General features: G+C 71.8%; 48 protein-coding genes, 3 tRNA genes and 1 pseudogene (2 of these 52 running past the window's edge). 29 read left to right on the top strand and 23 right to left on the bottom strand.

Going from position 1 to position 57,539, the window contains the following annotated elements:
- The 3 genes from L3078_RS17295 to L3078_RS17285 form a co-directional block, all read left to right on the top strand.
- Window positions 1–279 carry the 3' portion of a winged helix-turn-helix transcriptional regulator gene (locus L3078_RS17295; RefSeq protein ID WP_239754688.1) on the top strand. The gene continues 90 nt to the left of window position 1, outside the view, so the window shows 279 of its 369 coding nt (coding positions 91–369); its start codon lies off the left edge, out of view; its stop codon occupies window positions 277–279.
- A 169-nt stretch (window positions 280–448) separates the two neighbouring features.
- Window positions 449–1,249 (top strand): cell wall protein, encoded by an 801-nt coding sequence (locus L3078_RS17290; RefSeq protein ID WP_239754687.1) that lies wholly within the window; start codon window positions 449–451, stop codon window positions 1,247–1,249.
- A 548-nt stretch (window positions 1,250–1,797) separates the two neighbouring features.
- Window positions 1,798–2,577 (top strand): HAD-IIA family hydrolase, encoded by a 780-nt coding sequence (locus L3078_RS17285; RefSeq protein ID WP_239754686.1) that lies wholly within the window; start codon window positions 1,798–1,800, stop codon window positions 2,575–2,577.
- Window positions 2,578–2,639: 62 nt separating this feature from the next.
- Here the strand turns inward: L3078_RS17285 and L3078_RS17280 are convergent, their stop codons facing one another.
- Window positions 2,640–4,295 carry an IS200/IS605 family accessory protein TnpB-related protein gene (locus L3078_RS17280; RefSeq protein WP_239754684.1) on the bottom strand — a complete coding sequence of 552 codons (1,656 nt, stop codon included), beginning with the start codon at window positions 4,293–4,295 and terminating at the stop codon, window positions 2,640–2,642.
- A 267-nt stretch (window positions 4,296–4,562) separates the two neighbouring features.
- Here L3078_RS17280 and L3078_RS17275 point away from each other — a divergent pair, with 267 nt between their 5' ends.
- The 9 genes from L3078_RS17275 to L3078_RS17235 all read left to right on the top strand — a co-directional run bounded on the left by L3078_RS17275 (window position 4,563) and on the right by L3078_RS17235 (window position 15,242).
- Complete coding sequence (locus L3078_RS17275) at window positions 4,563–5,495, top strand: hypothetical protein (protein WP_420864071.1); 933 nt, start codon at window positions 4,563–4,565, stop codon at window positions 5,493–5,495.
- Between the two features lie 8 nt (window positions 5,496–5,503).
- Window positions 5,504–6,214, top strand: coding sequence for a class F sortase (locus L3078_RS17270; RefSeq protein ID WP_239754682.1), 711 nt, complete (start codon window positions 5,504–5,506; stop codon window positions 6,212–6,214).
- A gap of 563 nt (window positions 6,215–6,777) precedes the next feature.
- Window positions 6,778–7,800 (top strand): glycoside hydrolase family 6 protein, encoded by a 1,023-nt coding sequence (locus L3078_RS17265; protein ID WP_239754680.1) that lies wholly within the window; start codon window positions 6,778–6,780, stop codon window positions 7,798–7,800.
- A 731-nt stretch (window positions 7,801–8,531) separates the two neighbouring features.
- Window positions 8,532–9,479 carry a 2,3-diaminopropionate biosynthesis protein SbnA gene (gene sbnA / locus L3078_RS17260; RefSeq protein WP_239754677.1) on the top strand — a complete coding sequence of 316 codons (948 nt, stop codon included), beginning with the start codon at window positions 8,532–8,534 and terminating at the stop codon, window positions 9,477–9,479.
- Window positions 9,480–9,628: 149 nt separating this feature from the next.
- Window positions 9,629–10,636, top strand: a complete 1,008-nt coding sequence (sbnB, locus tag L3078_RS17255; protein WP_239754676.1) for a 2,3-diaminopropionate biosynthesis protein SbnB — start codon at window positions 9,629–9,631, stop codon at window positions 10,634–10,636.
- Window positions 10,637–10,659: 23 nt separating this feature from the next.
- A complete protein-coding gene (locus L3078_RS17250) occupies window positions 10,660–12,657 on the top strand; it encodes an FAD/NAD(P)-binding protein (RefSeq protein WP_239754675.1) in 1,998 nt (665 codons plus the stop codon).
- Window positions 12,654–13,592: a homoserine O-succinyltransferase gene (locus L3078_RS17245; protein ID WP_239754674.1), complete on the top strand. Its 939-nt coding sequence runs from the start codon at window positions 12,654–12,656 to the stop codon at window positions 13,590–13,592. The genes L3078_RS17250 and L3078_RS17245 overlap by 4 nt, the downstream gene beginning before the upstream one ends.
- A gap of 2 nt (window positions 13,593–13,594) precedes the next feature.
- On the top strand, window positions 13,595–14,230 hold the full coding sequence (locus L3078_RS17240) for a LysE family translocator (protein WP_239754673.1): 636 nt from the start codon (window positions 13,595–13,597) through the stop codon (window positions 14,228–14,230).
- A 61-nt stretch (window positions 14,231–14,291) separates the two neighbouring features.
- Entirely contained in the window at window positions 14,292–15,242 is a 951-nt protein-coding gene (locus L3078_RS17235; RefSeq protein ID WP_239754672.1) for a hydroxyacid dehydrogenase, read from the top strand.
- Between the two features lie 86 nt (window positions 15,243–15,328).
- On the opposite strand, the gene glxA is transcribed toward L3078_RS17235, so the two are convergent.
- The 4 genes from glxA to L3078_RS17215 form a co-directional block, all read right to left on the bottom strand.
- Window positions 15,329–17,266, bottom strand: coding sequence for a radical copper oxidase GlxA (gene glxA, locus L3078_RS17230; RefSeq protein ID WP_239754671.1), 1,938 nt, complete (start codon window positions 17,264–17,266; stop codon window positions 15,329–15,331).
- Complete coding sequence (locus L3078_RS17225) at window positions 17,263–19,260, bottom strand: glycosyltransferase family 2 protein (protein WP_239754670.1); 1,998 nt, start codon at window positions 19,258–19,260, stop codon at window positions 17,263–17,265. The genes glxA and L3078_RS17225 overlap by 4 nt, the downstream gene beginning before the upstream one ends.
- Window positions 19,261–19,757: 497 nt before the next feature.
- Window positions 19,758–19,834 (bottom strand) — tRNA-Lys (locus tag L3078_RS17220).
- A gap of 67 nt (window positions 19,835–19,901) precedes the next feature.
- Window positions 19,902–20,558, bottom strand: a complete 657-nt coding sequence (locus L3078_RS17215; protein WP_239754669.1) for a hypothetical protein — start codon at window positions 20,556–20,558, stop codon at window positions 19,902–19,904.
- A gap of 839 nt (window positions 20,559–21,397) precedes the next feature.
- Between L3078_RS17215 and L3078_RS17210 the strand changes: the two genes are divergently transcribed.
- The 7 genes and pseudogenes from L3078_RS17210 to L3078_RS17180 all read left to right on the top strand — a co-directional run bounded on the left by L3078_RS17210 (window position 21,398) and on the right by L3078_RS17180 (window position 29,267).
- Window positions 21,398–23,062 carry a peptidoglycan-binding protein gene (locus L3078_RS17210; RefSeq protein ID WP_239754668.1) on the top strand — a complete coding sequence of 555 codons (1,665 nt, stop codon included), beginning with the start codon at window positions 21,398–21,400 and terminating at the stop codon, window positions 23,060–23,062.
- A gap of 110 nt (window positions 23,063–23,172) precedes the next feature.
- Entirely contained in the window at window positions 23,173–24,318 is a 1,146-nt protein-coding gene (locus L3078_RS17205) for an SPFH domain-containing protein (protein WP_239754667.1), read from the top strand.
- Window positions 24,319–24,414: 96 nt separating this feature from the next.
- Window positions 24,415–25,032, top strand: a complete 618-nt coding sequence (locus L3078_RS17200; protein WP_239754666.1) for a lytic polysaccharide monooxygenase auxiliary activity family 9 protein — start codon at window positions 24,415–24,417, stop codon at window positions 25,030–25,032.
- A gap of 119 nt (window positions 25,033–25,151) precedes the next feature.
- Entirely contained in the window at window positions 25,152–25,622 is a 471-nt protein-coding gene (locus tag L3078_RS17195; RefSeq protein WP_239754665.1) for a DUF3592 domain-containing protein, read from the top strand.
- 40 nt (window positions 25,623–25,662) lie between these two features.
- Window positions 25,663–27,310 (top strand): annotated as a pseudogene (locus tag L3078_RS17190) (long-chain-fatty-acid--CoA ligase).
- Between the two features lie 80 nt (window positions 27,311–27,390).
- A complete protein-coding gene (locus L3078_RS17185; RefSeq protein ID WP_239754664.1) occupies window positions 27,391–28,629 on the top strand; it encodes a sensor histidine kinase in 1,239 nt (412 codons plus the stop codon).
- On the top strand, window positions 28,614–29,267 hold the full coding sequence (locus L3078_RS17180) for a response regulator (protein ID WP_239754663.1): 654 nt from the start codon (window positions 28,614–28,616) through the stop codon (window positions 29,265–29,267). The genes L3078_RS17185 and L3078_RS17180 overlap by 16 nt, the downstream gene beginning before the upstream one ends.
- A 39-nt stretch (window positions 29,268–29,306) precedes the next feature.
- On the opposite strand, the gene L3078_RS17175 is transcribed toward L3078_RS17180, so the two are convergent.
- The 6 genes from L3078_RS17175 to ehuB all read right to left on the bottom strand — a co-directional run bounded on the left by L3078_RS17175 (window position 29,307) and on the right by ehuB (window position 33,541).
- A tRNA-Lys gene (locus L3078_RS17175) sits at window positions 29,307–29,380 on the bottom strand.
- 114 nt (window positions 29,381–29,494) lie between these two features.
- Window positions 29,495–30,253 carry an IclR family transcriptional regulator gene (locus L3078_RS17170; protein ID WP_239754661.1) on the bottom strand — a complete coding sequence of 253 codons (759 nt, stop codon included), beginning with the start codon at window positions 30,251–30,253 and terminating at the stop codon, window positions 29,495–29,497.
- Between the two features lie 214 nt (window positions 30,254–30,467).
- Window positions 30,468–31,244 (bottom strand): ectoine/hydroxyectoine ABC transporter ATP-binding protein EhuA, encoded by a 777-nt coding sequence (gene ehuA / locus L3078_RS17165; RefSeq protein ID WP_239760352.1) that lies wholly within the window; start codon window positions 31,242–31,244, stop codon window positions 30,468–30,470.
- Between the two features lie 10 nt (window positions 31,245–31,254).
- Window positions 31,255–31,905, bottom strand: coding sequence for an ectoine/hydroxyectoine ABC transporter permease subunit EhuD (gene ehuD, locus L3078_RS17160; RefSeq protein WP_239754659.1), 651 nt, complete (start codon window positions 31,903–31,905; stop codon window positions 31,255–31,257).
- A complete protein-coding gene (gene ehuC / locus L3078_RS17155; RefSeq protein WP_239754658.1) occupies window positions 31,905–32,621 on the bottom strand; it encodes an ectoine/hydroxyectoine ABC transporter permease subunit EhuC in 717 nt (238 codons plus the stop codon). The genes ehuD and ehuC overlap by 1 nt, the downstream gene beginning before the upstream one ends.
- Window positions 32,618–33,541, bottom strand: a complete 924-nt coding sequence (gene ehuB, locus L3078_RS17150) for an ectoine/hydroxyectoine ABC transporter substrate-binding protein EhuB (protein WP_239754657.1) — start codon at window positions 33,539–33,541, stop codon at window positions 32,618–32,620. Before ehuB ends, ehuC begins: the two co-directional genes overlap by 4 nt.
- 111 nt (window positions 33,542–33,652) lie before the next feature.
- On the opposite strand from ehuB, the gene L3078_RS17145 reads away from it, so the two are divergent.
- The gene (locus tag L3078_RS17145) at window positions 33,653–34,156 is read left to right on the top strand and encodes a DUF3830 family protein (RefSeq protein ID WP_239754656.1); all 504 of its coding nucleotides are present in this window, start codon (window positions 33,653–33,655) and stop codon (window positions 34,154–34,156) included.
- A 270-nt stretch (window positions 34,157–34,426) separates the two neighbouring features.
- On the opposite strand, the gene L3078_RS17140 is transcribed toward L3078_RS17145, so the two are convergent.
- Window positions 34,427–35,845, bottom strand: a complete 1,419-nt coding sequence (locus L3078_RS17140) for an amidase (protein WP_239754655.1) — start codon at window positions 35,843–35,845, stop codon at window positions 34,427–34,429.
- Window positions 35,846–35,865: 20 nt separating this feature from the next.
- The gene (locus tag L3078_RS17135; protein WP_239754654.1) at window positions 35,866–36,831 is read right to left on the bottom strand and encodes a D-2-hydroxyacid dehydrogenase; all 966 of its coding nucleotides are present in this window, start codon (window positions 36,829–36,831) and stop codon (window positions 35,866–35,868) included.
- A 183-nt stretch (window positions 36,832–37,014) separates the two neighbouring features.
- Between L3078_RS17135 and L3078_RS17130 the strand changes: the two genes are divergently transcribed.
- From L3078_RS17130 to L3078_RS17120, 3 genes are all read left to right on the top strand, one after another.
- Entirely contained in the window at window positions 37,015–37,824 is an 810-nt protein-coding gene (locus L3078_RS17130) for a maleate cis-trans isomerase family protein (protein ID WP_239754653.1), read from the top strand.
- A complete protein-coding gene (locus tag L3078_RS17125; RefSeq protein WP_239754652.1) occupies window positions 37,821–38,552 on the top strand; it encodes a maleate cis-trans isomerase family protein in 732 nt (243 codons plus the stop codon). Before L3078_RS17130 ends, L3078_RS17125 begins: the two co-directional genes overlap by 4 nt.
- 221 nt (window positions 38,553–38,773) lie before the next feature.
- Entirely contained in the window at window positions 38,774–39,889 is a 1,116-nt protein-coding gene (locus tag L3078_RS17120; protein WP_239754651.1) for an LLM class flavin-dependent oxidoreductase, read from the top strand.
- Here L3078_RS17120 and L3078_RS17115 read toward each other — a convergent pair.
- Entirely contained in the window at window positions 39,880–41,841 is a 1,962-nt protein-coding gene (locus L3078_RS17115) for a putative bifunctional diguanylate cyclase/phosphodiesterase (protein WP_239754650.1), read from the bottom strand. The genes L3078_RS17120 and L3078_RS17115 overlap by 10 nt on opposite strands.
- A gap of 397 nt (window positions 41,842–42,238) precedes the next feature.
- On the opposite strand from L3078_RS17115, the gene L3078_RS17110 reads away from it, so the two are divergent.
- Entirely contained in the window at window positions 42,239–43,711 is a 1,473-nt protein-coding gene (locus L3078_RS17110) for a M6 family metalloprotease domain-containing protein (RefSeq protein ID WP_239754649.1), read from the top strand.
- A gap of 56 nt (window positions 43,712–43,767) precedes the next feature.
- Here L3078_RS17110 and L3078_RS17105 read toward each other — a convergent pair.
- The 4 genes from L3078_RS17105 to L3078_RS17090 all read right to left on the bottom strand — a co-directional run bounded on the left by L3078_RS17105 (window position 43,768) and on the right by L3078_RS17090 (window position 46,298).
- Window positions 43,768–43,841, bottom strand: a tRNA-Lys gene (locus L3078_RS17105).
- The gene (locus L3078_RS17100; RefSeq protein WP_239754648.1) at window positions 43,832–44,524 is read right to left on the bottom strand and encodes a bifunctional DNA primase/polymerase; all 693 of its coding nucleotides are present in this window, start codon (window positions 44,522–44,524) and stop codon (window positions 43,832–43,834) included. Before L3078_RS17100 ends, L3078_RS17105 begins: the two co-directional genes overlap by 10 nt.
- Before the next feature lie 282 nt (window positions 44,525–44,806).
- Window positions 44,807–45,169, bottom strand: a complete 363-nt coding sequence (locus tag L3078_RS17095; RefSeq protein ID WP_239754647.1) for a hypothetical protein — start codon at window positions 45,167–45,169, stop codon at window positions 44,807–44,809.
- 214 nt (window positions 45,170–45,383) lie between these two features.
- A complete protein-coding gene (locus L3078_RS17090; RefSeq protein ID WP_239754646.1) occupies window positions 45,384–46,298 on the bottom strand; it encodes a helix-turn-helix transcriptional regulator in 915 nt (304 codons plus the stop codon).
- A gap of 135 nt (window positions 46,299–46,433) precedes the next feature.
- On the opposite strand from L3078_RS17090, the gene L3078_RS17085 reads away from it, so the two are divergent.
- Window positions 46,434–47,660 carry an MFS transporter gene (locus L3078_RS17085; RefSeq protein WP_239754645.1) on the top strand — a complete coding sequence of 409 codons (1,227 nt, stop codon included), beginning with the start codon at window positions 46,434–46,436 and terminating at the stop codon, window positions 47,658–47,660.
- Between the two features lie 44 nt (window positions 47,661–47,704).
- On the top strand, window positions 47,705–48,748 hold the full coding sequence (locus L3078_RS17080) for a zinc-dependent alcohol dehydrogenase family protein (protein ID WP_239754644.1): 1,044 nt from the start codon (window positions 47,705–47,707) through the stop codon (window positions 48,746–48,748).
- 84 nt (window positions 48,749–48,832) lie between these two features.
- On the opposite strand, the gene L3078_RS17075 is transcribed toward L3078_RS17080, so the two are convergent.
- From L3078_RS17075 to L3078_RS17060, 4 genes are read right to left on the bottom strand one after another with little or no spacing between them, the layout of a single operon-like run.
- Window positions 48,833–50,176, bottom strand: a complete 1,344-nt coding sequence (locus tag L3078_RS17075) for an AAA domain-containing protein (protein WP_239754643.1) — start codon at window positions 50,174–50,176, stop codon at window positions 48,833–48,835.
- A complete protein-coding gene (locus L3078_RS17070; RefSeq protein WP_239754642.1) occupies window positions 50,173–51,786 on the bottom strand; it encodes a hypothetical protein in 1,614 nt (537 codons plus the stop codon). The genes L3078_RS17075 and L3078_RS17070 overlap by 4 nt, the downstream gene beginning before the upstream one ends.
- Window positions 51,777–52,985 carry a hypothetical protein gene (locus L3078_RS17065; protein ID WP_239760351.1) on the bottom strand — a complete coding sequence of 403 codons (1,209 nt, stop codon included), beginning with the start codon at window positions 52,983–52,985 and terminating at the stop codon, window positions 51,777–51,779. Before L3078_RS17065 ends, L3078_RS17070 begins: the two co-directional genes overlap by 10 nt.
- On the bottom strand, window positions 52,936–53,994 hold the full coding sequence (locus L3078_RS17060; protein WP_239754641.1) for a phosphatase PAP2 family protein: 1,059 nt from the start codon (window positions 53,992–53,994) through the stop codon (window positions 52,936–52,938). The genes L3078_RS17065 and L3078_RS17060 overlap by 50 nt, the downstream gene beginning before the upstream one ends.
- A gap of 195 nt (window positions 53,995–54,189) precedes the next feature.
- Between L3078_RS17060 and L3078_RS17055 the strand changes: the two genes are divergently transcribed.
- Window positions 54,190–54,786, top strand: a complete 597-nt coding sequence (locus L3078_RS17055) for a histidine phosphatase family protein (protein ID WP_239754640.1) — start codon at window positions 54,190–54,192, stop codon at window positions 54,784–54,786.
- Between the two features lie 31 nt (window positions 54,787–54,817).
- On the opposite strand, the gene L3078_RS17050 is transcribed toward L3078_RS17055, so the two are convergent.
- Window positions 54,818–56,329 (bottom strand): NsdA family TPR-like regulatory protein, encoded by a 1,512-nt coding sequence (locus tag L3078_RS17050; protein ID WP_239754639.1) that lies wholly within the window; start codon window positions 56,327–56,329, stop codon window positions 54,818–54,820.
- A gap of 258 nt (window positions 56,330–56,587) precedes the next feature.
- On the opposite strand from L3078_RS17050, the gene L3078_RS17045 reads away from it, so the two are divergent.
- Window positions 56,588–56,962, top strand: coding sequence for a hypothetical protein (locus L3078_RS17045; protein ID WP_239754637.1), 375 nt, complete (start codon window positions 56,588–56,590; stop codon window positions 56,960–56,962).
- A 158-nt stretch (window positions 56,963–57,120) separates the two neighbouring features.
- Window positions 57,121–57,539, top strand: the 5' end (the start) of a protein-coding gene (locus L3078_RS17040; RefSeq protein ID WP_239754635.1) for a spermidine synthase. 454 nt of this gene lie beyond the right edge of the window; the window shows 419 of its 873 coding nt (coding positions 1–419); it begins with the start codon at window positions 57,121–57,123; the stop codon falls past the right edge of the window.

Raw genomic sequence — 57,539 nt, 5'->3', positions numbered from 1 at the left:
GTCCTGGTCGATCTCGTCGACGGGCCACAGCGCTGGTCCGAGCTGCGGCGGCGCGCCGGGGGCGTCAGCGACAAGATGCTCGCGCAGACGCTGCGCGAGCTCGAAGCCGGCGGACTGATCACCCGCACCGTGCACGCCAGCCGTCCACCGACGGTGGAGTACGCCCTGACCGACCTCGCCCGCGGCGCCACCACCGCACTGCGCCACCTGCAGGACTGGGCCGAGCAACACACAGGCGACTACGCCCACCACCGGCACACGCACACACCCCACCCGTAGGTGGGCAGTCCACGGTCCCCAGCCCTCAGCTCCCGGTCCCCAGCCCTGGGGTCCCCTTTCTAGGAGAGGGGCGGCGGCTCCGCTGATCGAGCGGAGATTCGGGCTGATCCCGTGGGGCCGGGGCGTGGCGGGGCGTTCCCGCGCGGGTCGGTGGCATGGTCATGTGTTCATGCGACTGTGTACGTGCCTGACCCTTGCCCTCGCCGCCGCAGCCGCGCCCGTCAGTGGTCCTGCGGCGGCGGCGCCCGCGTCCGTGCCCGTGTCGGACGCGCGGCGGCCCGGTTGCGTCGGTGACGACAGCGGCGCCTTCCCCATCCGGACGCGTATCCGCGGCGGCCCCGCCACGTACGTCGCCGGCGGAGGCTTCCACACCTGGGCCGTCGAGCTCACCAACACCACCTCGCGGACCTGCGCGAACATCCACCCCGTGGTCGTCCTGGTCGACGACGCGCGCACGCTGAAGCGGACACAGCCGCAGCTGGAGTTCTACGACGACGCCGAGGACACCACATCCCGGGCGGTGACCTTCGAGCGGACCGACGCGGACGAACTGGTCGGGGTCCTCGGCGGGGACGGGGACGGCGGCGGAACCGGATTCACCGTGCCGCCCGGCCGTACCGTCGCCGTCAGGGTCCGCCTCTCCCTCACCTCCGACGCGGCCGTGCCGAACGAGGTCGTGGCGAACGCGGCCGTGGTCGAGCGACGCGGTGACGACGGCGCGTGGGTGGGGGAGTCGAACGACTACCGCTTCCGGATCACCGACGGGGAGGAGGAGGGGGTGGAGGCCGACCAGGACGGTGGGGGCGCGGCGAAGGAGGGCGGCGGCGCGGCCGTACCGGACGAGCGACGGCCGTACCCCGAGGAACTGGCCGCGTCGGGCATGCGCGAGGCCCTCCCCTACGTGACCGGCCTCCTGCTCCTGGCCGCCGGCGGCCTCCTGACAGCAACGGTCCGCAGACGAGCCCGCTGACCACGCTGCCGCTGCCGACGCGCGCCGATGTCGCTGCTCGGCGGACACCCTCGCTCGCGTCGCTGCCCGCGCCGACGTCGATGGTCGCCGCGCCGCTGCTGCCGCTGACGCGCACGCCGACGTCGATGCTCGGCGGACGCCCTCGCCCGCGTCGCTGCCCGCGCCGACGTCTATGGCCGCGCGCCGCTGCTGCCGCTGACGTCGATGCTCGGCGGACGCCCACGAATCCCGTCGCTGCCCGCGCCGTCATCGATGGTCGCCGCGCCGCTGCCGCCGCCGACCCCGGCGCTCCGCGCTACCCCCGACGCCCACACCGACCTCGCCGACTTTTGACCCTCGTCGCCCGCGCCGCCCCGTCGCCCCCGCCGATGATGACGTCACCGGCCCCGCCCCGCCCCACACCCCCGCTGACCTGAAGCGACCCCGGTCTCAGCGGCCAAGATCGGCCTCCTCTTTTCGGCCAGGGCTCACTAGGGTTGGGGCGGACCCGGCCGTACGGATGTACGGACGTACGGCAGGTATCGACAGACGCCGGCAGGAGATCGCACATGGCAGAGCGCAAGCCCATCGAGTCGTGGCTCACCGACATGGACGGGGTGCTCATCCACGAGGGCGTGCCCATCCCCGGCGCCGACGCCTTCATCAAGAAGCTCCGCGAGTCCGGACGTCCCTTCCTCGTGCTCACCAACAACTCCATCTACACGGCCCGTGACCTGCACGCCCGCCTCTCCCGCATGGGCCTCGACGTGCCCGTGGAGAACATCTGGACCTCCGCCCTCGCGACCGCCCAGTTCCTGGACGACCAGCGGCCCGGCGGCACGGCGTACGTCATCGGAGAGGCCGGTCTGACGACGGCGCTGCACGACATCGGGTACGTCCTCACCGACCACCAGCCCGACTACGTCGTCCTCGGTGAGACCCGCACCTACTCCTTCGAGGCCATGACGAAGGCGGTCCGGCTCATCAACGGCGGCGCCCGCTTCATCGCCACCAACCCCGACGAGACCGGCCCCTCCACCGAGGGCCCGCTGCCCGCGACCGGCGCCGTGGCCGCGCTGATCACCCAGGCGACCGGGCAGAAGCCGTACTTCGCCGGCAAGCCGAACCCGCTCATGATGCGCACCGGCCTGAACGCGATCGGCGCGCACTCCGAGACCAGCGCGATGATCGGCGACCGCATGGACACCGACGTCCTCGCGGGCATCGAGGCCGGGATGGAGACCTTCCTCGTCCTCACCGGTCTGACCACCCCCGAGCAGATCGAGAAGTTCCCCTACCGCCCCTCCACGGTCGTGAACTCGATCGCGGACCTCGTGGACCGTCTTTGACACTCGGGCTCCGACACTCGGGCGAGGTCGCTGAGTCGCGCCCGGCCCCGGATAAACCGTTCCTAAAGGCTGAGCGGGAGTGAGTCCTGTTGCCAGGTCTCGTGCTCGGCCGAACGCCCCGGACGGTGTTGGGCGTTCTGGTTGCCCGCGTTCGCTCCGCACCCGGGCAGCACGGATCGTGTCCGTGGTCCGGGAATGCGGGGGCGGGGTCCCTCACGCCCAGCAACACCTGATCCGGCCTGGACGGTCCGATGCCCCGCACGATCACTCCGGTCGTGTGGGGGCGGTGCCGTCCGTCGCCGGACCGGGTGTTGCTGGGCGCGCCTTCCGATCGCCACGGCGGCAGCCTCATGGCGAGTGGTCTTACGGGTGGTGCTGGTGAGGGGCTTTTGCCAGTGCTGGGCACCCCATCGGCTGGTGTAGGCCGGGTCGACGGCGATGACGGCGATCCCCGTGGCGTCGCACATCGAGGCCAGCCGTGCGCGGAGTTTCCCGGTGGGCATGCCGGAGATCAGCTGGCGGAAGCGTTTACGGCGGCCGTGCTTCTCCCGGGTCTTCTCGGTGGCGAAGTCCAGGTCCTCGACCGCGATCGCCTTCACCCCGCAGGTCTTCGCCCAGTGCAGGAGGCGGGTCAGGGCGTGGCGGACCTGCGCGTCACGATGTTCGGCGGTGCCGGTCAGGTCGTAGAAGAAGCGGCGCGGGCTGCCGGCCGGGTTGCCGTGGATGTCCAGGCGCCAGGCGGCGAGGTGGTCGGCGTTCATGTCGACGCCGATCACGCCGTGCGCGAGCGCCGCCTCGATCGGGACGGTCGGAGTGGGCGGGATCTGCCAGGACGCGGTCACATACCAGCGGCCCGGGCCCGTATCGAGGTGGATGCGGTAGGCGATCGCCCGGTTCGCCGCGACGCGGTCCGCCCAGTCACCGCCCCGGTGCGCGAAGGCGACCCGGCCGGTGAGGACGTACCGTCCGTGCGGGGCGTTCGCCAGATGCGCGAGCGGCGCGGGCAGTTTGATGCTCACCTCGCCGTCGGGGCTGATACGGATGGTCTCGTTGCCGTAGCGCTTGCCGGACTCCCCGTCCGCCTGGAAGAACCAGCGCTGCGCCTCCCACCGCCCACGCCACGCGGGCTCCGTCAGCCCGGCCGCCTCCAGGTGGTGCCGGGCGCGGACCAGGTGTTTGCCGCCGCGTACGACGTGCACGATCCCGGTCTCCCAGTCGGCCCGCACGGCGGCCAGCCGGTCCTGAAGCACCCGCAGCCGCCGCGCCTTCGCGTGCCACTCCCGCCGCGACCGGTAACCTCCCGGCGCCTTATTCGCCCCCTTCTGTCCGACCGGCAGCGCCAGCCGAGCCTCGATCGTGCGGATGCCGGCTTCCAGGTTCTGGATGTGCGCCGACTGACAGCGGCGGGCCAGCGCCCACTGGTCATGCGTGGCCTTGGTGACACTGCCCGCCCACCGCGACGACGACAGCGGCGTCAGCTCCCGCTTACGGACCGCCCACGCCTTAGCGGAGTGCTCCAGAGCGTCCCGGCAGCGCGTTTTGAGATCCCGCGAAGCCAACGACCCCAGATGCCCGCCCACCAACCGCAGCACCTTCTCATCGCCCGGCGTCAGCTGCTTGAGCCGGGTCCGGACAGCCGCGCCGGACGGCCCGGACGCGACGAACGGCGCCGCGATGCTCCGCAGCTCACCCACCCCGCCACCCCCGTCCAGGCTCACTCGAATGCCCCGTCGCCATGAGAAACGAGCACTATCCGTGAAGGTCACATAATCGATGCACGTACATCAGTTCGGACATGCAGGCTGCCCAACACAACACCGCCCTCCACCCTCACTCCCGCTCACCCGAATGCTCTGAACGCACTCCAACGGCAGCAGCTCCAAACCCCCTGGCACCCGTACGGAGCAGCCGGGACGCCTCCCCGGATGCGTCCCGGCGTACGGCGGGGGAGTCTCGGGGGTGTCTGGAGGTTCACCATGGGCTCAGTGCGAGTCACTCTCTGTGCCGGGGCGGTGATCGCGACGGCGCTCGCCGCGTCGGCGCCCCCGGCCCACGCGGCCGACTCGGGGAACGTCTCGGTGGTGCCGGCCTCACCGGCCCCCGGCACCGACATCCAGGTGCGGGCCGGCGGCTGCGGCGGGAAGACGGGGGCGGCCACCTCGACCGCGTTCGTCGCGGACGCTCAGCTCACCCAGCTCACGGGCAAAACCCTCGGCACGCTCGCCGGGGAGACCCGCGTCCGCTCCTCGCTCGCTCCCGGCACCTACGAGGTACGCGTCACCTGCGCCGGCAGGCCGGGCAAGCTCACGGCGACGATCAGGATCGGCGACGGGAAGCCCACGACCACGACCGGCGCCGGGAGGCCCACGACCACGACCGGCGCCGGGAGGCCCACGACAGGCCCCGGATCCTCGACGACCCTCGGGTCCCTGGCGGATACCGACCCTCTGGCGGAGAAGGGCCCCCTGGGGGACACAGGATCCCTGGCGGACACCGGGTCCTTGGCGGACACCGGGTCCTTGACGGGCGTTGGGTCCCTGGCAGACATCAGCTCCCCGAACGGCAGCAGCCCTCCCGCTGGCACCAGCCCCCCGCCAACCAACCCGCCCCGGCCCGAACCACCCCCGGCAGCCGAGCCCCCCGCCGGCGGGCGGTCCTCCGACCCGCGGCCCTCCGCGCCCTCCTCGCCGGTCGCGCCCGTCCGTGCGGGCGGCGGTGGAGCGGCGGACCAGCTCGCGGCGGCGGCCGACCCCGTCGGCGCGCGGGCCTCCGCCGATCCGGCCAACTCCATGGACGATGCCCGGCACACCGGTCCCGGCGCCCGCCACGCGGTGGTCGGACTGGTCCTCGCCGGCGTCGCGGCGGTGGCGGTCGTGGCGCGTGGCGCGCGCCGGGGCCGCGGTCGCCGCACGGAGTAGGGGGCGCCATGTCCGGACGGGACTACTCGGACAACGGCAGTGGTGGCGAAGGCGGGTTCGGGGGAGGGTCCGGCGGCGGGACCGGCCGGTTCATCGCCGGTGTCGCGTGGGCCGTACTGCTGCTCGCGCTGTGGCTGTGGGGCCGCGAGGTCACCGACGTACGGCAGGGCAGTTCCGCGCCGACCACCGGCGACGTGGCGGCCGTCGGACGGCCCGCCCAGGCCGAACTGCCGCCCGCCGCCGAGCCGTTGAAGGGTGCGAAGCCGCAGCGGCTGGACATTCCCTCGATGGGCGTGCAGGCACCGGTCGTGGCGCGCGGCCTCGACCGGGACGGGGCGGTCGAACCGCCGTCCTACGGTCAGCCGGGCGTCGTCGGCTGGTACGCGGGCGGTGCGCGGCCCGGGGCGACGGGCGCCGCGCTGTTCGTCGGGCACGTCGACACCGAGACCCGGCCGGCCGTCTTCTACAAGCTGAGCGCGATGCGCGTCGGCGACAAGATCCGGGTGGCCCGCAGCGACGGCCGGATGGCCGAGTTCACCGTGGACGACGTCCAGGTCATCGGCCGCGACGATTTCGACGCCCGACAGGCCTACGGCGTACGGCAGTCGGGGCGCGCCGAACTCCGACTCGTCACCTGCGGCGGCACGTTCGAAAAGGCGACCCGCACATACTCGGCGAACGTCGTCGTCAACGCCTACCTGAGCGGCACCGGACCGTGACCCGGCACAGGACCGTGGCAGGCACAGCGGATGGCAGACGGCAGACGGCAGACGGCAGACAGCAGACAGCAGACAGCGGGACTCTCACCGTCACAGCGGACAGCGGGACTTTGACCGGAAAGAGACCAGCATCAAGGGGCCCCTGATACGTGACCCCCGCACCTGCGAAGTCCGCGTGCTCCCGGCCCGGTCGGCGACCCGCTCCCCCCGGGGCCGCCGGCCGGGCCGGTCCTCGACCGCGGGTGCTCGGGTCGCGCGAGTGACCCGGCGCCGACGCGGGAGGTCTGGGTGTGCGGTGCCCACAGAGGGGTGTGACGGGCCGATGGCGGGGGCCGTTCGACTGCGAGCCTAGAGCGTGGGGGCGTCACCGGCTAGGGGCTGTTTGACGCCAAGTCGACGGCCCGTGACGCTCTGTCAGGGGATCAGGTGGCGGCGGTGCGGGGCGGTTTCGCGTCACGCCTCCCGTGCCGGGGGCGCCCGGTGGGTGGCGACGACCTCGTTGGCGAGGCGGGATTTATGCCAGGATTGGGGCTTACGACACGGTGCACCCAAGGGGGAGTTGGATGTACGGCAGTAGGGGGGCCGGGGTTCGGGCGTCCGTGGCGGTGGTGGGGGTCGCGTTACTGCTCGCCGGCTGTTCCGGGGGGGACGACGGTGACGGGGACAAGGGCCGGGACTCCGGCGCCGGCATCACCCAACAGCCGAACGGCACGGACCCGTTCTGGGTCAATCCGAAGGGGAACGCGGCGGCGCAGGTGGCCGCCTACGAGAAGGCCGGCAAGGACGAGGACGCCAAGCTGATCCGCAGGATCGCCGAGCAGCCGACCGGTGAGTGGATCGGCCCGGAGAACCCGGAGCGGGAGGCCGAGGGCTTCACCGAGGCCGCGGAGAAGGCCGACCGGGACGCCGTCCTCGTCCTCTACAACATCCCGCACCGCGACTGCGGCCAGTACTCCGGCGGCGGCGCGGCCGACGGCGACGCGTACCGGGCGTGGATCGACGGCGTGGCCCGGGGCATCGGGGACCGTCCGGCCACCATCGTCCTGGAGCCCGACGCGGTGCTCCACGTGGTGGACGGCTGTACGCCGGAGGAGTTCCACGCGGAGCGGTACGACCTGCTGAAGGGCGCGATCGAGACGCTGGGCGCGCTGAAGAACACGAAGGTGTACCTCGACGCGGGCAACGCGGGCTGGGGCGACCCCGAGGAGATCTACGACCCCCTCAAGTGGGCGGGCGTCGAACAGGCCGACGGCTTCGCCGTCAACGTCTCGAACTTCTACACCACCGAGGACTCCATCGAGTACGGCAAGCAGCTCTCCTCGAAGATCGGGGACAAGCCCTTCGTCATCGACACCAGCCGCAACGGCAACGGCCCCTGGGACGAGGGCGACGAGGACGAGCGCTGGTGCAATCCGCCGGGGCGGGCCCTCGGGGAGTCCCCGACGACGAAGACGGCGGATCCGCTCGTGGACGCGTATCTCTGGGTCAAGCGCCCGGGGGAGTCCGACGGGGAGTGCAAAGGCGGGCCGAAGGCGGGGGAGTGGTGGCCGGAATACGCCCTTGATCTGGCCAAAGCGTCCGGATGACGATGGCCGTCCACGAACTTAGGGTTACCTACGTCAGCCCTTAACGCTGCTGTCATAGACCCGTCACAGATCGTGGGCTAAAGTTTCTTCAAGATCACGGATGGGCGTCGAAGCGCCGGTCCGTGACGCAAGGGCAACACGGTTGCCGCCAACGGGGGAAGGGGAAAGGCGTGCATGTCACGCGTGCGGTCGCCGCGCCGAGGGAATGCCGTTCCGGGCCGTCGGGGGCCTCGGTCCGCGAGCAGACGGACGATCACTTAACACGTGCCGTCGCCCTGCCGACAGGGTGGGCGGAGCTCCGTCTCCGTCGCGGTGACGTCCCTCTGACGCACCGCTCGATGTCGGCGACTCATCTCGTCCGGGAAGGCCCTCGCGTCGCCGCCCGGACCGGTTCCTGTCCGTCCGGGCGATGTCCGGCGCACCTCCGGCCCTGTCGCACCGGGCCGCCCTCCGGTTCGCCGGGCGCCTTCGACGGCTGAGGCCGCGCCCTTCTGACCTCCGGTCCGGTGGCGCGGGCGGCACCGTCCTCCGCCGGCGAACCCCGGATCACCTCCGCGTCACGTCCTCCGACGGCCATGCGCGCAGTTTTGGCATGCCCATGTCCAAAAATGGTTCATGGGCACACCCGCGCCGACACTGCGTCCAGGGTGTCGTGGTCGTGCCGCCGGAGGCCGCCGTCGCACGCACTCGTACCACCTCCGTCACGTTCGACCCGTTACCGAAGGTGCTCGATGATCTTTCGTCATGCGTATGACCTGGTACTCGACGATCTCTTTCTCGACCTGAGCGGTTTCATCGGCGACGTCGATCTCACGCTCAAGATCGAAGGACTCAACCCCGCGGGATCCATCAAACTGAAGGCGGCCGTGGGCCTGCTGGAGGACCTGGAGAGCCGTGGCGTGCTCAAGCCCGGCGGCCGGGTCATCGAGTCGTCCTCCGGCAACCTCGGTATCGCGCTGAGCTCCGTCTGCGCGGCCCGCGGCTACCGGTTCACCTGTGTCGCTGACCCCAACACCGCGTCCATGAGCCTCCGTCTGATGCGGGCGTACGGCGCCGAGGTCGTCGTCGTCGACCGCAGGGACGCCAACGGCGGCTTCCTGCAGTCCCGTATCGACCACATCCACGCCCGGCTGCGCGAGGACCCCGAGCTGGTGTGGCCCAACCAGTACGCCAACGAGGCCAACCCGCGGGCCCATTACCGGCGCACCGCCCCGGCCCTGCTCAAGGAGCGCGGGGTCGACCTGCTCTTCGTGGGCGCCGGCACCACCGGCACGCTCATGGGCTGCGCCGAGTACTTCCGCGAGTACTCGCCCGGGACCCGGATCGTCGCCGTCGACTCGGTCGGCTCGGTCACCTTCGACTCGCCGCCCGCCCGCCGGCACATCCCCGGTCTGGGCACGAGCCGGCGTCCGGAGATCTTCCGTGACGGGCTCGTCGACGAGGTCGTCATGGTGCCGGAGGTCGAGGCGGTACGCATGTGCCGGCGGCTGGCGACCCGGCGGGGCGTCCTCGCCGGCGGCTCCACCGGTTCGGTGCTCGCCGCCGTCGCGGCCCGGCGCCACGCGATCCCCCGGGGCGCGTCGGTGGTCGCCATCAGCCCGGACCTCGGCGAGCGCTACCTCGACACGATCTACGACGACGCCTGGGTCGACGAGCGCTTCGGCACCGCCGACGACTGACAGCTCCCTCACCGAACGACCCCTCCGGCGCCTCACCGTCTCGCCTCTCACCTCTCATCGCGCCGGGCCCCATCACGACATCGCGTCAGCGTGCCATCGCCCCATCGCCCCATCGCGCGACCAGTCCAGCAGCAGTTGAAGGAGTCACCATGTTCGAATTTGATGTCGTCGGCGGCCGTACGGTCCAGGACATCGTCCGGGACAGCCGTCAGGACATCGTCCGGGTCGTGCGCGACACCTATCTCGCCCACCACGCCGGGCGTTCCGTGAACCCGGACAGCTACTTCCTCCGCTTCCCCGAGAAGCCGGGGGACCGGATCATCGCCCTGCCCGCCTACCTCGACGGTGAGCGCGAGGTCGCCGGCATCAAGTGGATCGCGAGCTTCCCGGCCAACATCCAGCGCGGCATACCCCGGGCCTCGGCCACGCTCGTCCTGAACGACGCCGAGACCGGCTACCCCTTCGCGCTCCTGGAGGCCTCGCAGATCAGCGCCGCCCGCACGGCCGCGTCGGCCGTCCTCGCGGCGAACGTCCTCGCGGGGGAGCGCAGAGACGGCCGGCTGGCGGTCGTGGGCGCGGGCATCATCGCCCGCAACATCCTGGAGTTCTTCCACGCCGAGCAGTGGTCGTTCGAACAGGTCGCGGTGCACGACCTGAGCCAGGAGTACGGCAGCGCGCTGGCGACCCACGCCACCGAGCGCCTGGGATACCCGGCGTCCTATGCCGGCACCCTCCAGGAGGCCGTGTCCGGCGCCGACCTGGTCGTCTTCGCCACCACGGCCGGGGAGCCGTACGTCCTGGACACCGACGCGTTCGCCCCGGGGCAGATCGTCCTCAACATCTCCCTGCGGGACATCGGCCCCGAGATCATCGCCGACTCCTACAACGTGCTGGACGACGTCGACCACTGCCTGAAGGCCGACACCTCGCCGCATCTGGCCGAACAGAAGTACGGCAACCGGGACTTCATCACCGGCACCCTCGCCGAGGTGATCAACGGGGAGGCCGCGGTCGGCGCGGACAAGCCGGTCATCTTCTCCCCGTTCGGCCTGGGCGTCCTGGACCTCGCCGTGGGTCTCGAAGTGCACCGCGTGGCCGCCGGGTCCGGCCGTGTCACCTCCATCGCCGACTTCTTCGGGGAGACGGAGCGGTGGTGACGACTTCTCCCCGGACAACTGCCTTGCAAGCAGCAGCAGTTCAGCCCGACTCCTCCGTCCAGGAGAGTCCCGACTCCTCCGTCCAGGGGACTCCCGTCGCCGGCACCGTGGGCATCGTCGGGCTCGGCTCGCGTGGCATCGGCGTGCTCGAACGTCTCGTCACCCACGCCGCGTCGCCGGAGCGGGCGGGGCGGCGGCTCGTGGTCGAGGTGGTCGACCCCGACGGCTCCGGCGTCGGCATCCACGCCGTGGACCAGCCCGACCACCTGCTGCTCAACACCGTCTGCGCGCAGGTGAGCCTCTTCCCCGAGGAGGCGACGGTGGGCGCGGCCGTCGGTGACCGCGGCCCCAACCTCTACGAGTGGGTGACAGCCCGTGGCCTGAAGGTGGCCGACGACGGTCACACCCTCGGCGCCGAGGGCCGTCCCGTGCGCCCGGACGACTTCCTGCCCCGGCGGGTGCTCGGCGAGTACCTCCGCTGGTTCCTGCGGCGCCTCCTCGACCGGGTCCCCGGCAACGTCGAGATACGGTTCCACCGCGCCACGGCGACCAGCCTGTCCACCGGCCCGGACGACTCGCGGCTGATCACCCTGGACACCGGCGAGACCCTGCGGGTGGACACGGTCTTCCTCACCACCGGTCACACCCCACCGGCCGCCCCCGACCCGCAGGCGCCGGGAGCGTCCCGGCGGATCCACGAGATCTACCCGCCCGCCGACGCCTTCGCGGACGTCACCGCCGGCCAGACCCTGGCCCTCGGCGGCACCGGCCTGTCGGCGATGGACGTCCTCGCCTCGCTCACCGTCGGCCGGGGCGGCCGCTACGAGGCCGTCGACGGCGGCCTGCGCTATCTGCCCAGCGGACGGGAACCGAGCATCCTGCTGTTCTCCCGCACCGGCATCCCCTTCCGGGCCCGGCCCGCCGACAACCGCACCGGCGGACCGTACCGGCCGGTGGTGTTCTCGCCGCAGACCCTGGACCGCCTCCGGGCCGCCGGGGGAGACCGCCCCCTGGACCTGCACGGCGACCTGCTCCCCCTGATCCGCGCCGAGATGCGCAGCGCCTTCCACCGTCTCGGCGCCGCCCTCGCCGGGGGAGCCGACGCCGAGCGGACCCTGACGGAGCGGCTGCGCGCGGCGGCGGACGCGGGCACTCTGGACGACGAGCTGACCGCCCTGGACGTCGAACACGCCGAGCGGTTCGGGCACTTCGACCCGCAGGAGCTGCTCTTCCCCGACAGCGCCGCGTTCGACTCCGCCGACGCCTACCGCAAGTGGTACGAGGAGCGGCTGCGGTCGGACCTGGTCGAGGCGCGGCTGGGCCTCGGCGGCAGCCCCACCAAGGCGGGCCTCGAAGTCCTGCGCGACCTGCGCGACGTCGTCCGCCACGCCGTCGACTTCGGCGGCCTGGACGAGAACTCCCACGACGAGTTCTACGGCTCCTTCACCGCCACGCTCAACCGGTCGGTGACCGGCCCGCAGCTCGACCGGCACGAGGAACTCTTCGCCCTGCTGGAGGCCGGCATCGTCAGCGTGCCCTTCGGTCCCGCGCCGCGCGTCGAGTGGGACGGGACGGTGTGGCGGATCTCCTCCACCCGCCTCGGCACCGGCTACGAGGCCCCGGCGGACTGGCTTGCGTACGCCACCTCGGGCCAGCCCGACGTCGAGGCGACCGGCAGCCCGCTGCTGGCCGACCTCCTGGCGAGCGGACGTATCCGCAGGCACCGTCCGGGAGCCCTCAGCAGCCGGGGCGTCGACATCACGGCGGACCAGCATCCCGTCGCCGCCGACGGGCGGCCCGACCGGAAGGTCCGCGTCCTCGGCCCGCTCTGCGAGGGCGCCACCTTCTACAACCACTACGTCCCGTCGCCCGGCGGCCGCAACCGCGCGCTGGCGGACGCCGACCGGTGTGTCACCGCCGTACTCGCCGAACTCGACGCCACCACCGCGGCGAAGACAGCGACCGGGACCGCGACCGACACCGCCACCGAGACCGCGATCACCAGGAGCCCCGCACAGTGACCCTCATCGTCCCCACCCCGATCGACGCCGTCGACCGGCTCGCCGCCGAAGGCATCACCGTCACCGTCGAGCCACGCGACGCCGTGCCCGCGACGCCGGCAGTCGAACTGGCGCTCCTCAACCTGATGCCGGACAAGCCGGTCACCGAGACCCAGGTGCTGCGGCTGCTGTCCGGTGCCGGCCTCCCCGTACGCGTCACCCTGCTGCGCCCCCGGGACCACGTCTCCAGGAGCACGCCCGAGGCGTACCTCAAGGAGCACTACCTGACGCACGAGGACGTCGCCGACCGTCGGTTCGACGCCCTGATCGTGACCGGCGCCGCCGTCGAACTCCTCCCCTTCGAGGAGGTCACGTACTGGGACGAGCTGCGCGGCATCATGGACTGGGCGCGGGAGAACGTCACCTCCGCCCAGTACGTCTGCTGGGGCGCGCAGGCCGCGCTGTACCACCGGTACGGCATCCCCAAGCACGAGCTGCCCGCCAAGCTGTTCGGGAACTTCCCCAACCGGCTCACCGACCCCTCGTCCCCGCTGCTGGCGGACATCGAGTCGGTGATCGCGGTCCCGCAGTCGCGCCACACCGAAAACCTCCGCGCCGACTTCGAGAAGACCGAGGACCTGCGGATCCTGGTGGAGTCGCCGGAGGCCGGGGTGCACATCGCGGCAAGCCGGGACGGCCGGGAGCTGTACGTCTCCGGGCACCCGGAGTACGACCCCGACACCCTGCTGCGGCAGTACCGGCGCGACGCGGCCAAGGGCGCGGACATCGCCCTCCCCGCCCACTACTTCCCAGGTGACGACCCGTCCGCCGCGCCCGTTGAGAACTGGCAGGCCCCCGGACGGATCTTCTACCGCAACTGGCTGCGCGGCCTCACGCGCGACGGAATCCCCCTGGCCGAGATCATCGGGGTCACGGCCGAGAAGACAGGAGTGTAGACGTGTCGGTCCTCCAGGCACTGGTCTCGTTCGCCCTGGTGTCAGCCCTGCTGGTGATCATGCCGGGCGTGGACACCGCGCTGGTCATCCGCAACACCGTCGCGCGCGGCCGGCTCCACGGGTTCATCACCGGCGTCGGTGTCGGCGTCGGCGCCGTCCTGTGGGGCGCGGCCATCGCGGTCGGCGTCGGCGCGCTGCTCGCCGCCTCCGAGACCGCGTACACCGTGTTCCGGATCGTCGGCGCCGCCTACATGGTCTGGCTGGGCATCGGGCTGTGGCGCTCGGCGCGGGCCATCGGCGCGGCCAAGGAGGGCGACGCCGACCTCGAACCGGAGGCCGCCTCGCTGTGGCGCTCCTTCGGCCGGGGCATGCTCAACAACCTGGCCAACCCGAAGGTCGGTGTCTTCTACGGCGCCACGATCCCGCAGTTCATCCCCGAAGGTGTCTCGCCCGCGCTGATGGGCACCGCGCTGGCCGCGGTCAACGCGCTGGAGGCGGTCATCTGGTACGGCCTGATCAGCCTCGGCGCCCACGGCCTGCGCACCTGGATGCGGCGCCGTTCGGTCCGCCGCAACGTCGACGCGACCGCCGGCACGGTCATGATCGCCTTCGGTATCGCGATGGCCGTCCAGAGCTGAGCCGCGGCTCGTCCCCCACCCGAGGCACAGCCCAACCGCCCCCACCCCTACGGAGATTCAGATGTCTTCCCGTGTCGTCCTGGTCGCCGACCCCCTGCCGGCGGCCGCCCTGGAGCGCCTCGGCCCCGGGTACGAGGTGCGCCACTGCGACGGCGCCGACCGCGCGCAGTTGCTGGGCGCGGTGACCGAGGCCCACGCGCTCCTCGTCCGCAGCGCCACGACCGTGGACGCCGAGGTCCTGGCGGCGGCCCCCCACCTCGCCGTCGTCGGGCGGGCCGGGGTGGGGGTCGACAACATCGACGTCGTCGCCGCCACCGAGGCCGGCGTCGTGGTGGTCAACGCCCCGGCCGCCAACGTCGTCAGCGCCGCCGAGCTGACGTGCGGGCTGTTGCTGGCGGCGGCCCGCGACATCCAGGCGGCGGGCCGGGAGCTGAGGTCCGGTGTGTGGCGGCGCGCCACCCATGTCGGCACCGAACTCGCGGGCAAGACCCTCGGGATCGTCGGGCTCGGCCGGATCGGTCTGGCGGTCGCGCGCCGCATGGCCGCCTTCGACATGACGGTCCTCGGCCACGACCCCTACGCCACGGCGGAGACGGCGGACCAGCACGGCATCAAGCCGGTGCCGCTGGACGAGCTGCTCTCCCGGTCCGACTTCGTCACCGTCCACGTACCGAGGACGCCGAAGACCGTGGGCCTGATCGGCGAGGCCGAACTCCGCCTGGTCAAGCCCACGGCCTATCTCGCCAACGTCTCCCGCGGCGGCATCGTGGACGAGGCGGCCCTCCACACCGCCCTGGGGGAGTCCCGCCTCGCCGGCGCGGCCCTGGACGTCTTCGTCGACGAGCCGTGCACCGACTCCCCGCTCCTCGCCCTCGACGAGGTGACGGTGACCCCGCACCTGGGCGCCAGCACCCGCGAGGCCCAGGAGCGGGCGGCGACGGACGCCGTCCGCGCGGTCCTGCAGACCCTCGCCGGCGAACGGGCCCCCGAGGCCCTGAACGCCCCGCGCTGAGCCTCAGGCCCGCCGACCGACACGAGAACCCCAGGTCTATGACCTGGGGTTCTCGCCGTCCGGTCACCGTCCGAACGCTGGGGGACCTAGGGGACCTTCACCCACCGAGCCTCGCTCGGCGTCCCCGCGTCGTCCGTCACGAACAGCATGTACCAGCCCGACTGCACCAGATTCCGGTTCTTCGGCACGGTCACCGTGATCTCGTCCCCGGTCACCTCGAAGTCCACCTCGATCGACTTCTGGTCCACATCGGTCACATGCGTCGACGCACTCGGCCGGATCAGCCGCGCCGACGCGATCGACGACCCGTGCCTCGTGCCGAACGTCGCCTTCCCGCCCCGCGCGACCGTCTTCTTCTCCCCGGTCAACGTGGGCCGGGCGTCCTGGAAGAGGTACGGCGGCGTGTAGATCTCGATCCGCTGCTCGAACTCCCCCGGCTTGGTGTTGGCCTTGTCGGCGTACAGGGAGTCCGACCCGAAGAACACGACCCGTCCGTCCGGCAGCAGGATCGACCCGGAGTGGTAGTTCCGGCCCACCAGCGGGTCGGCCACCCTCCGCATCTCGCCCGTCCTCGCGTCGTACAGCCGCGCTTCGAGGATGTTGGAGTCGCCGCGCCCCCGGTAGTCCTCGGAGCCGCCGGAGATGAGGACGGTGTCGTCGGGCAGGATCGAGGCCTGCGGGTACCGGGTGCCCTTCGCCAGCCGCGGCCCGTCCACGAACCGCGGCCGGTCGGCCAGCAGATCGATCACCCGGGTCCGCTTGCTGGACCGCTCCGACTCACCGACCCCGCCCCCGCCGATGACCATGTACGTCTCGTCCTGCGCCGGGGGCAGCAGCACGGTCCCGGCGGTCTCCAGGAGCTTGCTGTCGCTCATGCCGGGGACCTTGGTGAACTTGTTCGTCTTCAGGTCCCAGATGCCGGGGTCGCGCCCGATGTCGTCCGGCCCGTACCCCGCGTTGGCGCCCGAGTAGAACAACTTGCCGTTCTGCATCAGGGAGATCGCCGGGTACGTCGGGAACTGCTGCTCGTCCTTGGTGTACGTCCACTTCTTCGTCTCGGGGTCGTAGATCTCGTTCTTGCCCGGGACGAGCTGTCCGATCTCGTCGAGCCCGGACAGCGACAGGACCGTGCCGTCCGTCAGCGTCGTCAGTGTCGGGTACCAGCGTGCCTCGTTCATCGGGTCGACCTTGATGTACTTCTCGGCGACCGGATCGAATTCGTAGGCGTCCTTGATCCCCTGGAAGTCCTTCTTGTCGAGGGCGAGTTTCTGCGCGATGCCGTACGTGTTCCGCGCGTCCTCGCCCTTCAGGCCGACGACCTTGTAGTTGTCCTCCGTCCCCGTCTCGTACCGTTTGCCGCTGCGCTCGGCCTCGACGTAGGCGCGGGCGATGCCCGGCTTGTTGCCGGTGAACTTCCCGGTGTCCGGGTCGAAGGTCTTGACGGCCTTCTTGAGTTCGACGGTGTCCTTGAGGACGAACGTCTTGCCGTTCGCCTTGCCGACGAACCTGGTCCCCGCCTTCAGTCGCATGCCCTTGTCGGGGTTCTCGTTGTGGATGATCATCAGGCCCCCGGCCTTGGTGACATCCCCCTTCAGCTTCTCGTAGCGCTTGGTGCCGCCCGCGATCAGCAGATTGCCGTTGGACAGCTGGGTGTGCCCGGTGCAGAACAGGTCGGCCGGGGTCGGCACCCGCTTGATCGTCTGCTTGACCGGGTCCCAGAGGCGGGTGTCGAACTTCTTCCTGTCGAAGTTCTCGGCGTCGTTCCCCGAGCCCGCGATCAGCAAGATCTTGCCGGTGTGCAGCAGTGCGGCGTGGATGGTGTTCTGCCGGTACTTCTCCGGGAACTCCACGATCTGCCAGTGCCCGTTGTCCGCCTTGTACTCGGGTCTGTTGATCTTGTACTCGTGGTACTTCTCGGTACTGAAGCGGTACACCCACGGCCCGTTCATCCCGGCGAGCGCGAGGACCACCGCCGAGCCGATCGCGAGGCGACGGGCGCGGCGGCGGCCTGCACGGTCCTTCATTCCTTACGTCCCCCAAGTCCGCCCAGGGCGATCTGCATGGTCTGGTCGCTACCCCCGCCGCCCGACCCGGACGCGGCCCAGCTCGGCTTGTGCTGGGGAGCGTGGGGCGCGGGTGGGGCGTGCGGTGCGTGGGGTGGCGCGAACGGTGCGGGAGCCGCCTCGGGCGGCGCCACCATGGACCCCTGCAGTGCGGCCGCGGCGGCGGCCTTCTTCCGGTCCTGCCGCAGCATGTAGCGCCAGGCGACGATGGGGAGGGCGGTGATCATCATGGCGAAGACGGCCCAGATGATCATCGCGGGGTGCGCGTTGCCGAAGACGAACCCGGCGGCGATCGAGGCACCGAAGATGACGATGAAGTACCAGTGGTACCGGAAGGTGCCGAACCACCGGTCGGGGCTCGCCGAATCACCCTTGGGCGTCACCACGAACTTGCTCTTGCGGCGCAGCGCCGAGTCGATCAGCGCCTTGGCGTAGAGCGGCGCGGAGAGCGCGGACATCACCATGCCGGCCACACCGCCGGAGCCCTCCGGCTCGTGCGGGGAGACGTTGTGCCGGCGGTTCCAGACGTACAGGCCTATCTGGAGCGCGGAGGCGTTGCCGTAGAGCATCAGCCACACCACCGGGTCGATGTTCACACCCGAGGCGCCGAGACCCAGGAACAGGGCACAACTCAGCGCCGCCAGGATCCAGTTGAGCGCCGACATCGGGTAGAAGATGATCATCATCGTGTAGTTGAAGAGCTTGGTCGGCGGCAGCGAGTACCAGCCCTTCCAGTACTGCGTGAGGATCGTCTCGTACGTCCCGCGCGACCAGCGCATCTGCTGGGTGAAGAAGTCCGTCCAGGCGCTCGGCCCCTCACCGACCGCGAGCACGTCCGGGGTGTAGACCGAGCGCCACTTCTTGCCCGTCGCCGGGTTCTTGTGACGGTGGATCTCGAAACCGGTGGCCATGTCCTCGGTGATCGAGTCGTACAGCCCGCCGATCTGCTTGAGCGCCTTGATGCGTACGGCGTTGGAGGTGCCGACGAACATGGGCGCCCCGTACCTGTTGCCGGCGCGCTGGATCAGCGCGTGGAACAGGAACTGCTGGGACTCGGCGGCCTTGGTGACGAAGTTGTCGTAGTTGCCGTACACCTGCGGGCCGATGACGAAGCCGATGTTCGGGTCCCGGAAGAAACCGAGCATCCGCTCCAGGTAGTTGGGCAGCGGGATGTGGTCGGTGTCGACCGAGGCGAAGAAGTCGTAGTCGTCGCCGTGCGCGTCGAGCCAGGCGTTGTAGTTGCCGTGCTTGGTCTTGGCGCGGTGCGGGCCCTTGGGCTGGTTCCACTTCGCGATGCCCTTGCGGGAGAAGTGGTGCACGCCCAGGCGCGCGCAGACCGCCTTCACGTCCGCGTCGTCGCCCTCGTCGAGCAGCCACACGTGCAGCAGCCCGCGGTGACGGAGCTTCACCGCGGCCTCCAGGGTCTTCGTCACCATCTCCAGCGGTTCCTTGCCGGGCACGAAGGAGGTGAGGAAGGCGACTCTGGTGCCGGTCTCGGGCACCACCGGGACCGGGTCGCGGGCGACCAGGGTGGCGTGCGCGTTCGACAGCACGTTCATGCAGCGGAAGAACTCGATCAGGCCGATCGAGACCAGCATGACCATGTCGAGGGCGGGCAGGAACTCGTACTCGACGTAGTCGCGTTCGGTCCAGTGCTCCTGCTGCAGCAGCCAGGCCAGCAGGACCAGGGAGAGCAGCGGCGCGGCGGCCAGCATCAGGGCGACCCTGAGGCGGTGCGGCTCCTGCGAGATCAGCGACCGGTACTGCACCGTGTACGGCTTGGTCGGGTCGGGCTGGGTGAGCGGGCCGGCGAGGCGGCTGTAGTGCTCGTAGTCGTATCTCGGAAGGTTCTTCTTGAGCTTGCGAAAGGCTCCTGTGCGGTGTGACGGCACCTTCAGCCGGGTCGTTTCGGATGGGTCGTTGTAATGCCGGCCGCCCGTCGGCGTCGACGTCATGAGTCATTCCCCCCGCACACACTTCGTCGAGTGTGTGTTCGTCGGTCTTTCGTCCGAATCGGTCCCCCTCGACCGTTACGGACGCATCAGTGGGTCATCGTCACCATGTGATCTACACCATGGAGACACGGGACGGCGCCCATCCGGTTGCATTGATGCCCCCTCGGCATCTTTTGTTCCTGAGCGCGTACGTCGCGTGCCTCGTCGAGGGCCCCGGATCCCCATCCCCAGGGCGCAAACCGCCCAAGGCCCCCCAACCGCCGTGTATCCGCAGTCTCTTACGGCCCAGGGTTCTATGGTGTTCATCTTGATCGCAAGATGCGAAACACGTCGTTTACCGGTCATACGCGGTTAATGGGGCATCCGTGGAGGATTCGTGGGGAGTGAGGAGGGAGTGCGCGGGGCCCGGGGGAGTGGGCGGGGTGATGCGCACATGCGGAGCGAGGCGCACACGCGGAGAGGCCCCTCGCGATGCGCTCGCGAGGGGCCTCTCCGGATGGTGCGCCGCCAGGGACTCGAACCCCGGACCCGCTGATTAAGAGTCAGCTGCTCTAACCAACTGAGCTAGCGGCGCGCGAGAAGAACTTTACCGGAGCGACGGGGGTGCTCCCGACCACGGAGCACCCCCGCCGAGCGTGAGGTCAGAGCTTTCCGTTCACCGCGATCCCGTCGTACTCGCGCTCCCGGATGTTGGCCTGCCAGTAGCCCCATCGCACGTTCGGGTCCCAGGTGTACACGTGGCCGGCCTGGTTGAGGCCGAAGGTGCATGCCCTGTTCTGGTTGACCCAGCCGCCCACGTAGTCGCCGCTCTTCCATCGCCGCTGGACCACCTGCCACGGCTGACCGAACCCTCCCGGCGGGACCGGCTGCTCGAACGTCTCCGTGGTGCTGATCGTGGACGACTTCTGGATCGAGGGGATGAGAGAGAGGACGAAGTTGTACCACTTCTTGCTCGGCGAACTGGCGTTACCGAGGCTGACCTGACCACCTACGGCCCAACCGAAGTTCGTGGTCTTGTTCACGGCCCAGGAGTAATTGCAGTTGCCCGGAGAATTGGATGCGCACTTCTTTTCGGTCCCTCTCCAGACCACGTCCTGCCAGCTGTTCCGGTCTTGCTGCCGCGCCACGGCCCTGGCCTGCTCCTTGAATGAAGCAGCCTTCGGAGCGATTTTCACCTGGTCCGTGTCCCCGTCACGGAGGCACCCACCCACCGCGTGGGCGGGGTCCGCCGAGAAAAGGACCACGGTGGCCAGGAACGGAGCCGTGACAAGTGGACGGGTCCACTTCTTCTTGTTCATTCTCGTCCTCTCAGAAATCACGTGGACAGGAGGGCGCCGCCGGGGCCTCGTATTCGAGGGGCGATGCCTTCCGACGGGATGAATATGGCACTCGCCATTTACGTCGTCAACGCTACCGAACAGTTTCGATGAGATTTCAAGGAGTGTGCTGGGAATGCGTTTTTCGGGCAGGCTTGAATACCCCTTTCGGCGCCTGCCGAAAAAAGGCAGGAGGCAAGGAAAGGGGTCACGAAAAGGGAAGGAGGGGACGCAAAGGGGGCGGGTTCGGGTGGGGGGTGAAACGGCTCCCGAAGAAAGGTGGCAGGTCTCTAGGGGTGGGTCCGTGTATGCGCGGAAGGCGACGGCGGAAGAAGCGCGACATCGAGGGGCGGGTAGCACTTTTGGAGTGCCTGCCCGAAACCCCCGTGCCCCGCTCTTCATGTGAAGAAGTCATCGGGACTGGTCAAGACCCGTGGGGGAACTTCTTCGTGGTGACGCGGCTCTGGTTCAGCGCTGATCATGCAACCGGTGGGTTCCGTCGTCAAGAACACGGGTGACCGGACTCAATGAACGTAACTCTACCGGATAGTAACTTTCTGTCACGGGTGAGCCGCTCGCCAACTCAGCGCGCGACAGGGGGACTTCACCTTTCCTGACGGGCCGTCAGTACAGGCGGGAGCAGCTGCGCGACGCCGACGGGAGTGGGCCCGGACCTCGCGGGGCCGGCGAGGGGGCCTCTCAGGGCCCGGCGGAACCGTTACGTCATTTGGACCGTCAGCATGCGACACCGGATGACAGTTGAGAAACTGACGGGCGTGCAGAAGCGTGGAATTCTTCGGTCGGTTCGCGAGGGGAATCGTATGGAGACTCCGGTATTCGAGGAGATCGATCCGGGGGCCGATTGCGAATGCCCCGGCTGTGTCCACTGGCGGCGGGTCATGCCGTACTCGACCCGGTACGCCCATCTGAGTCATCCGGCGGCGAGGACCGCCAGGAACGCCCTCGTCGTGGTCTCCGCCGCCGGTGCCGCCCTCGGCGTCGCGCCTGCCGTACCGGCGGTCGCCGCGGCCCACGGCCCGAGCAGCCCCGGTGCCGTTCCCGCAGATGAGGGGCCCAGGACCCCCCAGGGGAAGAAGGCTCCGCTGCACGGCCCCGGCGGGCGCCCGGCGGGCGGGGGCAAGCCGTCGAAGGGGGTGAGGACACCGCCCACCACCCGCGCCGAGATCATCGGACGGGCCAAGAAGTGGATCGCCGACGAGGTGCCGTACAGCATGCGCGAGTATTGGTCCGACGGTTATCGCCAGGACTGCTCGGGGTTCGTCTCGATGGCCTGGAACCTCCCCGGAAACGAATGGACGGGCAGCCTCGACAAGTTCGCGCAGCGCATTTCCAAGGACCGGCTGGAACCCGGCGACATGCTGCTCTTCCACAATCCGAAGAACCCGCGCCAGGGTTCGCACGTCGTCCTCTTCGGAGGCTGGACGGACCACACCCGGACCCGCTACATCGCCTACGAGTCGGCCCGCCCGTACGCCCGCAGGCAGGCCACCCCGTACGCGTACTGGAACAACGCGAACCGCTATGTGCCGTACCGCTACAAGGGGCTGATCCCGGACGGCACGGGCTCTCCCGGCGACGGGACGGACACCTCCGAGGGTTCCGACGACGCCGCCAACGGTTCCGGCGGCCTCACCGACGGCTCGACCGGTGGCTCCGACGGCTTCACCAACGGTTCCGGAGGCTTCACCAAGGGCTCCGAGGGCTTCGTCGAGGGCGCTACCGGTGACAGCTCCGGCGGTTTCGAAGGCGCCGCCGCGCCGGTCGCCCCGGCGGACGGGGCCGGCGCGAAAGGGCCCGCCGGGCCGTCGCGTGGCGACCGCTTCCCCGGTGCCGCGGCCTTCGGGCCCGGGGCGCGGAACCAGCACATCGTCCGGCTGGGGCAGATGCTGGTGACGCGCGGCGGGGCCCGTTTCTACCCGGGTGGCCCGGGGCCGATCTGGTCGGACGCCGACCGCAGGGCCACCCGGGCGTTCCAGCGGGCGCAGGGCTGGTCAGGCCGTCACGCCGACGGGATTCCGGGCCCGCTGACCTGGTCGTACCTGGTCACCGGGAGGGGCAGGGACATCCCGCCGGCACCGAACGTGAGCCACGGCCCCAGGGGCGCGTCGGCGGAGTCGCACAGACCTCCGGTCGTGCACCGCCCGACGGGAAGGCCGGCGCCCGTCAGGCCGGGCGGCCCCGCGGCCCCGAAGTCCCCGGCCGCCGTGACACCCGCCTCGCACGGTGTCCTCGGCTATCCGGGGCGCGGCATGTTCCGGCCGGGCGCGGAGAACGCGTTCGTCACCCGGCTGGGGAAGCGGCTGATCGAGAAGGGCTTCGGCAAGTACTACACCTCGGGTCCGGGGCCGCGTTGGGGCGAGTCGGACCGGCGGAACGTGGAGGCGTTCCAGCGGGCCCAGGGGTGGCGCGGCGGCGCGGCGGACGGCTACCCGGGCCCTGAGACCTGGCGCCGCCTGTTCGCCTGACGTCTTCACCGCTCGCTCCTTCACCACCGGCTCCTGACCGCTCGCTCACCCCCTCACGCCCTCACCGACTCTCACCACGGCTCTTCCTGCGCGGAGGCACGGAGGCACGTATGAGTACGACCACCTCACACACCCCGGAGCCCGAGGGGGCCGCGCGGCCCGCTCGGCTCATCCAGAACGAGACGACCACCGAGATCCCCGTCCATCTGCTGTTCCGGGACGACCCCGCCCCGGTCTCCGTCCCGGTCACCCCCGCCGTCGTGGGCCGGCGGCGCGGCACCGGCGAGCAGCCACGCATCAGGCAGGGGCCCGCCTCGATGAAGCCGCGCCCCGCGGTCGAGGTCGACCCCGAGATCGTCGAGCGGCCGGCGCGGGTGGTGCCCGGGGTGGTGGGGGTGCTGGGCGGGGCGTGCGGGGTGGCCGGATGCGTGCTCACCTCCTGGTGGGCCGGGGTGTTGCCGGGGCTCGCGGTCCGGGCGCTCGGGCTGCCGACGGCGTACGCGGGCGCCGGGCTCGGACCGGCGCAGTGGGCCGCGTACGCGGGGGCCGGGGCGCTGACGATGTTCGGGTTCGGCGGGCTGGCGCGCGGGCGGACCGGACGGGCCTGGGTGCTGGGGCTGTTCGGGCGCTACCGGGGGACGGTCCGCCGCAGCGGACTGCTCTGGGTGAACCCGTTCGTGCTGCGCCGTCGCGTCGACGTGCGGTTGCGGCACTGGCGGAGCGAGCCGATGGCGGCCGTCGACGCGAACGGGGTGGCGCTGCGGGTCGTCGTCCTGGTGGCGTGGCGGGTGAGGGACACCGCGAAGGCCCTGCTCGGGATCGAGGACCATGAGCGGTACTTGCGCGAGTGCGTGGAGGCGGCGGTCTCCCGGGTGCTGTCGCAGCTGCCGGCGGACGTGGCGCCGGGAGCGCTGGTGCGGGACTCGACGCTGCGCAACACGGAGGCGGTGGGGGAGGCGCTGACCCGGCTGGTGGCGGCGGACGCGGCGCCGGTCGGGATGGAGGTGTTCTCGGTCCAGCCGGTCCGGATCGAGTACGCGCCCGAGGTGGCCGCCGTGATGCAGCGCCGCCGGATCGCCGCGCTCGACGCCCAGCACCGGGACACCGTGCTCACCTCGGTCGTCGACTCCGTGGAGGACACGGTGACCCGGCTGACCATGCGCGGCCTGGTCGAACTCGACGACTACGAGCGCAAGGCGCTGGTGAAGGACCTGACCGTGGCGTTCTATACAGGGCGCCGCGAAGTGTCCCCGTGAACCCGGGGATTGGTATGGACATGTTCAAGCCGCACCCATAATCTGGGACTTGGTCTAGACCTGGAAACACCCCCACGTCCTCCAGGGAGCGGCAGCATGCGCAAGCACACGCGTCACAGGACCAAGTGGTATGCCGCCGGCGTCGGCCTCGCCACCACCGGAGCGCTCGTCCTCTCCAGTGGTGGCGCCTCCGGCCACGGCTACACCGATCTTCCCGTCAGCCGACAGAAGCTCTGTCAGAACGGCACCGTGACCAACTGCGGCGACATCCAGTGGGAACCGCAGAGCGTCGAGGGACCGAAGGGCTTCCCGGGCTCAGGGCCGGCTGACGGCCAGATCTGCTCCGGCGGCAACAGCAGGTTCAACCAGCTCAACGCGTCCACGAAGCCGGGCGGCGGTGCCTGGCCCACCACCCGGGTGACGGGCGGTCAGAACTACACGTTCCGCTGGCAGTTCACCGCCATGCACGCCACCACCGACTTCAAGTACTACGTCACCAGGGCGGGTTGGAACCAGAACCACGCCCTCGCCCGCTCCGACCTCAACCTGACCCCGTTCTTCACCGTCCCCTACAACGGCCAGCGCCCACCGTCCACGCTCTCCCACACCGGACGCCTGCCGTCCGGGCTGAGCGGCCACCACGTGATCGTCGCCGTCTGGACGATCGCCGACACCACGAACGCGTTCTACGCCTGCTCGGACGTCACGTTCTGAGCAACTCGCCATGCGGCCCCGCCAGTTCTGAGGCTCCCTTGAGCTGCGCGGGGCCGTCGCACGGGTACGTTCCCCTCACGCCGCCGACCAGGGCGGCGGGCCGAACTCGGGGGAACACCATGGACGTCTTCTTCTACCTCATCCCTACGGTCATGATGGCCTTCATCGGCTTCATGGCGTACCGGCTGCTGACGCGCTGGCTGCGGGTCCGAAGGGCCTGGAGCAGCGGCCTGACGGCCGAGGCCCGCTGCCTGAGGACGTTCACCACGGTCAGCGACAGCGGCGGCGGGCACAGCCGCGTGAGCACGACGATCCACCACGTCTACGAGTTCACGACCCGGGACGGGCGTTCCATCCGCTTCGAGGAGGAGGGCGGGCCGATGACGACCGTCGAGGGCGACTTCGTCACCGTCCACTACACCGACGGCCCGAACGTGGTCGCGACGGCCCACGCCCCCGGCGAGCGGGTCAAGCATGCCGCGGCCGGTCTCGGCATCCTGACCTTCCTCGGAGTCGCCTTCGCGTTCTGCGTCTTCTTCATGGTCACCTACCACCAGTTCTCCACCGACCCGTCGTTCCCGACGCCGTGACCCTCCTCAACTGACGGCACGTCAACTACCGTGCGCCGACATGGAGTCCATCAGGCGCACGGTCGCACAGCTCGTCGCCGACCGGTGGGGCGACCACCGGCCCGGGCTGTGGTTCGAGGAACAGGTCCTGACCCACCACGAGGTCGCCGCCGGGGCCGCCGCCCGCGCGGCCCTGCTCGCCGACCTCCTGCCGCCGGAGGCCCACCCGCATTTCGGTGTCCTCCTCGACAACACCCCGGAATTTCCCTTGTGGTTGAGCGCGGCGGCCCTCACGGGCGCGGCCGTCGTAGGCGTCAACCCCACCCGGCGCGGTCCCGAACTGGCCCGCGACATCCTGCACACCGAGTGCCGGGTGCTGATCACCGAGGAGGCCCACCTCCCGCTCCTCGACGGCCTCGAACTCCCCGGCGTCCGCGTCCTGGTCACCGGCACCCGGCCGTACGCCGACCTCCTCGCCCCGTACGCGGGCGCCGTGCCCGACCCCACCCGGGCCACCCCCGCCGACCGCCTCCTGCTCTACTTCACCTCCGGCTCCACCGGCGCGCCCAAGGCCGCGATCTGCTCCCAGGGGCGGCTCGCGGCGGCGGGGCGGGCCCTGGTGGACCGCTTCGGGGTGCGGCGGGACGACGTGCACTACGTCTGCATGCCGATGTTCCACGGCAACGCGGTCATCGCCGACTGGGCCCCCGCCCTGGTCGCGGGAGCCGGCGTCGCCCTGCGCCGCCGGTTCTCGGGCCTCCGCGTTCCTGGACGACGTACGGGCCTACCGGGCCACGTACTTCACCTACGTGGGCCGGGCCGTGCAGTACCTCCTCGCCACCGAGCCCCGCCCCGACGACCGCGACACCCCGCTGCGCATGGGCTTCGGCACGGAGGCCGGCGCGGTGGACGCGGCGGCGTTCGAGGAACGCTTCGGGGTGCGGCTCGTGGAGGGGTACGGGTCCTCCGAGGGCGGGGCGGCGATCCAGCGCACGCCCGGGACGCCACCCGGCGCGATCGGACGGGCGGCACCCGGCGACGACCTCGCCGTGGTCGATCCGGAGACCGGCAAGGAGCGCCCGCCGGCCGCCTTCGACGAGGACGGACGACTCCTCAACGGCACCGAGGCGATAGGAGAGTTGGTCAACCGGGGCCCCAACCCCTTCGAGGGCTACTGGCGGAACCCGGAGGCGGACGCCGCCCGCCGCCGCGACGGCTGGTACTGGACCGGCGACCTCTTCTACCGCGACACCGACGGCTTCCTCTACTTCGCCGGCCGCACCGACGACCGCCTCCGCGTCGACAGCGAGAACCTCGCCGCCGCCGTCATCGAGAACATCCTCGCCCGCTACGAGGGCGCCGAGGCCGTCGCCGTGTACGCGGTCCCCGATCCGGTCGCCGGGGACCAGGTCATGGCGACCGTCGCCGGCACCTTCGACCCCTGCCGCTTCGCCGAGTTCCTGCTGGACCAGCCCGACCTGGGCACGAAGATGGCCCCGCGCTTCGTACGGGTCGTCCGGTCCATGCCCGTCACCGCCACCAACAAGATCCAGCGCGCCACCCTCCGCCGCGAGGGCTTCCGCTGCGCCGACCCGGTCTGGTGGCGCCCGCCGGGGAAGTGGGCGTACCGCAAGTTCTCGGCGGTGGACCTGGCGCGGCTGGTGACGGAGTACCGGGCGCGCGGGCGGGAGGAGTTGCTGACGAGGTGACGGGGTAGGGCTGGGCCCACCTTCCGTACACCGGCTGCGCGTATGGCCGCCGCCGACCGCCCCCGCCTACCGTGACCCTCATGATCCGAACGGTCGTACGGGAGTTGCCGCGCGCGGTGGCCTACCTGCTGAGCGGTGTCCTCGTCGGCGCCCCCCTGCTGGTGGTGCTGCTGGTCGTGGGCATCCTCGGACTCGCCCTGGCCCCGGTCCTGGTGGGCCTGCCGCTGCTCGCGCTGGCCGTCCTGTCGGGCCTCCCCGTCGGCGCCCTCGAACGGCGACGGCTGACCCTCACCCGTACCCCGCCGCCGCCCGACCCGCACGCCACCCCGGCCGAGCCCGGTCTCGCCGCCTGGGCCCGGCTGCGGCTGACCGAGCGGGCGACGTGGCGGGAGCTGGCGTACACCGTCCTGCTCACGTTCGCGCTGTGGCCGCTGGACGTGACCGTGCTGTTCGTCGCGCTGGTCGTGCCCGGCGCGATGATCGGAGCGCCCGTGCAGCTGGCGACGACGAGCAGCGCCAGCGGTGACGCGCGGATCGCCAAGCTCTGGCTGATCGACTCCTACGGCCAGGCCCTGCTGTGCACGGTCGCCGGGATCGTCCTCCTCCTCGCGCTGCTGTGGCCCCTCGTCCGGTACGCGCGGGCCCGTGCCGCGCTCGCCCGGCTGCTGCTCGCGCCGAGCGAGGCCGAGGCGGAACGGCGCCTCGACGAGGTGACCCGGTCGCGGGCCCGGCTGGTGGCCGCCTTCGAGGCGGAACGGCGCCGGATCGAACGCGATCTGCACGACGGGGCCCAGCAGCGCCTGGTGTCCCTGAGCATGGCCCTGGGCCTGGCCCGGCTCGACGCCCCGCCCGCACTGGCCGACCGGCTCGCCGCCGCCCACCGCGAGGCCGATCAAGTCCTGGGGGAGCTGCGGGAGTTGATCCACGGCATCCATCCCCAGGTCCTCGCCGACTACGGCCTCGCGGACGCCCTCGCCGACGCGGCCGACCGGTCCGTCGTACCGGTGGAGCTGGACGTGGACCTTCCCCGGTTCGCCGAGTCCGTGGAGGCGGCGGCCTACTTCGCGGTCCGGGAGGCGCTGGCGAACATCGGCCGGCACAGCGGTGCGCAGCGGGCGTGGATCGCCGGGCGGTACACCGGCGGACGGCTGCGGGTGGAGGTGCGCGACGACGGTACGGGCGGCGCCGATCCCGCGCGCGGCACGGGTCTCACCGGCCTCGCCGACCGGCTCGCGGTGCTCGATGGGACACTGTCCGTCCACAGCCCGGCCGGCGGGCCGACCGTCCTGTCCCTGGAGATCCCGTGCCCGCAGCGCTGAAGATCGTGCTCGCCGAGGACAGCGTGCTGCTGCGGGAAGGGCTCATCGGCGTCCTGACCCGCTTCGGCCACGAGGTCGTCGCGGCGGTCGGGGACGCGGAGTCGCTGATCGCGGCCGTGCGGTCGTACGCCCCCGACCTCGTCGTCACCGACGTCCGCATGCCGCCCGGCCTCACCGACGAGGGCCTGCGGGCCGCGCTCGAACTCCGCGCGGCGAACCCCGCCCTGCCGGTCCTCGTCCTCAGCCAGTACGTCCAACGCGCCTACGCCGCCGATCTGTTGGACACCGGCGACGGCACCGGGGTCGGCTATCTCCTCAAGGACCGCATCGGTCAGGTCGAGCAGTTCGCGGAGGCGGTGGAGCGGGTCGCGGCCGGGGGCACGGTCGTCGACCCCGAGGTCGTACGGCAGCTGCTGCGGCGCCGGCGTGATCCGCTGGCGGCGCTCACCCCGCGCGAGCGGGAGGTGCTCGCGCTGGTCGCCGAGGGGAAGTCGAACGGGGCGGTCGCCCGGGAGCTGGTCGTCACCGAGGCGGCCGTCGGCAAGCACATCGGCAACATCCTGGGAAAGCTGGACCTGCCCCCGGCGGAGGACACCCATCGCCGGGTGCTGGCCGTGCTCGCCTACCTGCGCGCGTAAGCAGAAGGCCCCTCGCCGGAGCGAGGGGCCTTCTTTGCGTGCGCCGCCAGGGACTCGAACCCCGGACCCGCTGATTAAGAGTCAGCTGCTCTAACCAACTGAGCTAGCGGCGCAGACTCTGTCGCTCTTCCGCTCTCGCGGCTGGCGACAGAGAAAATACTACCTGGTCCGGACGGGTGCCTTCGACCAGTTAAACGTGACCTGGATCTCTGTGGAACGGGCGGCCGCTAGATCGCCAACGACAGCAGCACCGGAGCGGCCTCCCGGTTCAGGGTGTGCGCCGCCGCACGGAGCCGGTGCGCGTGCCGCAGCGGCAGCGACAGCGCGAGGCAGCCGACGGCGGAGCCCGCGGTGAGGGGGACGGCTGCGCAGACCGTGCCCGGCGCGTACTCCTGGAGGTCGAGGACCGGGACCGTGGGGGTCTGGGCGTCGAGTTTGCTCAGCAGCACCTTCTCGTTGGTGATCGTGCGGGCGGTGAGCCGGGCCGGGCGGTGCCGCGAGAGGTGGTCGCGGCGGCCGTTGAGGTCGAGTTGAGCCAGCAGGCCCTTGCCGAACGCGGTGGCATGGGCGGAGGAGCGGAAGTCGACCCACTCGTGCACGGCGGGCATGGCCGGGCTGTCGGCCCAGCCGGTGACCTGGATCTCCCCGTCCAGATAGCGGGTGACATAGACGGCGGCGCCCACGGAGTCGCGGAGCCGGTCGAGCGTGTGCCGGAGCTGCTCGCGCAGGGCCTGGTCATGACCCTGGGCGGAGCCCAGCCGGGCGAGTGCGGCACCGGTGACGTAGGCGCCGTCGGTGGTCTGCTCCACATACCCCTCGCGACGCAGCATCCGCAGGAGCGCGGTCAACCGCTCACTGTCGACGCCGGTGCGACGGGCGATCTCGGCGTCGGTGACGCCACCTGCGTGCCGCGCCACCGTCTCCAGGACGCGCAGGGCGTCCTGGGCCGAGTGGTACGGCGCGGTCGGCTCGTGCTTGAGCGCCACGGTTTCCCCCTGCGCTTCTCGGGCCGTTTTTCGGACAGCTTGCCGTGTCCCACGATACGGCCCAAGAGCCGTACGTGCAGGGGTTGTTCGCGAGAAAATCCCCGCACCCGCAGGCCTCCCAACTGCCGGACCAGCACTCTGGCATATGCCGAGGGCATGGCCCGGCAGGCGGACCTCGCACGTTCCCACGCGTCCGGCCGTTCACTGACCGTGATCAGATGACCGCGCCGAGGAATTCCCGCGTACGTTCGTGCGACGGATCGCCGAAGATCTTCTCCGGGCTGCCCGACTCGATCACCTGGCCAGAATCGAACATCAGAACTTGGTCCGAGATGTCCCGGGCGAAGTTCATCTCGTGGGTCACACAGAGCATCGTGATGTCGGTGGTGCGGGCGATGTCCCTGAGCAGGTCGAGCACGCCCGCGACCAGTTCGGGGTCGAGCGCCGACGTCACCTCGTCGAGGAGCAGCACCTGCGGGCGCATCGCCAGGGCGCGCGCGATGGCCACCCGCTGCTGCTGTCCGCCGGAGAGCTGGGTCGGATAGGCGTCGCACTTGTCGGCGAGGCCGACCATGTCGAGCAGTTCACGGGCGCGCGCCTCGGCCTCGTCCTTGGAGAGCCCGAGGACGGTGACGGGCGCCTCGGTGATGTTCCGCAGCACCTTCATGTTGGGGAAGAGGTTGAACTGCTGGAACACCATCCCGATGTTCTTGCGCACCTCACGGCACTGCTTCTCGCTCGCGGGGAACAGCCGCTGCCCGCCGACGGTGATCGTGCCCTCGTCGGGCTTGGTCAGGGTCATCAGCAGCCGCAGGATCGTCGTCTTGCCGGAGCCGGACGGGCCGATCAGCGTGACGTGCTTGCCCGCGTCGACCGAGAAGTCCAGCCGGTCCAGGACGGTGTTGCTGCCGAAGCGTTTGGTCACGTTCTCGAAGCGGATCAGCTCGCTGCGGTCGACGGGCTGGTTCGCCGGGGCGTCGGGCTCTTTCATCAGCGGGGTGTCAGCGGACAAGGCGTCGCTCCAGGGTTCGCAGAAGCAGGGAGGCCAGGTAGGAGATGAGGATGAAGGCCACCCCGATGACGGTCAGGGGCTCGGTGAAACGGAAGGTCTCCTGGGCGTAGAGCCGTGCCTCGCTCAGCATCTCCGGGACCGTGATCACCATCAGGATCGGTGTGTCCTTGAGCATCGAGATCACGTAGTTGCCCAGCGCGGGCACCACCCGGCGGACCGCCTGCGGCAGGATCACCACCGTCCAGGTGCGCCGCACCGGCAGGTTCAACGCCGTGGCCGCCTCCCACTGGCCCGCCGGCACCGCCTCGATACCGGCCCGGTAGACCTGCATCGTGTACGTCGAGTAGTGCAGCCCGATCGCGAAGACGCCCGTGGTCAGCGCCGAGAAGGTCAGCCCCCACTCCGGCAGCACGTAGAAGAGGAAGAACAGCTGGACCAGCAGGGGGGTGTTCCGGATGAACTCCGTGACCACACCCACCGGCCAGGACACCCAGCGGGTCGGCGTCCGCACCAGCAGTGCCCACACCAGCCCGAGCAGGAAAGAGACGACCGAGCCCAGGGCCAGCGCCTGCAAGGTGACCAGCAGGCCGTCGTAGAAGTGCGGCAGGAAGTCGGTGACCGCGTTCCAGTCCCAGTTCATCAGGCAGCACCTCCCGCGCCCGCGCCCTCGGGGACACGCGCCGGCGGCACGGCCGCCTTCCGTGCCGGGGCCTTGCCCAGCCCGGCCTTCAGCCGCCGCTCCAGCACCCGCATGGCGCGGGTCAGCAGGAAGGCGATCACGAAGTAGATGACCAGCAGATACGCGTAGATCTCCACGCTCTCCTGGAGCGCCAGCCGCACCAGACTGCCGCTGAACGCCAGGTCGCCCATGCCCATGACCGACACCAGCGCCGTGCCCTTGAGCAGTTCGACCACCAGGTTGGCGAAGGGCGGGATCATCTCCGGAACGGCCTGCGGCAGCAGGATCAGCCGCATCCGCTGCCACGGGGTGAAGCTCAGCGCGATACCGCCCTCGCGCTGCGCCGGATCCACGGCGGTCAGGGCGCCGCGCACGATCTCGGCGCCGTACGCCCCGTACGTCAGTCCGAGGGCGAGGACGCCCGCCCACATCGGGACGAGCTGCCAGCCGAAGGCCAGCGGCAGCACGAAGTACACCCAGAAGATCATGATCAGCGCGGAGGTCCCGCGGAACACCTCGGTGTAGAGGCCCGCGACGAAGCGGACGATCCACCGCCGGTGGGTGCGCGCGACCCCGACCACGAACGAGACGACCGTGGCCAACAGCGCGCCGAACACCAGCAGTTGGAGGGTGACCCAGACGCCGCGCAGTACGAGTTCCCAGAGGCCCGGTGTCATGCGCGACAGAGCTCCTTCGTGGTCAGGTCGGTCATCTCGACCTGGGTGAACCCGAAGGGCCGCAGCACCCGCAGCAGTTCGCCGCTCTCCTTCATCTTCCGCAGCTCGACGTTGAAGGCGTCCCGCAGCCGCGTCTCGGCCGGCCGGAACGCGAAGCCCGCGCCGTCCACCCGGGGCTTGCCGTCGACCAGCGCGGCGAACGGCTTCGTCGCCTCCGTCGTACGGGACTTCTTGACCACCTCGCGGGTGGTCAGCGACGTGCCCGCGAACACGTCGACCCGGCCCGCCTCCACGGCGTTCATCCCGGCCACCTGGTCGGGCACGATGACGATGTCGCTCTCCTTGTACCCGGCCTCGACGGCATGCGCGATCTGCGCGTACCCCGACCCGGTGGCGAACCGGGCCTTGGCGCGGATGACGTCCGCGTAGTCGTTCAGCCCTTTCGGATTGCCCTTCTTCACCACGAACGCGTCCAGCATCTCGTGGTCGGGCTCGGAGAAGATGACCTCCGCACAGCGCTCGGGGTTGATGTACATCCCGGCGGAGACGACATCAAACTGCTGGGAGTTCAGCCCGGGTATGAGCGACCCGAACTCGGTGGGCACGGGCTGGACCCGTTCCACGCCCAGCCGCTTGAAGACGACCCGGGCCACTTCGGGCCCCTCGCCGGTCAGCTTGCCGTCGGTGTCGATGTAGCCGAAGGGGATCTCACCCGCGATACCGAGCCGTACGACGCCCTGCGCGCGCAGCCGGTCCAGCAGCTCACCCCCCTTCGTGCCGGAGGCCGTGGCCACCCTGCTGCACCCGGCGGCGCCCAGCGCGCCCGCCGTGGCGAGCGCGGAGGCGCCGACGAGGAGGGAGCGGCGGCTGGGGTCGCGTGTCTTCCCGGTTCTCCCGGAGGTGTTCGTTGCTGGAGCCATGGGCGCGCGGCTACCCGACCCGATGCGATGTATTCACGCCACCACGGCGCCCTTCACGACCCCCGCACACACCCGCGAGGCGCCCTTGACCCCGGCGGCACCATGGAAGACATGAGTGACAGGACGGACCGCCATCTGGAGATCTCCCTGCTCAAGCGCCAGGTCGTGTGCCGGGCGAAGCTCCTGGACGACCTCGCGCCGCGTACGTGCGCCGCCGTCTGGGACGCCCTGCCGCTGGCCGGGGACGTCTACCACGCGAAGTACGCCCGCAACGAGATCTACGCCCTCTTCCCACCCTTCGCCGACCGGGAACCACCCCTGGAGAACCCCACCGTCACCCCCATCCCCGGCGACCTCTGCTACTTCTCCTTCGCCGGCACGGAACTCGCCACGAACGCCTACGGCTACGACCGGGAGGTCCGCCCCGACACCACCGTCGTGGACCTCGCCCTCTTCTACGAACGCAACAACCTGCTGCTCAACGGGGACGTGGGGTGGGTGCCGGGCATCGTCTGGGGCCAGGTGGTGTCGGGGCTGGACGAGATGGCCGCCGCGTGCAACGACCTGTGGCGGACGGGGGCGGCGGGTGAAACCCTCCGGTTCCGGAGAGCGTGAGGGCGCCTGGCAGCTCGGGGGTGCGGGTTCGTGGGCGACTGCGGGTGCGTGGGGCGTCTCGCGCAGTTCCCCGCGCCCCTGAAAACCAGGGGCTGCGCCCCGTGCTTTTCAGGCCCGCAGGGCCTGGTCTTTTAGGGGCGCGGGGAACTGCGCGAGAAGCCCCCACCGGACCCGCACCCGACAACGCACCTCTGCCCACCCCCACCCCCCGGGGTCGAAGGGGCGGCGCCCCTGGGATGGGACGGGTAGGGGCGGCGGGGGCGAACAAACTCAGGAGACGCCCCCGCCCGGCGCAGCCACCCCCGCAACCCCCGCCTCGTACAACGCATGCGACACCCGCAACACCAGATCATCCCGATGCCGAGCCGCCACCACCTGCAACCCCACCGGCAGTCCCCCCTCATCCACCCCCACCGGCACACTCCCCGCCGGCTGCTGCGTCAGGTTGAACGGATACGTGAACGGCGTCCACCCCGTCCACCGCCGATACCCGGATCCCCCCGGCACCTCCACCCCCGCCTCGAACGCCGTCACCGGCACCGAAGGCGTCACCAGCACGTCGTACCGCTCATGAAACGCCCCCATCCGCCGCCCCAGATCCATCCGCACATCCACCGCGGCCAGATACTCCAACGCGGACAACCGAGCCCCCACCTCCCGAATCTTCCGCAACCCCGGATCCAGGGCGGCCAGCCCCACCGCCCCCAACCGCTGCGTCACCCGCGCCGCCCCGCTGAACCACAGCGTGTGGAACGCCTCCACGGGATCACAGAAGTCGGGGTCGGCCTCACTGACGTACGCACCGAGCCCGGCCAGCCCCTCCACCGCCCGCCGCACCACGCGCGCGACCCCCGGCTGCACGGCCACCTGCCCACCCAGCGACGCCGAGTACGCGACCCGCACCCCCCGCACCCCGCCCGCGAGCGCGTCCACGAAGGACCCGGAGGCCGGCCCCAGCCCCGACCAGTCCCGCGCGTCGGGACCGGAGATCACGTCCAGCATCAGCGCCGCGTCCGCCGCGTCCCGCGTCAACGGCCCCACGTGCGACAACGTGCCGAACGCGCTCGCGGGATACAGCGGCACCCGCCCGTACGTCGGCTTCAGCCCGAACACCCCGCAGAAGGCGGCCGGGATCCGTACGCTGCCACCCCCGTCGGTGCCCAGCGCCAGCGGCCCCGCCCCGAGCGCGACCGCCGCCGCCGCGCCCCCGCTGGACCCCCCGGCCGTGCGCGAGAGGTCGTACGGGTTCCGCGTCACCCCGCTGAGCGGCGAGTCCGTGACGCCCTTCCAGCCGAACTCGGGCGTCGTGGTCTTCCCCAGGAACACCGCCCCGTGCTCCCGCAGCCGGGCCACCGAGGGCGCGTCCTCGTCCCAACTCCCCTTCTCCGAAACCGTCCTGGAGCCCCTCAGCGTCGGCCCGCCCCGCATCAGCAGGATGTCCTTCACGGTGACGGGCACCCCGTCCACCGCCCCGGCCGGCTCCCCGCGCCGCCAGCGCCCCTCCGACTCCCGCGCCTGCGCGAGCGCCGCCTCGGCGTCGACGCGCACGAACGCGTTCACGGCCGGCTGGATCCGCTCGGCCCGCTCCAGCACCGCCCGCGCCACCTCCACGGGGCTGAACTCGCCCTTGCGGTACCCCTCGACCAGTCGTACGGCGGACAGTGCGGTCAGTTCCGTGAGCTCCGACATCCGGCCCCTCCCAGGGGAGTTCAGTGCCCGGGCACGTACCCGCGCTGCTTGTCGACCACGTTGGGCAGCGGTTTGCCCGCCTCCCACAGCTCGAACAACTCCACGAACTGGGCGCCGAGTTCGTCCCGCCACCCCACCGTGTCCCCGCTCATGTGGGGCGAGACGATCAGCCCGGGGACGTCCCACAGCGGGTCGTCCGGGCCGAGCGGCTCGCGCTCGAAGACATCCAGCGCCGCCCCCGCGATCCACCGCTTGCGCAGCGCCTCGACGAGCGCGTCCTCCACCACGAGCTGTCCGCGCCCCACATTGACGAACCGCGCGGACGGCTGCATGACCCCGAACCGCCGGGCGTCGAACATGCCGTACGTGGCCTCCGTCAGCGGCGCGGCCGCGATCACCCAGTCGGCGCGGGCCAGCAACCGGTCGAGTTCCTCCGGGCCGTGCACCCCGGGCCGCGCGGTCCGCCCGACCAGGGCCGTGTGCAGGCCGAGCGTCTTGAGACAGCGCTCGATCGCCCGCCCGATCGGCCCGGACCCCACCACACACGCCCGGCCGCCCGCCACCCGCAGCGCCTCCCGGTGCCGCCACTCCCGCCGCCCCTGCAACTCCCAGCTGCGCGGCAGGTCCTTGGCCATGGCGAGGACGAGCGCGGCGACGTACTCGGCGATCGGCGCCTCGAACACCCCGCGCGCGTTGGTCACCACCGTGTCCTCGGCGGCGACCAGTTCGGGACAGAGCAGATGGTCGACGCCCGCGCTCGCCGTGTGCACCCAGCGCGGCCGGGGCCCGCCGCCCGGCCAGGCCTCCCGCACCGCGCGGGAGGTGAAGTCCCACACCAGCAGCACATCGGCGTACGGCAGCCGCGCGGCCAGCGTCGAGGCGTCGGCGTACTCGACGGTCGCCCGCCCGGTGAGCCGCCCGAGCCGGGGACGCGGCTCGGCGTCGAGGACGAGGAGCGTCGGCCGGGAAGTCGAGGTCGAGGTCATGGGCGAAGGGAACCCCTCACGATCGAAAGCGACCCTAGTGGCAGAAAGCGGCCCTGGCGGCCCCACGAGATGCGTGTGACATGCACTGATTGACCACGCTCGCACCCGAACCTACCTTCGTCAACAAGGACTTGCGCACGTTCTGTCGTCCGCACATCTCTCTCCGTGAGGCCGGTGGCTGTCATGAACGTCTCCTTCCTCGGTGGACCCCTGCCGCAGCGCGGCGTCGGTGTCATCGCCCCGTTCGACTTCGCCCTCGACCGCGAGCTGTGGCGCTGGGTCCCGGACGACGTCTCCCTGCACCTCACCCGGACCCCGTACGTGCCGGTCGAGGTCAGCCTCGACCTGGCCCGGCTGGTCTCCGAGCACGAGACGCTGCACGAGGCGGTCCGGGCGCTGAACGAGGTCGCGCCCGAGGTCGTGGCCTACGCCTGCACCAGCGGCAGCTTCGTCGGCGGGGTCGCGGGGGAGCGCGCGATGGGCGAGGCGATGACCCGCGCGGGCGCCGCGCACGCCGTCACCACGTCCGGCGCGCTGCTCGCCGCCCTGGCCGAGCTGAACGCGCACCGCATCGCCCTGGTCACCCCGTACACCGTCTCGGTCACCCAGTCCCTGGAGGAGTACCTCGCCGAGGCGGGCGTCCTGGTCACCGGCCGCGCCTCGCTCGGCCTGGTCCGGCACATCTGGAAGGTCCCGTACCACGACGTGGTCGCCATGGCCCACCGCGCGGTCCGGACGACCACACCGGACGCGCTCTTCATCTCCTGCACCAACCTCCCCACGTACGACGTCATCCCCCAGCTGGAAGCGGAACTGCGGATGCCGGTGATCTCGGCCAACCAGGTGACGATGTGGGCGGCGCTGCGTCATCTGGGTACTCGGGCGGTGGGTCCGTACCAGGCTCTGCTCGACGAGTCGGCCAGGCAGACGTTCGGTGCGGGACCTGTTCCACCACCGCCGGTACTGCCGGAAGAACAGGAAGGTTGGGCATGACCGCACTCGGTTTCCTCTACCCGGGCCACTCCGCCGAGGACGACTATCCGCGCATGGAGCAACTGCTCGGCAGCGACATCCGGGTGGACGTGGTGCACACCGACATCGGCGAGGACGCCCACCGCGTGGACGCCCTGCGCGAGATGGGCGCCCCCGAACGGCTGGCCGCCGGCTGCGAGGCCCTCCGTCTGTCCGGCGCGGAGGCCGTCGTCTGGGCCTGCACCAGCGGCAGCTTCGTCCACGGCTACGAGGGCGCCCAGGACCAGGTCCGCGCCCTCGCCCACGCCGCCGGGCTGCCCGCCTCCTCCACGTCCTTCGCGTTCGCCCACGCGGCGCGCGAGATCGGCGCCACCCGGGTCGCGGTGGCCGCGACCTACCCCGACGACGTGGCCCGCCTCTTCGTCGACTTCCTGGCGACGGCCGGCATCGAGGTCCTCTCCGTCCGGGGCGCCGGCATCATCACGGCGGCGGAGGTCGGCACCTGGGGCCTCGACGAGACCCTCACCCTCGCCCGCGCCGCCGACCACCCGGACGCGAACGCCCTCCTCCTCCCCGACACGGCCCTCCACACCGCCTCCCACATCCCCACCCTGGAAAAGGAACTGGCCAAACCGGTCCTCACCGCCAACCAGGTAACGCTGTGGGAGGCCCTGAGGCTGGCCGACAGGAGGGTCAACGCTCCGGAACTCGGCACCCTGTTCACACGAGAGCCGATCGTGCAGGTATGACTCCCGCAAACTCCCGCGCCCCGAAATGGCCGCTGGCCTTTCAGGGGTGCGGGGAACTGCGCGACCAGCCCCCACCGGACGGATGCTTGGGGGTCGAAGGGGCGTAGCCCCTGTGGATGGGACGGGTAGGGGCGGCGGGGGCGAGGGAATAACCGGAGCCACCCTCCTGTTACCGCCCCCGTACCCAAGACCCACCGCCCGCACCCCCAGGAGGCCCCACCGTGACCACAGCCGAGATACGAGGCGAAACCAAGGGCACAGCCCAGTTCCCCCTCTCCGTCCTCGACCTGGTCACCGTCGGCGCCGGCCGCACCGCCACAGACGCCCTCCGCACCAGCGTCACCCTCGCCCGCCAGACCGAACAACGCGGATTCCACCGCTACTGGGTCGCCGAACACCACTCCATGCCCGGCGTGGCCTCCTCCTCCCCGGCCGTGATCCTCGCCCACCTCGCCGCCCACACCACCCGCATCCGCCTCGGCTCGGGCGGCGTGATGCTCCCCAACCACGCCCCCCTGGTCATCGCGGAGCAGTTCGGCACGCTCGAAGCCATGGCCCCCGGCCGCGTCGACCTCGGCCTCGGCCGCGCCCCCGGCACGGACGGCGCCACCGCCGCCGCCCTCCGCCGCTCGGCCCGCCTCAACGAGGGCGCCGACGACTTCCCCGAGCAGCTCGCGGAGCTGACCCGCTTCCTGGACGACGACTTCCCCGACGGCCACCCCTACCGCCGTATCCACGCGGTCCCGGGCCCGATCCAGAGCACCTCACCCGGCGGTGTCCAGTCCCCGCACCGCCCCCCGATCTGGCTGCTCGGCTCCTCCGGCTTCAGCGCCCGCCTGGCCGGCTCCCTCGGCCTCCCCTTCGCCTTCGCCCACCACTTCTCCGCGCGCAACACGATCCCCGCGCTCGACCTGTACCGCGAGTCGTTCCGCCCCTCGGCGGTCCTGGACGCCCCGTACGCGCTGATCGGCGTCTCCGCCCTCGCCGCCGACGAGGAGAAGGAGGCCCGCCGCCAGGTCAGGGCCGCCGCGCTCAACATGGTCCGGCTGCGCACCGGCCGCCCCGGTCTCGTCCCGACACCGGAGGAGGCGGAGGCGTACGCGTTCAGCGTGGTCGAACAGGACTTCATCGATTCCTGGAACGCGGATGTCGTCCACGGCACCGTCGACGAGGTCCGCACCCGCCTCGACGACCTCCACAAGCGCACGGGCGCCGACGAGTTGATGCTCACCACTCACGCCCACAGCGCCGACGTACGCCTGCGCTCGTACGACCTCATCGCGGACGCCTACGACCTGCCGCGCCTTCCTCCCGCGGAGGGCGCCCCTCAGGCCTGAGGGCAGGCCGCGGCCCCCAGCAGTTCCGCGATCCGTTCCGGCGACACCGCGCGGGAGTACAGCCAGCCCTGCCCGGTGTCGCAGCCGAGCCGGCGCAGCCGCGAGGCCTGCGCGTCGGTCTCCACGCCCTCCGCCGTGACGGACAGCCCGAGCCGGTGGGCGAGCTGCACGAGGGCCTCGACGATGATCTCGTCGGCGGGGTTGGGCTGCCCGGCGTCCCCGACCTCGCCGGCGGTGGCGGCGGCCCCGGCTCCGCCCGGACCCCCGTCCTCCTCCCCGTCCTCGTACTGGAACCCCCGGACGAACGCCCCGTCCAGCTTCAGCACCGACACCGGCAGCCGGCTGAGGTACGCCAGGTTGGAGTACCCGGTGCCGAAGTCGTCGATGGCGATGCGGACGCCCATGTCGCTCAGGGCCTTGAGCGCCTGGAGGGGGCGGCCGGCGGAGCCCATCAGCGCGGACTCGGTGAGTTCCAGCTGCAGCAGGTGCGGGGCGAGGCCGGTCTCCGCGAGGATCTCGGCGACATCGGCGACCAGGTCGGAGTCCCAGACCTGGCGGACGGCGACGTTCACGCTGACGAAGATCGGGGCCCGCTCGGGGTGGTCGATCTGCCAGCGACGGGCCTGCCGGCAGGCGGTGGCCAGAATCCACCGTCCGAGCTGGACGATCGAGCCGTCCTCCTCGGCCAGTGAGATGAACCGATTCGGCGTCAACAGGCCGAACTGCGGGTGATGCCAGCGCACCAGCGCCTCGACCCCGCGCACCTCGCCCTCCGCCATGCCCACCAGCGGCTGGTACTCGAGCACGAACTCGCCGCGTCCGACGGCCGCCCGCAGCGTGGACGACAGGGCCTGACGGGTCATCCGGTGGGCGTTGCGCTCGGGGTCGAACAGCGTCCAGCGGGCCTTGCCGTCGGCCTTCGCCCAGTACAGCGTGGTGTCGGCGGCCTGCATCAGCCCCGTCGCCGTCGTGCTCGCCGACTGCCGTTCGACGACCCCGATCGAGGCGGAGACGGACAGTCGCTGCCCGGCCAGGTCGAAGGGCGCCTGGAGCGCCTTGAGGACCGAGTCGGCGAGATCGGCGAGTTGCTCCGTGCCGGTGGAGTCCTCGACCAACAGCGCGAACTCGTCACCGCCGAGTCTGGCCACCAGCGGTGCCCCGGCCGCCGTTCCCGCCGTGCGGAGCCGCGCGGCCTCGTCGGCGCAGCGGGTGAGCCGCTCGGCGACGGCCGTGAGGAGCCGGTCGCCGACGCGGTGTCCGAGGGTGTCGTTGACCGCCTTGAACCCGTCCAGGTCCAGGTAGACCAGGCCGATGCGGCCGGTGCCGGCCTCGTCGTACGCCTCCCGTTCGAGGGCGGCGGAGAGCTGTTCGAAGAACAGGGTGCGGTTGGGGAGGCGGGTCACCGGGTCGTGCATCTGCAGATGACGGAGCCTGGCCTGAAGCTGACGGTTCGCGCTGATGTCGGTGACCGAGAGCAGGACCGCCCGCTCCTCCTCGGGCAGCGGTGCCACCGAGACCTGGACCCACAGCCAGGTCCCGTCCGGCTGTTTCAGCCGTCGTGTACAGCGCAGCCGGGCCTGCCGCCCGCGCAGCACCTCGCGGTACGCGTGCCAGGTGCGGGTGTCCGAGGTCAGGTCCACCAGGTCGGCGGCGACCCGGCCCACGAGCGGCTCGGAGCCCGTCCCCAGCAGGGTCCCCATCGCCCCGTTGGCCGTGACGACCAGCCCGTCCCGGTCGACGACGGCCATGGCGAGCGGCGCGAGGGAGAACGCGGCGGGGGTCGTGGGGCTCTCCTCCGACGACTGTGTCGGCTGAGGTGGCTGAGGTGACTGGGGCGACTGAGGTTGCTGGGGCGCCTCAGACGACTGAACTGACGCATTGGCGTGACGCTCTGTAATCGCCGGCCGGAGGAGATCTGCCGCGGGCGCCGGCCCTTGGGACGTTCCGCTCACCGTTCGCTCCCGCAGTGCACTCGTTTTCGTACGGATCTCATATGTCTCGTCGGAGCGGCCGAACCAGGTACGTAAGGGCGCTCAAGCCGTGTCCGTGCAGGAAAGTGTGCCGATCATAGAGGCTGACCCCAGGGCCTTCCAGCCACTCTCCAGTCTCCCTGAACAACGACCTGATCTGACAGATCGTTTCTGCCCCGAGCTGAACGGCTTCCCCTTTCCGCGGATCGCTTGTGACGTTCCGTGAGCGCGCGGGGTGTCGGCGGGCGTGCCCCGGGACGCGGGCGAGCGGGGTCGAACGGTCGCCCCTCACCCTTCTGGTGCAGACAAACAGGGCAAAGTACTACGAATTCCGAAAATCTGGACGCGGCGTTCCCAAGATCCACGTCCGGAGGTCCCCGTGCAGCGTCCGCTCCCCTGGAAAGACCTCCTGGGCGACCGGGCGCCCGTGCTGCGCAGTACAGCGGCCATGCTCACCTCCCTCACCGCGCTGGCCGCGACCTCCCTGATCGCGGCCCCTTCCGCCGTTCCGCTGTCGGAGCCGTGCACGCTGCGGCGCACCCAGGCGCACCACTCGGAGGGTGTCGACACCTGGAACTCCGCCTATCCACGGCCCACCCGCGACCTCGACGCCGTACTCGTATTCTTGTCATTCCCGGACGCGGCCCCTCTCACCACACCGGCCGAGCTGACCGCGGATCACTTTCCGGCCACCAGCGAGTTCTTCGAACGCGCGTCGTACGGCAAGTTCGCCCTCCGTCCCCATCCGCGCCGCGAGTGGCTGGAGATGCCCCAGCCGTCGACGGCGTACGCCATACGACGTGACTGGAACGCGACACATCGGGCCGCCTACATCAGGGACGCCCTCGCCACGGCCGACCCGCACGTCGACTTCTCCCGCTACGACATCGTGTACTTCGTCGCCGACCCCCACGCGCCCGGTGTCGACTCGGACGCGACGAAGGTGGTGAATCTGCAGACCCCGCTGGAGGTCGACGGCGCGGATCTGCGCCGGGTCGTCACCGTGTTCGAGCGGCATCCGCCGGACCGGCTCGTCCTCGCCCACGAGACCGGCCATGTCTTCGACCTCCCCGATCTCTACCACCGCCCCGCCGACGGCAAGGGCGACTGGGACACCCACGTCGGCGACTGGGACCTCATGGGCAGCCAGTTCGCCCTCGCCCCGGACCTGTTCGCCTGGCACAAGTGGAAGCTGGGCTGGCTGGAACCCCGCCAGGTGACGTGCGTGCGCGGCACCGGGACGACCCGGCTGACGCTGGAGGCGGTGGGGGCCGGGCCGAGAGGGGCGTACGAGGGGGAGACGGAGGAGGTCACGGGGACCGGGGAGGGCGAGGGCGAGGTGGGGCACGCGGGTGGAGGGGGCGGGCGCGTCGGGGGCGCGGGTACGGGGGCGGGTACGGGGGCCGGGGCCCGTGCGGGTGCCGGTACCGGTGCCGTCGGTGGTGGTGGCGGTGCCGCCGCCGGGGTGGCGGCCGGGGTGCGGGGCTTCGGTGCCGGCCGGGGTACGAAGTTGGCGGTCGTCCGTACGGGGCCCGACAGCGCGCTCGGGATCGAGGCGCGGGGCGCGGTCGGGAACGACGCGGCCGTCTGCACACAGGGCGTCCTCGTGTACCGCATCCGCAGCGGGGCCGAGTCCGGCGGCGGCCCCATGGAGGTCCTGGACGCCCACCCGCGCACCGAGGCCTGCTGGGAGGAGTCCGTCTACCCGCCCCTCGCGGACGCGCCGGTGCGCGTGGGCGAGAGCTTCACGGTGCCGGGGGACGACGTGCGGGTGGATGTGGAGGGGCGTACGGCGTCCGGGGCGTGGACCGTGCGGATCACGACGGGCACGACGGGCGTGACGGGGCGGTGAGCGCGCGGGCGCACGAAAGAAGCCCCTCGCTTCCGCGAGGGGCTTCTTTCGTGTCGTGCGCCGCCAGGGACTCGAACCCCGGACCCGCTGATTAAGAGTCAGCTGCTCTAACCAACTGAGCTAGCGGCGCCTGCTGACGTCGTAGACCTTAGCACCCTGATCGGCGGGAGGAAAAATCGATACGCGCACGGTCGCGGAGGTGCTCGAACGGGCCGCGCGCACGGCCGCCCAGAGCAGGACGTCGGGCCCGGGAAGCCAAGGTCGCCGGGTGTCCGGAGCGACGAGCCAGCGGGAGCCGAGTCGGCTGACACCGGGGGTGTCGCGGGTCCCGGAACCGCATGTGCCGCCGGTGCCGGGGACGGTGCCGCCCGCGCCGTCGGAGTCCTCGGGGGCGAGCACGGCCGGGACGGTGACCGCGTCGCCGGTGCCGTGGCAGAGGAGGGGCGGGACCGCGCCGGTGCGGCCGGGGGAGCCCCACTCCTCCCACTCCAGGAGGGTGGGCAACCGGTGGGCGGTGCCGGGGGAGGCGAACAGGAGCACGCGCCCGCGGTAGACGGCCACCGGTCCGGAGCCGGGGCCCTCGGTCCACAGCCGGTCGAGCATCCGCCGCCCGAAGAGCGCGGGCACGCTGACGACGTCGAAGACGGTGCCGCACGGCAGGACCACCGGGGCGGTCGGCCGTTCCTCCCACAGGGTCAGCGTGCTCCGCGGATACGTTCCTGCCGAGGCGAGCCAAGCCGCGCCCTCCGCCGTGACTCCGGCGCCATCGACCCCGTCCTCCGGGTACCTGCCCGTCCCCACTCCACCGCTCATGCACCTAGATCTACCGCCCGCCACCGCCCGACCCCGGGCAGTTACCGAAAACTGGTACGGCAGGTGAGCAAGTGGGGTATCTTGCCCATCCGGCATATGCCAGAGGGTGTTTCGGGAGACGAGGCGCCGCCGTCGCGTGGCTCCCAGCCGCGCGCGGATCGCAGTCCGATCATGTGTCTGGCTCCGGCCGCGGGCGATCGTGCCGCTGGGGCGGCACGGGCTGGGCGCGGGCGGCACCCGGCAAGCGCCGGTACGCGGGACGGCCGCCCCCAGCCCCGCGCCTCAGATGGACTCCGGCCCGCTCACATCCCGGCCCCGAGCCAGCTCCCGCCCGTACTCGATCATCTTCTTCGCGTAGTCCTCGGTCCACTCCGCCCGTTCCGCGACGTCCGCCGGGGTCAGCCGGTCGAACCGCCGGGGATCGGCGAGCTGGGCCGCGGCGATCGCCTGGAACTCCACGGCCCGGTCCGCCGCCGCCCGAAACGCCTGTGCCAACTCCGTCGCCCGCGACAGCAACGCCCGCGGATCGTCGATCGACTCCAGATCGAAGAAGTGCTCGGGATCGCCGGCCGCCTCCGCCGGCTCGAAGAGCAGGGGCGCAGGCCGCAGCCGCGGTTCGTTCCGACGCGACGTGGGCTCCGCCATGTCTTCTCCTCCTCGTACGACGGTTCAGTGGGCCGGTCCCGGGGGCGTCCCGGGAGGAGGGCCACCGTCCATTCTCTCGTGACCGCGCAAGTGGGCATCGGGCCCATCCAGCGCCCCGAACACCACCCCGCACACACCCACGCCCCCGCCCACTACGACCGGGTGCCCACCGCCCTGTACCGGACCGGCGTCCTCGGCCCGGCGGCGGTGCAGGTCAGCGCGGACGGTCGGTGGGCTCGGAGGTGGGGGTGGGCGCGGGGGTGGCCGCGAGGCTGGCGAGGAGTTTGAGGCGTTCCTCGGACGTGCTGCCCGGTTCGGCGGTGTAGAGGTTCAGGCTGTGCACGGCTCGCTGTGACACGGGCAGGTCCAGCGACTGGTAGGTCAGCTTGAGGTGGCCGACCTCGGGGTGCTGCAGCCGCTTGACGCCCTCGTGGCGCAGCCGGACGTCGTGCGCGGCCCACAGGGTGCGGAAGTCGGCGCTGACGGTGGACAGTTCGCCGATCAGCTCGCGCAGCACCCGGTCGTGCGGTTCCCGCCCGGCCTCGGCCCGCAGCAATGCGACGGTGGCGGTGGCGCCGCCCTCCCAGTCGACGAAGAAGTCCCGGGAGCCGGGGTCGAGGAAGTGGTAGCGGGCGAAGTTCGGACGGCCGCGTCCGTCGGTGGCGGCGCGGCTGTCGAACATCGGTGCGTGCAGGGCCCGCCCGAGCGCGTTGTGGGCGATGACGTCCAGGCGTCCGTCGCGCACGAAGGCGGCGGACATCGTGATGGAGTCGAGCATCCACTGGGTGCGCGGCGGGACCTCGACGTCCCGGCGGTGCGACGGTGCGCGCCGGGCGGGCCGGGCTGCGCGGGCCAGGTCGAACAGGTAGGTGCGTTCGTCCTCGCTCAGCTCCAGGGCTCGGGCGACCGCGGCCAGGACGTCTTCGGAGACGCCGCTGATGTGACCCTTCTCCAGGCGGGTGTACCACTCGGTGCTCACCCCGGCGAGCACGGCCACCTCCTCACGCCGCAGCCCCGGGACCCGGCGCCGGGTGCTGGTGGGCAGCCCGGCCCGCTCCGGGGTGATCTTCGCGCGGCGGCCGACCAGGAAGTCCCGGATCTCGGTGCGGTGGTCGCTTCGGTCATCCATGCGTTTCACGGTAGCCACCCCCTCGCGAGGAGGGAGGTCGAGCTTGTACCCCCCATAAACGCGACCTTCCTCAGGGGTGAGGAAACCCGTCTTCTGGGGGAGACGTACCCCGATCACGACCCCGGGAGATCGACCTTGAGTACGCGAGGAGCGACCCTCCACGCCCCCGCCCAGTCACGGATCCAACAGCCTCAGCGGACACCGCCCGCCCGGCTCCCGCTCGTCGTCCACGTGCTCGCGCTGGGCACGTTCCTGATGGGCACCACCGAGTTCGTCGTGGCCGGCCTGCTGCCCGAGATCGCGGGAGACCTGCGGGTCGGCGTCGCCCGGACCGGCCTGATGATCACCGTCTTCGCGGTCGGGATGATCGTCGGCGCCCCGCTCATGGCGATGCTCACCCTGCGGCTGCCGAAGCGGCTGACACTGATGCTCGCCCTGGGCATCTTCGCCGCAGGGCACGTCGTCGTCGCCCTCGGCACGAACTTCACGCTGGTCCTCGCGGCCCGTTTCCTGACCGCGATCGCCACCGGTGCGTTCTGGGCGGTGGCGAATGTGGCCGCGGCACGCGCCGCGGGCCCCGCGGCCAGTGCCCGTGCCCTCGGTCTCGTCGGGGCCGGAGCCATGCTCGCCAACGTCGTCGGCGTGCCGCTGGGCGCGCTCGCCGGGCAGCTCATGGGCTGGCGCGGCCCCTTCTGGGCGCTCGCCGTCCTCTCCGCGGCGTCCATCGTCCTGATCGCCCGCACCGTCCCCCACGACGGCGGCGACCGGCGGGCGGTGTCGATCCGGTCCGAGCTGACCGCGCTGCGCAACGGCCGCCTGTGGCTGGTGCTGGCGGCCTGCGCCACCACGACCGGCGGTGTCCTGGCGGCGTACTCCTACATCTCGCCCCTGCTGACCGACCGGTCGGCGATCGCGCCCGGGACCGTACCGCTGGTCCTGGCCGGCTTCGGCCTCGGCGCCCTCGCCGGTTCCCTCGCCGGAGGCCGGCTGGGCGACCGCCGCCCGCACACGGTGACCATCGCGGCCGCCACGGGAGCGACCCTCCTGCTCCTCGCGATCTCGCTGCTGGCCGGATACGCCGTCCCCACCATCGTCCTGGTCGCCCTGCTGGGCTTCTTCGGCCTCGGCGCCAACCCGGTGCTGATGGCCCTGGCCGTCCGCTTCGCACGCCAGGCCCCCGTCCTGGCCTCCGCCCTGACCGTCTCGGCATTCAACCTCGGCACCGCCGTCGGTTCCTGGACGGCCGGCCTCACCCTCGACTCGTCGCTGGGCGCCACCGGCCCCGCCGCCGTCGGCACCGCCGTCGCCGCCCTCACGCTGATCCCCACCACCGCCCTCGCACTCCTTCGACACCGCCACTGACCCCTCACCCCCCTCACGCACGATCCGGAAATGGAGCACCTCCGATGCGCGCAACCCTCCTGTACGGCGCCGGCGACGTCCGCGTCGAGAACGTCCCCGACCCCGTCGTCAAGCACCCCACCGACGCCCTGGTCCGTATCACCGCCTCCTGCGTCTGCGGCAGCGACCTGTGGCCCTACGGCTCGCACAAGCCGGAGGACGGGCCCGCGAGGATGGGCCACGAGTTCATCGGCGTCGTCGAGGACACCGGCTCGGAGGTGACCACCGTCAAGCGCGGTGACCTGGTCGTCGCCCCCTTCGCCATCTCCGACAACACCTGCGCGTTCTGCCGCGAGGGCCTGCACACCTCCTGCGCCCACGCCCAGGCCAACTTCTGGGACGGCGAGGCGGAAGAGGGCGGCCAGGCCGAGGCGATCCGTGTCCCGCTCGCCGACGGCACCCTCGTCAAGCTGCCCGTCGCGGCGGACTCCGCCCTGATCCCGTCCCTGCTGACCCTCTCGGACGTCTTCGGCACCGGCCACCACGCCGCCGTGGCGGGCGGTGTGAACGAGCGCACCCGGGTGGCCGTGATCGGTGACGGCGCGGTCGGCCTGCTGGGGGTGCTGTCGGCCAAGCGCCTGGGCGCCGAGCAGATCATCCTGATGGGCCGTCACCAGGCGCGCACCGACCTCGGCCGTGAGTTCGGCGCCACCGATGTCGTCTCCGCCCGCGGGGACGAAGGCATCGAGGCCGTCCGTGAGCTGACCGGCGGGCACGGCACACATGTCGTCCTGGAGTGCGTCGGCAACCGGCCCGCCTACGAGCAGGCCGTCGGCATCGTCCGACCGGGCGGCGTCATCAGCCGCGTCGGCGTCCCGCAGTACGAGGAGGCACCGATCGGCTTCGGCAGCCTCTTCCGCCACAACATCCGGCTCGCCGGGGGACCGGCTCCGGTCCGCGCCTACATCGAGGAGCTGATGCCCGACATCCTCGACGGCACCATCGAGCCCGGGAAGGTCTTCGACGCCACCACCGGCCTGGACGGCGTCCCGGCCGGCTACCAGGACATGGCCGACCGCAAGAGCCTGAAGGTCCTCATCAAGCCCTGAACCCGGACACAGGTGGGGGCGCGGCGCAGCAGCCGCGCCCCCAGCCCGCCGTCGAGGGGCCCACCCCACCCGATCATTCCGCCGTCAAGGCGCCCATCCCACCCGGTGCTCCGCCAGCGTCGCCAGCACCGCGTGGTTCGCCTCCCAGCCGTCCGGGAACTTCACGGTCACGCCCAGCTGCACCGGCTCGGTGGACGGATGGTCGTCGAGCAGGTCGGTGACGCCCGCCCGGCACACCACGATGCAGGCGTGCCGGTGCCGGGAGGCGAGGACGCACAGCCGCCCGGTCTCCAGGTGGAACGCCGTCGCGTCGGGGCGCCCGGAGAGCGGATGGAGGACGACCGTCACGTCGTACTCCCGGCCCTGCAGACGGTTCGCCGTGTCCACCACCACGTCCGCGACGCCCAGCTCCGCCAGCGCGGCGCGCACCGCCGCGGCCTGGTCGCGATGGGCCGTGCCGACGGCGATCCGGTCGGCGGTCAGCGGCACGGGCTCCTCGGACCGCTCCGAGGTCGCCGCCCCGCCCCGGTCGAGGAGCCGCCGTACGACCTGCGCCACGGCCCGCACCGCCTCGGGGTCCGTGCGAGGTGTGTGCCGGGCCGGCAGCTCCAGCAGCCCCCACCCCGACTCGGCGGCCTCGTCGATGACCCGGTCCGGGCCGGAGCCGTCCGACGGCACCGCGAACCCGAGCCGCCGGTCCCCGTGGTCCGTGCCGCTGCGGAAGGGCGTGAAGGGATAGAACGCGTCGGAGACCAGGGGCGCCGCCGACGCCGGGAGCCGCCACGACACCGGCAGCCGGTGCTGCGGCAGCTCGGGGTTGTGGGCCAGCAGCGTCGTCACCGCCGAGGCCGACGGGTCGTACGACAGCCCCGCCCACTGCTCGCTGCCCACGATCGCGAACGGGTCCAGCTGCCCCGGGTCACCCACGAACAGCGCGCGCTCGAACAGCCCCGCCACGGCCAGCAGCGCGTCCGACCGCATCTGGTACGCCTCGTCGACGATCGCGTGCCGCCACGGCTCGACGCCCTTGACGTGCGCCCACTTCGCGGCCGTGGAGATCACCACGTCCAGCCCGGCCAGATCGGCCGCCTTCGTCGACTTCCGTACGTTCGGCAGGGCGTCCAGCGCCTTGTCGTACGGGTCGCTGTCGCTGCTGTGCAACCGGCCGACCGGGAGCTCCGGGTCCTTCTCGGCGAGCCGGACCACCAGGTCGTCCACCTGCGCGTTCGTCTGCGCGATGACCATCAACGGGCGCCCGGCGGAGGCGAGTTCGAGCGCGGCGCGCACCACGAGCGTCGACTTCCCGGCGCCGGGCGGCGAGTCGACGACGACACCGCGCGCGTCGCCGTGCAACGTGTCGCGCAGGATGGCGTCGGTGGCGCGGCCGGCCGCCGCCCCGGGGTCGAGCACGGCCTCGGCGGGGGTCACAGGACGTCCTCCTCGGTCACCGGGTCCGGCACCGGTACGGCGTCGGGCTCACCCGGCGGCCCGCCGTGCGTCCACGGTGTCTCCTCCGGGTCGGGCAGCTTCGCCCCGCCCCGCTGGTCGTGTTCGAACAGGGTGAAGCAGAGCCGGTCCCCCTTCTCGGGGACGGACCCCACCTCCGGCTCCTTGCCCCGCCCCATCTTGTCCATGATCCGCAGGACCAGCAGGCTCTCGCGTCCGTCGGCCGCCTCGCCCGGCTCGTGCCCCACGAACTCCGCCGTCTGCGGCTTCCCGCCCAGCGAGCGGTACACCTTCGCGCGCTCCCCGAGATGCGGCCGGTCCCGCGTCGCCACGGTGACCAGGGGCCGGGGGCTCGGCCGCTTGCCCTCGCTGTAGGCCATCACGACGTCCACGACCTCACCGGCGAACGCCTCACCGGACAGCCGTCGCCCGGCCATCACGAGGGGGTCGTCCAGGGCCTCCTGGGCGTCGAGGCGGGCCTGTTCACGCTCGCGCGCGGCCAGCTTGTTCGCGGCGGTGACCGCGTCGTCGACGCGCGGCTGCGGGGGCTCCCCGGCGACGATGCGGTCCCGGTGGCCGGTGAAGGACCAGCGGTCGCGGGTCCACCGGTCGGCCGCGTGGGCACCCTCCGGCAGGGCGCGCAGCAGATCCAGGCCGTGCCACACCGCGTCCCAGGTGGGCCGGGTGCGGCTCTCCACCAGATCGCGGATCTCCTGCTCGGCGGCGGTCAGCGCACCCAGCCGGTCGTCGGCCTCCAGACCGTCCTCGGCGGCGGCCAGCGCGAGCCGCGCCCGGTCGTACCGCTCGATGGCCGGGGCCAGCAGCTTGTTGTCGAACGCCGGATCGGTCGCGGGCCCGGCGGGCGGGCACAGCAACTGGCCGGCGGCGTCCCGCGCCAGCTCGGCCCGTCGCGCCGCCGCCTCGCCCGACTCCCCCTCCGGCGGGTCGATCCAGGCGAGCAGCGACCCCAGATGCTGGTCCTCCACCCCGGACTGGCCGGTGGCCCAGTGCTTGGACAGCAGGTCGGTGAGGGCGAGCAGCAGCGAGGAGCCCGGCACCCGCGCCCGCTCCCCGAAGTGCGTGAGCCACCGCCCGAGCAACGGCACGCGCGGCGGCGCCGGATGGGGTGCCTCCGGGTCCTGCTCGGCGGTGCGCCGGAACCGCATGGAGCGCCCGAGGAGCCGTACGAAGTCGATGCCCGTCCGGCTCGGCAGGATCAACTGCGGGGCGTCCGCGCACAGTTCGACCTCGACCTTGACGCGTTTGCCGGTCTCCGGGTCGGTCTCGCTGCGCTCGGCGGCCTCCACCACGTCGGCGTAGCCGTCCACGTAGGGCAGGACGATGTCCGCCAGCTCGGCGAGGAACGCGAAGCGCAGGTCACGGTCGCGGGGCTGGGGCACCACCAACAGGCGGGGCGCGTCCCGGTCGGTGCCGGCGAGCGCGCCGAGCGGGGCCCCGGCCTCACCGGCGGTGGTGAGCGGCACGAGGACGAGGGGGTGGGCGGAGAGATGCCGGTGCAGGACGGTGGCGGCGGGCTGGGCGCGCCCCGAGCTGACGGCTTCGAGACGGGCGAGGGTGGCGATCAGCGACACGGAACCCCCTCCGGCGCCGGGCCGGGAAGGGTGGCCGACGCCGGGGGCGCGCCGGCGGTGCCGAGCCCGGCGGCTCCCAGCGCCTCCGCCCGTAGCTCCGCCGCTCTGCGCAGCGCGGCCACGGCCGGGTCGTCCGGGTCGCCGGCGTGGCCGTGGGCCGCCGCCAGGACGTCGTCGACGGTGGTGAGACCGCCCAGCTCCGCCCGTGCGGCCCGCCCCAGGGAGGTCACCGCGCCCTCCGTGCGGGAGCGGGCCCGGCAGTGGAAGGCCAGCTCGCAGGCGGCGAGGCACTCGGGGGCGTAGGTCGCGGAGAGCGCCTCGACGGCCGTCGTCAGCTGCTCCCGGGGCAGGTCCGGCGCGAAGCAGGTGCCCTCGGGCAGGTCGTCCGCGATCTCCTCGATGCGGGTCAGCCGGGTCAACTGGCGGCGAGTGACCGCCCGTTGCTTGCGGATGTCCACCGCCGCGGCCGTCGGGAGGTTGGTGAAGTCCTTGGGGCAGACCAGCAGCACCCGATGGCGCACCTCGGGCGCGGGGGCGCCGCCGCGGGCCTCGCCGCCGAGCCGGGAGGCGACCTCCTCCAGCGCCAGCACGTACACCGCGGACTGGCGGGCGGCGGCGCCCACCTTCGCCGGGTCCGCCGAACCGTCCAGCATCGGGAAGGACTTGATCTCGACGACCGACCAGGTGCCGTCCGGGTGGATCACCACCGCGTCCGGTTCCAGGAACGCGGGGGAGCCCGCGACGTCGAGCGCGAGCATGGGGTGGTCGAGCAGGGTCCAGCCGCCGGCGTCCGTGGCCTCGCGCAGCGCCAGCGCCGTACGGGCGGCGCGGCCCTCGGGGCCGACGGCGGCGAGGTCGGGGACCGACGCCGAGGCCGGCGGCTCGGCACCGGGGTCCAGTCTCTCGTGGACCAGCCGCAGCAGTTCGGCGCCGCCGTCCGCCTTGACCCGGGCCTCGAAGGCGTTGCCCCGCATGAACGCGAACTGGGACTGGCCGAAGGCGGAGGGCGAGCCGAGCGCGTCCGCCAGGACCGCCTTGTTCACCCCCGCGCCGTCCAGCAGCGCGCGGCGCTCACAGCCCGGGTTGGCCGCGAGCGCGGCGAGGGCGCGCGCGTCCAGCGCCTTGGGTGGGACCTCGGGTCCGCGCAGCTCAGCGAGCCGCTGCCGCAGCGCCGTCCCCTGCTTCCGAGGGGGCGGCACCCGGCTCGGGTTCGATGATCCGCTGCCGTGGAATTCGCTCACCCGGGGAAGTCTGGCACTCACCACTGACAATTGGGGAAAGGGAGGCCCGAGAGGCGGCCGTGGCCACGACGGCGGACCCCTCCACGGGCCGCCGGTCGGCGGATGCCTCCACGGGCCGTCGGCCGCCGCCGTCGAACCGGCTCGCGGCCGTCGTGCCGAGGCCGAGCGAGACCCGCCACTGGTCCGCGAGTCGCAGCACCAGCGGCGTCAGCAGCAGGCCCGCCCCCATCACGGCGGCGCCCGCCACCGCGTCGAGGAAGTAGTGGTTCGCGGTGCCCATCACGACGATCGTGGTGATCAGCGGGTACGCGACGGCCGCGATCCGCACGAGCGGTGAGCCGCCCGCGAAGCGCCACAGGATCACCCCGCACCACAGGGCCCAGCCGACGTGCAGGCTCGGCATCGCCGCGTACTGGTTGGTCATGCCGCCCAGGCCCCGGGGCGCGCTGGCCTCGCCGCCCCACCAGCCCCACGAGCTGTAGTGGGCCATCGTGTCGACGAAGCCGTGGGAGGGGTCGAGCAGCCGGGGCGGGCAGGTGGGCAGCAGGGTGAAGCCGATGAGGCCGATAAAGGTGGAGGTCAGCAGCCAGGTGCGGGCCGCGCGGTAGCGCACGGCGTGCGACCGGAAGAGCCAGACCAGGAGCGCGGGGGTGACCAGGTAGTGCAGCGACGCGTACCAGAAGTCGGCGGGTATCCCGATCCAGGGTTCACGCGTGAACAGACGGTTCAGCGGATGCTCGGCGTTGAGCCGGAACGCCTTCTCGATCCGCAGGATCGCCAGCCCGTGCTCGACGGCGTGGGAGGTGTCGCCGCGGGCGAGCAGCCGGCCCGCCGAGTACGCCCCGTACACCAGCAGGATCAGCGGCAGCTCGGTCCACCAGCGGAGCCGCGTGCCAGGCGTCCCCTCGGTAACCGGTGCGCCGGTCGTTCTGCTGGCCGGTGCCTCGGTCGCCTCGGTCTGCGGCATCCGAACGTCCTCCCCCGTCTGTGCGCGTGACGCGTCGATGTTCATCTGTGTGTGGTGCTCGTGTGGCCCTTGAGCAAGACGATGTCCAAGACGCTGGGATCGCCTGTCGGGTTGCCCCACGACAGCGTGAGCGATGATGGAAGCATCCGCCTCCCATTTCTCCCTTCTCGCAGAAGGCCCCCGGAAAGGTCGCTCATGGCACCGCGCATCCTGCTGGCCCGGCACGGACAGACGGAATGGTCCCTGCTCGGAAAGCACACCGGCAGGACGGACATCCCGCTCCTCGAAGAGGGCCGGCGCGGCGCCAAGCTCCTCGGGGAGCGTCTGCACCGGGCGCCCCTGGACGGGCTGCCCGGTGTCGACGTACGGACGAGTCCCCTCTCCCGCGCGCGTGAGACCTGCGATCTGGCCGGCTTCGGCGACCGCGCCACCGAGTGGGACACGCTCATGGAGGTCGACTACGGGGCGTACGAGGGGCTCACTCCCGCCGAGATCCAGGCCTTCCGGCCGGGTTGGCTGATGTGGCGCGACGGCGTCCCCGAGGGGGAGACCCTGCGGCAGCTCGCCGCGCGCGCGGACGAGGTGGTGGCGTGGGCGCGGAGCGAGGACCGCGATGTGCTGGTCTTCGCCCACGGCCACGTCCTGCGGTCCATAGCCGCCCGCTGGCTGGGCCTGGACCTCGACTTCGCCGCACGCGTCCGCCTCAGCCCGACGTCCCTGTCGGTCCTCGGCTGGGCCTACGGCGACCCGGCGATCGAGTCGTGGAACGACACGGGGCACCTCACGAGCTGACCGTGCTTCCGAAGGCGGAACCGGCGGCTGTCTACGCGCTCCGCGCGACCCCCGCGTGCCGTTCCAGGAACGCCGACACCCCCGAGGCCCGACGGTGCGGCAGCAGCACCCGTGCCGTACCGGCCAGCATCTGCTGGACGCGGGAGGACTGGACCTCGTCGAGGAGGTCGAGGACCCGCATACCGGCGGCCGCGGCCTCGTCGGGACGCCCCCCGCGCGCGAGGTCGTCCGCCAGCTCGGCGGTGTAGAGCGCGATGTTCCGGGTGAAGTGCGGGTTCTGCAGACCGGCCGCCCGGCGCGCGTGCCGGGCCGCCCGGGGCCAGTCGCCCAGCGTGGACCAGCACTGCGCCTCCAGGCCCTCCAGCTCGGCCTCCCCGTAGAAGCTCATCCACTCCGGGTCGGCCTCCGCGGCCCCCCGCCCGAACAGGGCGTGCGCCCGGGCCAGCGCTTGTTCGCACCCGGTGCGGTCGGCGAGCCCCGCCCAGCCGCCCGCCTCCCGCAGCGCCAGGAGTGACATCAGCCGGGGTGATCCCAGCGGCCGGGCGACCCGCTGCGCGGCCTGCGCCGCCCGGACCGCCTCACGTGGCCGGCCCGCGTCACGCGCGAGGAAGGCCGTGTTGCAGAACGCGTGCGCCTCCAGACCCGGGTCCCCGGACATCCGGGCCGTGGCGAGCGCCTCCGCGTAGTGCGAGCGGGCGTCGTCGAACCGCCCCGAGTCATGGGCCAGCCAGCCCACGGAGATGGCCAGTTCGCCCGCGCCCGCGTACAGCCGGTCGGCGGTGGTCTGCCGGGTGGTGCCCGCGTCGAGCAGCGCGTACGCGGCCCGCAACGGCGCCGAGGCCCTGCGGTACAGCCCGTCCGCCCCGTGCCGGTCGTCGAGCAGCCGGATCTTGCGTACGGCCGCTTCGAGGGCCCCCGCCTCCCCCGTGCCCGCCCGGTGCACGGGCCGGGTCGAGGCCGAGGCCGCGCCGCCGAGGGCGAAGGGGCCGAAGGAGGCGGCCGCCATCGCGGCGGTGCCTCCGGTCATGAACGCGCGACGTTGCACGTCGCTCTCCTCGTCGTTCTGGTACGCCTGCTGCGTGCCCCGCCGGCCGCGCACATAGCCCGTGTCGCCCCGCGGGTCCTGCATGTCGTACATCTCTTGCGTGTCATACGGCTCGTACGCCCCTTCCGTCTCACACCCCCTTCCGTATGAGGAGTGCGAGCGGCTCTTGTTGCGAGGGGAGGGCGCCTCGTCGGCGGGGCGCGCCCCCCGACCGCGTACCTCCGCGCGGGGCGCGAAACCCAGGTCGGTCAGCGTTCGGCCGGGAAACATATGCAGGAACACCCGTTCGTACGCGTAGTTGGGACAGCGGATCTCGCCCGCCTCGACCCGTCCGACGTACCGCGCGTCGCAGCTCACCCGCTCGCCGATCTCACGGGCGGCCCGCCGTACCGCGGCGGCGAACTCGCCCGGCGAACGCTGCCCGCGCAGCTGCCTGAAGACGAGATTCGGCCGTTGGGGACGGGGGGACTGGGACGAGGTCACCGATGACGACGTCATGGCCGGGCCCTCTCTCGCGAACCGTCGAACCATGCCGGATTCAGTAGGACTTGTATGCGTGCTGCACGGTTGGTTCCGCTGTGTCCGGCGGGGCAAGAACGTACCCGCCCCATCGGGGCCCCCACGCGAGGTTTGGCTACAAACCGGATATCTCATCCACGATCTGCCATGAACTGCCATCCTTTGCGGCGCAGTTCCGCCGTAGCCGTTGACGGGGAGGCGCGTTGGGCAGGGCGCTGGTAGGCGTGGGAGGCCCGGATGAAGAACCTCGAAGCCCGTTCCGATTGCGACCTGGTGACCGTGCCCACGCGGCAGGGGCTGGAGGCGGTGGACATCCTCCGTCGGGGCGCCCTCGACGCGGTGGGGCCCGTCATGACGGTCGGTCCCGTTCTGCACGACGACACGCGTGACACCCTCGGGTTCCTGGTGCCGCCCGGTACGGCGGACGCGTGGGACGTGCCGGGGAGCACGTGCACGCAGAGCGACGGGCGGGGGGCCGTGCTGGCTCCTCCGGAGGGGGCGGGGTGGTTGTTGCCGCCGGGTGAGGTGGACCTCGCGACGGATCCGACGGTGCTGCGCGCTGCGCTGGGCGAGGCGGCGCGGTTGATCGAGGCCGCGGACAACTGCCGTTGATTTCGGCGCCGGTCGCCGTAGGGGTTCCGGGTTTCGGCGGGTGCGGGTTCGTCGTGGCTTGTCGCGCCCACGCGGCGGAGCCGCACAATGCCACAGCCCCGCGCCCCTTCAGGGCGCTCCCTGCGCGCAGAGGGTGCTCCCGGTCCGATAATGGGTTCATGGGCAGGTCGAAGAAGGGGCGCGGGCGGCGTGGGCAGGATGTCGACGCCGTGGTCGAGGAGGTCGACGGGGGGCTCGCCGAGCTGCTGCCCGATCGGGAGCGGGTCCGGGCCTGGACGCTGCTGGTCGACGGGGCGCCGCAGTCGCACGTCGATCTCGACGATCCGGCGTATCTGTCCTTCGAGTACCAGCGGCGGCTCGGCCATGTGATCGATCTGGTCGCCCCGGCCGGACGGCCCGTGCACGCCGTGCACCTCGGCGGAGGTGCCTTCACCCTCGCCCGGTACGTCGCCGCCACCCGCCCCCGCTCCACCCAGCAGGTCGTCGAGCGCGACGCGGCTCTCGTGCAACTCGTCCGGCGGGAGCTGCCGTTGGACCCCAACGCGCGCGTACGGGTGCGCTCGACCGATGCGCGCGA

The sequence above is a fragment of the Streptomyces deccanensis genome (assembly GCF_022385335.1).
Lineage (GTDB): Bacteria > Actinomycetota > Actinomycetes > Streptomycetales > Streptomycetaceae > Streptomyces > Streptomyces deccanensis.
This window is presented reverse-complemented; position numbering and strand designations above follow the sequence as displayed.

Bases quoted from the DNA above. Each gene is read 5' to 3' on its own strand.
- ehuC (WP_239754658.1), bottom strand. From the start codon at position 32,621: ATGACACCGGGCCTCTGGGAACTCGTACTGCGCGGCGTCTGGGTCACC.
- L3078_RS17100 (WP_239754648.1), bottom strand. From the start codon at position 44,524: ATGAGCGGTGGAGTGGGGACGGGCAGGTACCCGGAGGACGGGGTCGAT.
- L3078_RS17210 (WP_239754668.1), top strand. From the start codon at position 21,398: ATGGAGACTCCGGTATTCGAGGAGATCGATCCGGGGGCCGATTGCGAA.
- L3078_RS17225 (WP_239754670.1), bottom strand. From the start codon at position 19,260: ATGACGTCGACGCCGACGGGCGGCCGGCATTACAACGACCCATCCGAA.
- ehuD (WP_239754659.1), bottom strand. From the start codon at position 31,905: ATGAACTGGGACTGGAACGCGGTCACCGACTTCCTGCCGCACTTCTAC.
- L3078_RS17200 (WP_239754666.1), top strand. From the start codon at position 24,415: ATGCGCAAGCACACGCGTCACAGGACCAAGTGGTATGCCGCCGGCGTC.
- L3078_RS17060 (WP_239754641.1), bottom strand. From the start codon at position 53,994: ATGCCGCAGACCGAGGCGACCGAGGCACCGGCCAGCAGAACGACCGGC.
- L3078_RS17095 (WP_239754647.1), bottom strand. From the start codon at position 45,169: ATGGCGGAGCCCACGTCGCGTCGGAACGAACCGCGGCTGCGGCCTGCG.
- L3078_RS17055 (WP_239754640.1), top strand. From the start codon at position 54,190: ATGGCACCGCGCATCCTGCTGGCCCGGCACGGACAGACGGAATGGTCC.
- L3078_RS17125 (WP_239754652.1), top strand. From the start codon at position 37,821: ATGACCGCACTCGGTTTCCTCTACCCGGGCCACTCCGCCGAGGACGAC.
- L3078_RS17235 (WP_239754672.1), top strand. From the start codon at position 14,292: ATGTCTTCCCGTGTCGTCCTGGTCGCCGACCCCCTGCCGGCGGCCGCC.
- L3078_RS17285 (WP_239754686.1), top strand. From the start codon at position 1,798: ATGGCAGAGCGCAAGCCCATCGAGTCGTGGCTCACCGACATGGACGGG.
- L3078_RS17130 (WP_239754653.1), top strand. From the start codon at position 37,015: ATGAACGTCTCCTTCCTCGGTGGACCCCTGCCGCAGCGCGGCGTCGGT.
- sbnB (WP_239754676.1), top strand. From the start codon at position 9,629: ATGTTCGAATTTGATGTCGTCGGCGGCCGTACGGTCCAGGACATCGTC.
- L3078_RS17205 (WP_239754667.1), top strand. From the start codon at position 23,173: ATGAGTACGACCACCTCACACACCCCGGAGCCCGAGGGGGCCGCGCGG.
- L3078_RS17080 (WP_239754644.1), top strand. From the start codon at position 47,705: ATGCGCGCAACCCTCCTGTACGGCGCCGGCGACGTCCGCGTCGAGAAC.
- L3078_RS17265 (WP_239754680.1), top strand. From the start codon at position 6,778: ATGTACGGCAGTAGGGGGGCCGGGGTTCGGGCGTCCGTGGCGGTGGTG.
- L3078_RS17290 (WP_239754687.1), top strand. From the start codon at position 449: ATGCGACTGTGTACGTGCCTGACCCTTGCCCTCGCCGCCGCAGCCGCG.
- glxA (WP_239754671.1), bottom strand. From the start codon at position 17,266: ATGAAGGACCGTGCAGGCCGCCGCCGCGCCCGTCGCCTCGCGATCGGC.
- sbnA (WP_239754677.1), top strand. From the start codon at position 8,532: ATGATCTTTCGTCATGCGTATGACCTGGTACTCGACGATCTCTTTCTC.
- L3078_RS17090 (WP_239754646.1), bottom strand. From the start codon at position 46,298: ATGGATGACCGAAGCGACCACCGCACCGAGATCCGGGACTTCCTGGTC.
- L3078_RS17140 (WP_239754655.1), bottom strand. From the start codon at position 35,845: ATGTCGGAGCTCACGGAACTGACCGCACTGTCCGCCGTACGACTGGTC.
- ehuB (WP_239754657.1), bottom strand. From the start codon at position 33,541: ATGGCTCCAGCAACGAACACCTCCGGGAGAACCGGGAAGACACGCGAC.
- L3078_RS17050 (WP_239754639.1), bottom strand. From the start codon at position 56,329: ATGACGTCGTCATCGGTGACCTCGTCCCAGTCCCCCCGTCCCCAACGG.
- ehuA (WP_239760352.1), bottom strand. From the start codon at position 31,244: ATGAAAGAGCCCGACGCCCCGGCGAACCAGCCCGTCGACCGCAGCGAG.
- L3078_RS17185 (WP_239754664.1), top strand. From the start codon at position 27,391: ATGATCCGAACGGTCGTACGGGAGTTGCCGCGCGCGGTGGCCTACCTG.
- L3078_RS17270 (WP_239754682.1), top strand. From the start codon at position 5,504: ATGTCCGGACGGGACTACTCGGACAACGGCAGTGGTGGCGAAGGCGGG.
- L3078_RS17195 (WP_239754665.1), top strand. From the start codon at position 25,152: ATGGACGTCTTCTTCTACCTCATCCCTACGGTCATGATGGCCTTCATC.
- L3078_RS17045 (WP_239754637.1), top strand. From the start codon at position 56,588: ATGAAGAACCTCGAAGCCCGTTCCGATTGCGACCTGGTGACCGTGCCC.
- L3078_RS17135 (WP_239754654.1), bottom strand. From the start codon at position 36,831: ATGACCTCGACCTCGACTTCCCGGCCGACGCTCCTCGTCCTCGACGCC.
- L3078_RS17145 (WP_239754656.1), top strand. From the start codon at position 33,653: ATGAGTGACAGGACGGACCGCCATCTGGAGATCTCCCTGCTCAAGCGC.
- L3078_RS17215 (WP_239754669.1), bottom strand. From the start codon at position 20,558: ATGAACAAGAAGAAGTGGACCCGTCCACTTGTCACGGCTCCGTTCCTG.